Below are 57,671 nucleotides of genomic sequence, written 5' to 3' on the forward strand. Positions count from 1 at the left end.
CCTGGATTGGGTCGCGACGGTTCCGCCGACCGTGAAGCTCTCAGCCGAACGCTTCGGCCCGGAACGGGCCAGCCTCGTCTTCGGCTGGGTTTTTACCGGCCATCAGCTCGGGGCAGCCAGTGCGACCTTCCTTGCCGGGGCGAGCCGGACGTCGCTCGAAACCTACACGCCGGCGCTGATCGCCGCCGGCATGCTCTGCATCGTCGCGGCAATGCTGGTCCTGACAATCGGTCGGCGCCAGCCGGAAGCGCTGGTGCCGCAGCCAGCCTGAGTTCTTCCCCATAGTTGTGCGCAAAAAGGGCGGGCTGCCGGTGGCAGCCCGCCCTTGATGTTTAGGCCTGAGGTCGATGACCGTCAGTGCCTGAACTCAGTCACGAACTCCGGATTGCCGCGAATGGTGTTGCTGACAGTGCAGATCTCATTTTCGGCGGCTTCCGCGATCGCATGACGGACCGCATCGTCGAAATCGCCCTTGATGTCGAAGACGATGTTGAACTTGGCGACGCGGGAGGGTTCGTCATGGGCCTTCTCGCCGGTCACCTTGGCACTTACCTCCGTCAACCGGTCGAGCACGCCGTAGCGGCTGGCTGCGATGCGGGCGCTCAAGACCAGGCAGCTTGCGAGCGAGGCGTAAAGCAGATCGAGCGGGCCGTAACCCGCCTGCGACGGGCCGGTAACGATATCGAGTTCGCCGCCGGTCACCGAAGTCACATGCGGAAAGCCGGTTCTGCCGACCACGGCCGTCGCACCGGTTTCACGCGTTCTCACTTTCACATCCGCCATCTCGCAAACCTTCCCAGAATTCTCGGAACCGACACCATCGTTGTCGGCAGAAACACGTCGCCCCGGGCCGCAAGGCCCAGGGCGTTGATATGTGCGCCTTTGAAGAACGGCGCAAGAGCGACGCTCGATCAGTTCTTCTTCACCAGGCGGTAGAACACGAAGTCCGACGTCGCGCCGTTGACGTAGCCCTCGACCTTGTCCTTCATCGCGACCTGGGTCGCTGCCTGGAACATGATCACGATCGGCGACTTTTCCTGCACCTTGCGCTGCAGGTCGACATAGAGCGCATCGCGCTTGGCCGGATCGGCTTCCTTGAGCGCTGCCTTGGTCGCTTCGTTGAGTTCCGCCGGCACGGCCCAGCCGTTACGCCAGGTGGTCGTCGACTGATACTTGTCGTCGGCATTGTCTTCGTTATAGGCGAAGGCCTTGGCGTTCGAATGGGGGTCCATGAAGTCGGGCCCCCAATAGAGCAGCATGGCTTCGTGGGTGCGCGCACGGTACTTGGTGATCACCTGGCTGCCGGTGCCCGGGATGATCTCGAAGTTGATGCCGGCTTCGGCGAACGAAGCCTGCAGCGACTGTGCCATGTCGGTAAACGGCGTCGAGTTGATGACGTCGAGGGTTACCTTGATCGGCGTCTTGATTCCGGCGTCGGCGAGGATCTTCTTCGCCTTTTCGACATCGTAGCTGTAGGGCGTTTCATCGAGCGAGCCAGGGAAGCCCTTCGGCCAGAAGGCCTGGTGAACTTCCATCTGGCCCTTGAGGAAGCTGTCGGTCATGCCCTTGTAGTCGACGAGGTAGCGGGCAGCTTCCCAGACGGCTTCCGGCTGCAGGGCTGTGTTCTTCTGGTTGAAGGACAGGAAGTGCACGGCGGCCTGGGGGTAGGATTCGACCTTCATGCCGTCCTTGCCTTCGAGACCCGAAACCTGGTCCGGCGTCAGGTTCTTGGCCATGTCGACGTCGCCGGTCTGCAGCATCAGCTGCTGCGTTGCAGCTTCGGCCACGTGACGGATGATCACGCCCTTGATTGCCGGAGCGCCACCGAAATAGTTCGGGTTGCTCTGCAGGTTCAGGAGCTCGCCGGCGCGGAAGGCCTTGAGCACGAAGGGACCGGTGCCGGCCGAATTGGCCTTGAGCCACGCATTGCCGAAGTCGCCATCGGCTTCGTTGGCCTTGACGGTTTCCGCGTCGACCACCGAAGCCGGGCGGGCGGCAAGAACGTTCAGAACGAAGGCCGACGAGAAGTCGCCTTCATACTTGATCGTGACCTTGTTGCCGTCGGCGGTCACCATCTTGTCGATGTTCTCAGGCGTCCAGCCGAGCTGCGTCAGGATGAAGGCCGGGGCCTTGTTGAGAACGACGACGCGCTTGAAGGAATAGACGACGTCTTCGCCGCGCAGCGGGTTGCCGGACGTGAAGGTGACACCATCACGCAGCGTGAAGTTGATCGTCTTGGCGGCATCGTCGGCCGTCCATTCGGAGGCGAGACCCGGCGCCAGCTTCTTCACGTCGGGCGCATCGTACTGCACCAGGCGGTCATAGGTCTGGGTGACGTATTCGCCCGAAGAAAACTCGTAGGCTTCGGCCGGGTCGATGCTGACGATGTCGTCGATGTTCTGCGCCACGACCAGCACTTCCGCCGGCGTTTCGGCGAGCGCCGCCGGCGATACGCTCATCATCAGGGACGCCGCGAACACCGCGGCCTTGAACATTCTCATCATCATTCTCCTATTTTCGATGAGGCTTGGTTTTTGTCATCGCCGGCTTCAGCGCCTTTTGCGGCGCGCCGGTCTCGTTGGATTGCGATGCCCGCAAGCGGAAGAGCGGCAGCGTGCCGGTCCAGATCAGCCGCACGGGCTTGTCGGTCTTGTTCCACCAAAAGTGAGGCTGGATGCCGCGGAAATGCAGGCCGTCGCCCGGGGAAAGCGTGGTCTCGTCGCCGTCGAGCCCGAACAGGATCTCCCCTTCGAGCATGTAGACAAGCTCCTCGCCCTCATGACTGAAGACCTCGGAACGGTGTCCCGGCGGAATGGTGATGACGAAGCTCGAAAGCTGGTTGCCGGCAAAATCGGCGCCGATCCGCTCATAGGAAACCGGCGAGCCGCCGACCGAAAACACCATGCGCCCCTCGGCGCGCGAGAGGCCGGTATCGATCGCCGGGGCGAGGATGAAGTGGTTGAGCTCGGCGCCGAGCCCCTGGGCAATCTGGGCCAGCGTGCCAAGCGAGGGCATGGCGAGATCGCGCTCGATCTGGCTGAGATAACCGACGGAAACGCCCGCCGCATCGCTCAGCGCCTGCAGCGTCATATGCATCTGCCGCCGGCGCGCGCGCACCAGCGCGCCCACCTTCGGCTGCCCTGCCCCGGTGCTTTTCCCGGACGTGGCTTCGTCATCCGACGGAACGCTCACGCTCTCCTCCCCCAGTAAAATTTTTTTGATTTAAGCAAACTTATTTATATACTCCAAGCGAATTTTTGCGGTATCGACAGGACAGACCGCAAGCGAAGAGGGATGGAATCGCCACGTGGCAAATGACAGCACCACAGCAGCAACGCCGGTACGCCGCGCCTCCAGACCTAGCCGGAGCCGGCAGCGCCTTACCTCATTGGCGGGCTTCCTGGTTACGCTCGCGATAACCTTCCTTGGCCTGCTCGCGATCACCTTCTTCATCGGCCGCATCGTGCCGATCGACCCGGTTCTCGCTGTCGTCGGCGACCGCGCGCCCGTTGCGGTCTATGAGCGCGTCCGCCAGGAAATGGGGCTCGACCAGCCGCTGATCACTCAGTTCGTCAGCTATGTCGGCGATGTCGCCACCGGCAATTTTGGCACCTCGGTTTCCACCGGCAAGCCGGTTATCGAAGACCTTGCCCGCGTCTTTCCGGCGACGCTCGAAATGGCGACACTCGGCATCATTCTCGGCGTGCTGATCGGCGTCCCACTCGGCGTTTTTGCAGCCGCCCGCCGCGGCTCGTGGCTCGATCAGGGCATCCGCGTCGTCGGCCTGCTCGGCTATTCGGTGCCCGCCTTCTGGCTCGGCCTTGTCGGTCTCGCCGTCTTCTATGCACGGTTGAATTGGGTCGGCGGTCCGGGACGCGTCGATATCTTCTATGACGGCATGGTTTCTCCCATCACAGGGCTGATCCTCATCGACAGCATCATCGTCGGCGAATGGGAGATCTTCCGCAACGCCGTGTGGCACCTGATCCTTCCGGCCTCCTGCCTCGGCTTTTTCTCGCTTGCCTATATCGCCCGCATGACCCGCTCCTTCATGCTCGACCAGTTGAGCCAGGAATATGTCACCACCGCGCGGGTCAAGGGCGTGCCGGAGCGCCTCGTCATCTGGCGCCACGCCTTCCGGCCGATCCGCGTGCCGCTGATCACCGTCATCGGCCTTTCCTATGCCGGCCTGCTCGAAGGCTCCGTCATGATCGAGACGATCTTCTCCTGGCCGGGCATCGGCAACTACCTGACCGTCGCCCTGCTCAACGCCGACATGTCGGCGGTGCTCGGCTCGACCCTCGTCATCGGTGCGGTCTTCATCGGCATCAACAAGATTTCGGACGTGCTCTATCGCGTGCTCGATCCGCGTGCACGCTAAGAGGAGGCGGACATGACCACACTTCGCGACTGGCTGATCGACGACAGCCCCGCCTCGCCGATGCAGGCCCGCCTCGGACGTTTCTACCGCATCTTCGGCGCGCTGATGCGCAATCCGCTTGCCGTCGTCGGCGCTATCATCATCCTGGCCCTGGTGTTGACCGCTCTGTTCGCGCCTTGGCTCGCCACCCATGATCCGCTGCGCCAATCGCTCGGCGAACGCCTGCTGCCGCCGAGTGCCGCCCACTGGATGGGAACCGACGAGCTCGGTCGCGACATCTGGTCCCGCGTCGTCTACGGTGCACGCATCACGCTCGCCATCGTCACGCTCGTTGCCGTGCTCGCAGCCCCCGCCGGCCTGGTGATCGGCGTTGCCGCCGGCTATTTCGGCGGCTGGGTCGATCGCATCCTCATGGGCATCACCGACATCTTCCTGTCGCTGCCGAAGCTCATTCTGGCGCTCGCCTTCGTCGCGGCCCTCGGCCCCGGCATCGAAAATGCGATCATCGCCATCGCCATCACCTCCTGGCCGGGCTACGCCCGTGTCGCCCGGGCAGAAACTCTGACCTTCAAGAACTCCGAGTTCATTTCGGCGGTGCGGCTACTCGGCGCTTCGAGCCTGCGCGTCAATCTCGGCCACGTGCTGCCGCTCTGCACCTCGTCGATGATTGTCCGCGTCACGCTCGACATGGCCGGCATCATCCTGACGGCCGCCGGCCTCGGCTTCATCGGTCTTGGCGCCCAGCCGCCGCTTCCCGAATGGGGCGCGATGATCTCGCGTGGCCGTTCGTTCATTCTCGACCAGTGGTGGGTCGCAACCATGCCGGGCTTTGCCATCATTCTCGTCAGCCTCGGCTTCTGCTTCCTGGGCGATGGTCTGCGCGACGTGCTGGACCCGAAGAGTGGGGAGCAGCGTTGATGAGCAATCTTCTCGAAATCGAAAACCTGCGCGTCACCTTCCCGACCCCCCGTGGCGACCTCGAAGTGGTACGCGGCATCTCCTTCACGCTCGGCCGCGAGCGCCTCGGCATCGTTGGCGAGAGCGGCTCGGGCAAGTCGATGACCGGCCGCTCGATCCTGCAGCTCATCCGGGCGCCGGGTCGCGTCACCGCCGACAAGCTCGTCTTCGACGGCATCGACCTTCTGAAGCAATCCGAACGGCAGATGCGCGCCATTCGCGGCGCCCGCATCTCCATGGTGATGCAGGACCCGAAGTTCTCGCTGAATCCGGTCATGACCATCGGCGAGCAGATCGCCGAGGCACTGCTGACGCACCAGAAGCTGCCACGCCGCGAGGTCAACAGCCGCATGCTCGCCATGCTGGAATCGGTGCGCATCGCCGATCCGGAACGCGTCGCCAAGCTCTATCCGCACGAAGTCTCCGGCGGCATGGGCCAGCGGGTGATGATCGCGATGATGCTGATCCCGGAGCCGGACCTCTTGATTGCCGACGAGCCGACTTCAGCGCTCGACGTCTCTGTCCAGGCCCAGGTGCTCGACATCATCGACGAACTGGTGAAGCGCAAGGGCATGGGGCTGATCTTCATCAGCCACGACCTGAACCTCGTCTCCAGCTATTGCGACCGCATCCTCGTCATGAACACCGGCGAGGTGGTTGAGGAATGCAAGGCCGGCGAACTGATGGCGGCCAAGCACCCCTATACGCGCGGGCTCATCGCCTCGATCCCGCGCCTCGACGAAACACGGGACGAGCTGCCGGTGCTCGACCGCAGCGCATGGGCCAAGGCATGACCGCGCTCTCTCTCAAGAACCTCGACATCTCCTATGGTGATGTGCAGATCACCCACGACGTCAATCTCGACATCGCCGACGGCGAGAGCTTTGCCCTCGTCGGCGAAAGCGGCTCGGGTAAATCAACCGTGCTGAAGGCCATCGCCGGTCTGGCGCCGGAATGGTCAGGAGAAATCACGGTGCTCGGCTCGCCCCGCGGCCACGGCATCGACCGCGCCTTCTCGCGCCAGTGCCAGATGGTGTTCCAGGATCCATACGGTTCGCTGCACCCACGCAAGACGGTCGACGCCACACTCGGCGAAGCGCTGACGATCCATGGCATCGGCGACCGCAATGCGCGGATCGAGGAGGTGATGGCCTCGGTCGGTCTCGACCGCAAGTTCCGCTTCCGCTTCCCGCATCAGCTTTCGGGCGGCCAGCGCCAGCGTGTGGCGATCGCTCGTGCGCTGATGCTGAAGCCGAAGGTGCTGCTGCTCGACGAGCCGACCTCGGCGCTCGACGTGTCGGTCCAGGCTGAAATCCTCAATCTGTTGAAGCGCCTGCGGCGCGAGCAGAACCTCACCTTCCTGATGGTCACCCACAACCTGGCCGTTGTCTCCTTCCTCTGCGATCGCCTCGCCGTCATGCGGCAGGGTCGCATCGTCGAAGTGGCCGATGTCGCCGATCTCAAGCGCGGAGATCTCAAGGAACCCTATTCGCGCGAGCTGATGCAGATCAGCGCCGCGCATGCCAACTAGAGCGGGACACGGAAAATTTGGGTGGTTTCTCGCCCATGTTCCGCTCTACAAAATCGCGTAACTCCAAGGACATAGCATGAACAGTGAACAGATCGCTGCCGCACTGGCGGAATTCGACGCGGCCATTGCCAAGACCACCGATGCCGACGCGGTATGGACCGCGCTGCAGACGCTTTGCCGCCAGGTGATCGGCGCCAAGCTTTTCACCATCATGACCGTCGACATGGTCAATGAAGTCGCCCGTCGCGCCTACACCTCGCACCCCGAGGAATACCCGACCTCGGGCACCAAACCGATCCGCTACGACAGCTGGTTCGACATCGTGCACAAGGCGCACCAGACCTTTGTCGCCAACACCATCGTCGACATCTCGAAGGTTTTCGGCGACCACGAGACCATCTGGTCGCTTGGCTGCGGCTCGGTCGCCAACATCCCGGTCGTGGTCGGCGGCGAGCTGCTCGGCACCGTCAACTGCCTCGACGTCGAGCATCACTACACGGCCGAACGCGTGGCGCTCTCCAAGCATCTGGAAATGCCGGCGAAACTCGCCTTCCTCGCCGCCGCGCGCGCCGAGCAGAAGTAACAAGACTGGCCGAAGGCGTCAGCGCCTTCGGCCCCCCTTGCCGGTCAGCGGCCGATCGCTTTGCCAGTTTCCTTCAGAAAGAAGTGTATCTTCGCCGCCTCGATCGGCACCTCGATCTGGTCATCTGGGCCGATGCGTGACGCAGCGTGAACCTGCGCCGTGAAGGCGGCTTGGCCCACCTTGCCGAGCGCCAGCGTGTGAGGCCCAAGCGGCTCGACGTCGCGCACCGTCAGCTTCACGGTTGGCGCTCCAGCGTCCGCGGCCATCGTATGTTCCGGGCGGATGCCGAGGACGACTTCCTTGCCCGCAAAAGCGCCGAGCTTTCCGGCGCGGTTTTCCGGAACCTTGATGGCCACATCACCATCACCCTTGAACTGCAAACCGCCATCACCGCCTTCAAGCCGCCCTTCGATGAAATTCATGCTGGGCGCGCCGATGAAGGCGGCGACGAAGAGATTGGCGGGCGCCTCGTAAAGCGTGATCGGGTCGGCGGCCTGCTCGATACGCCCCTGGTTCATGACGACGACGCGATCGGCCATGGTCATGGCTTCCACCTGGTCGTGGGTGACGTAGACGGCCGTCGTCTGAAGACGCCGATGCAACAGTTTGATTTCGGTGCGCATTTCGATGCGCAGCTTGGCGTCGAGGTTTGACAACGGCTCGTCGAAAAGAAAGACATCGGGCTGGCGCACGATCGCCCGACCGATCGCCACGCGCTGGCGCTGGCCGCCCGATAACGCGCTCGGCTTGCGGCCAAGATAGGCACCGAGATTGAGGATGCGGGCGGCATCCGTCACCGCCTTATCGACCTCCGCCTTCGGCGTGCCGCGCACCTTCATGCCGTAGCCGATGTTTTCGGCGACCGTCATGTGCGGATAGAGCGCGTAGTTCTGGAACACCATGGAGCAATTGCGCAAGCCAGGGCGCAGATCCGTGACGTCGCGTTCGCCAATCCTGATCGAACCAGAGGTCGCGGTTTCAAGACCGGCGATCATCCTGAGGGTCGTTGTCTTGCCGCAGCCGGACGGCCCGACGAGCACGACGAACTCGCGATCGGCGATATGAAGTTCGAGCGGCGGAATGACGGTGACGTTCCCGAAGGACTTGGTGATCTGCTCCAGTCGGACCTGTGACATGCGGAAGCCTTTGCTGCTGACGAGGCCCGGCGCGACGCGTCCGGGAAATTGCGTGGACGATCCGAACAAGACCGACCACCGGTATCAAAAGGTCCGCCTCGATGCCTCGGGGCGGGCCCTCGGTTGCCTTTATTCCTGGGGCAGCCCCATCGATGCGCGATAGGCGGCAAGCTGCTTGTCACGGCCGAATTCGTCGGTCAGCTTGTTCCACTGCTCGGCGACGCTATCGAGCGCCTGTTGCGGCGTCACTTCGCCGGCAAGCGCCTTGGAGAGTTCGATCTCCAGCACCTCGGTGTAGGAGAAGTAGCCGGGCAGGCGCATGTCGAGCGCGATGTTCTTGGCGGTCACCGCATCTTTCTGCGCGCCGAGATATTCCTTCGCTTCACGCTCGGAGAAGATCTTCGACCAGAGATCGAGGTTCGTCGTGTGCGAGATGCGATAGGGGTTGACCCCGGTGCCGCCGGTGATTGCCGCCTGGCCGGAGACGGCCGGGCTCGTCAGATACTGGATATAGTTCCAAGCCGCTTCCTGCTTCGTCGATGTCGCTGGAACCGCCGCCTGCCAGCCGCCGAAGGCCATGAACGAGGTCTGGACGACATGGTCGAACTTGTCCCACTTCTTGGTCTTGTAGTTCCAGATCTCGTCCGACCCCGGCAACGGCGCCGAGCCGACATTACCCGCCACCTTCGACTGTTTCGGGTCCGCGCCAATGACGCCGGTATCGCCCCAGCCAATAGATTCCGCCACTTGGCCACCGGCAAAGGCGGCATTCACTTCGCCAAAGGAGAAGTTCAGCGCGTTCGGAGGCGCGAGTTTCGACGCGCGAATGTACTCTTCGAGGCCACGAACCCAGCCGGGATTGTTGACCTGGGCGTCCATCGTCTCCGGGTTGAAGAACATGGCGCCGGGATTATCCGGGTGGCTGGTATAGCCGGCGACGTGGCTGAACAGGAACCAGAACTGCTGGCCGCCGCGACGGAAGGCTTCGGCCGTACCCCAGAGGTTGTTGGTCGGCTGGTTGAAGTATTCGGCGATGTCGAGATATTGCTTCCAGGTCTTCGGCGGCGCCAGGTCGTAGCCGAACTTGGCCTTGAAGGCCTTCTGGTTGTCGGCGTTCTCGAAGAGATCGATGCGGTAGCTGTAGGTGTGGGCGTCGCCGTCCATCGTCTGGGACAGCACCTTGCCGTTCCAGACCATCAGCTGTTCGCGATAGACAGGCGCGATATCCTCCCAATCGGCGCCCTTGCGCATGTCGGCCGGCATTTCCGACAGGAAGTCGGTGAAATCAGGCGCCCAGGCAGGCGCAAAGGCAATCACGTCGAACGCGTCTTCACCAGAGGTCAGCGACGTCACGATCTTCGGGTAGAGTTCCGACCACGGAAACTCGACGACCTTGACCTTACCGCAGGTCTTTTCCTCCCAGCCTTTGGCCGCGAGTTGCAGCGCCGAGGCGATATAGGGGCCGGTCTGTGTCGTTGCCGTCAGCTCGACGCCGGTGTAGTCCGGTTCGCAGGCAAGCGCCGTTCCCGCGCTCCCCATCGCGAGTGCGCCGAGAGATGCAGATGCCAGTAGCAATTTCCTCATTCTATCCTCCCTGTGAATGAATACATGCCAAAGTGGTTGGTTTACTTGATCGCTCCGAGTAGCAGGCCGGAGCGCATGAGCCGGCTCAAAAGCCCGGCCATGACCATCATCGGGATGATGGCAACGAGAGCGGCAGCGGAGATCGCCCACCATTCATCGCCGCGCTGGCTATTCTGGCCGGCGACGAGGATCGGCAGCGTCTGCCATTTGGAATTGGTCAGGAACAGCGCGAAGAGAAACTCGTTCCAGACGAAGGCGAGCGTGATCATGAAGGTGGCGATCAGCCCCGGCTTCGACATCGGCAGCACGATGCCGAAGAAGATCCGCCAGGACGGCACGTTGTCGACCATCGCCGCTTCCTCGACTTCGACCGGCAGCGCCTCGAAGAAGTCGCGCATCAGCCAGATGACGATCGGCAGCGAGAAGGCGATGTAGGCGAAGGTCAGGCCGATGTAGCTGTCGACCAGCTTGAAGCCGAGTTTGCCCATCTCCGTGTACATCAGGTAGAGCGCGAAAGCGGCGACGATCGGCGGGAACATGCGCTGACTGACGAACCAGAAAACGATGTCGTTGTTGCCGAGTTCCGGCCCAGGCAGACGAAAGCGGCTCGAGATCACCGCAAGCGCAAGCGCTGCGACAAAGGCGTAGATTAGCGAAATCCCCTGGCCGTAGCCAAGCACATGGCGCCCGACAAGGAAGCCGCCGAAGGCGATCGCCACGAAGATTAGCGCCGAGAGCAGACGGAAGCGGAAGGTGAAGCGCACCAGCGCATAGGCCGCCATGGCGCCAATGAATGTCGCGGCGATCGATGCCGAAAGACCGATGATCGTCGACGCCAGGAAGGTGTTGAAAAACTGACCGCGCTGGCCCGACAGTAGCTCGCTCCAGGCTGTCAGGCTCGGCTCGAAGTCGACGAAAGGCAGATAGGTCGGGCCGCCGACGACGGCGATCGGCGTCTTGAACGAGGTGATCAGCACCCAGTAGAGCGGAAAGAAGGTGATGGCGAGCCAGACGAGGCAGCCGCCGAGCGCCAGCCAGCGCCGTTTTCCCTTGAGAGTGCGCACGCTCATTTGTGCTTCTCCAGATAGGGCTTGAGGATCGCGAGATAGACGAGGCCGATCACGGTGATGACGATCAGGAACAGGAAGGAGAGCGCCGACGTGTAGCCGAGATTGAACTTCTTGAAGCCTTCCTGATAGGCAAAGAGCGTCAGCGTCTCGGTCGAAATCCCCGGCCCGCCGCCGGTCATGACGAAGACCGTGTCGATGATCTTGTAGCTCTCGATCAGGCGGATGAAGACGACGGCGACCGAGATCGGCAACAGCATCGGAAAGGTGATGTCGCGAAACTGCTGCCAGGGCGTGGCGTTTTCGAGCGCGGCTGCCTCGTAGACATCATCCGGCAGGGTCTGCAACCCGGCAAGCAGCATGAGGATGACGAACGGCGTCCACTGCCAGACCTCGACGGCGATGATCGAGCCGAGCGCCCAGCTCGTCTGCGTGAGGAAAGGCAGATTGGGAAATCCGAGCGCAGTCATTAGCTCGTTGAGCGGGCCCATGGTCGGATTGAGCACCTGGCGGGCGATCAGCGCTACGGCAACCGGTGCCACCAGCATTGGTAATAGGAAACTCACGCGAAAAATGCCCTCGCCTGGCACCCGCGAATTCAGCGCCAGCGCCACCGAGAGACCGATCACATATTGCAGCCCCACGGAGATGAAGGCGATCAGCGTCGTCGTGCCTGCCACATGCCAGAAGCGCGGGTTTTGCAGGAGGTCGATGTAGTTGCCGAAGCCGACGAAACGCGCCGGCGTCGGCGGCACGAGCCGCATGCTCATGAAGCTGGTCGTCAGCGAATAGACGAGCGGAAAGATCGAGATCAAAAGGACGATGAGGAGCGCCGGCCAGATGAAGAAGTGCTTGATCGGGTCGTTGCGCGTCATGCGGCCGCCCCTCTCGCCAGAAGCGCCTCGATCTCGCCAAGCGTCGGCATGGCGGGCGCCGTGCCGCGGCGGGTAACCGCGATGCCGGCCGTCGCGCAACCGAAGCGCACGGCCTCAACCGGCGCGAGATCCCGCGCCAGCGCTGCGGAGAAGCCGCCGACAAAAGCATCCCCTGCCCCGGTCGTGTCGATCACCGGCCCGCTAGCGATTGCCGGCACCAGCACCGACTGCTCGTGGTTGTGATAGAGCACGCCGCGTTCGCCGAGCGTGATCAGCGCCGTTCCGGCACCCTTCTTCAGCAGCACGTCACCGGCGCGACGAATGTCGTCCTCGGAGGACAACGAAAAGCCGACGATGGCTGCCGCCTCGGTTTCGTTCGGCACGAGATAGTCGCAGAGCGGATAGATTGCGTCCGGGAAGGGTTCGGCCGGAGCCGGATTGAAGACGGTGGTGACGCCGGCGGCGTGCGCGATCTCGAGCGCGCGCTGAGCTGCCGCGACCGGCTGCTCCAATTGGGTCACGAAGATGCGCGACACCTCTATCGTTTCCCGAGCGGCTTCGACGTCATCGACTCCGATCGAGCCTGCAGCACCCGGATAGACGATAATGGCGTTCTCGCCGTTCTGGTCGTTGACGTAGATGAAGGTAGCCCCCGTCGGAAGATCGTCCATCTGGATGATCTTCGGCGTGACGCCGGCCTCGGCATAGGTACGCAGCGCCATCTCGCCGAAGGTGTCGCGGCCGAGCTTGGAGATGAAGGACACAGGACTGCCGGCCCGCGCCGCAGCCACCGCCTGGTTCGAGCCCTTGCCGCCCGGCCCGACGGAAAAGCCGCTGCCGGTAATCGTTTCACCGACAACCGGCATGCGCCGCGCCAGATAGGCCGTATCGGCCACGAAGATACCCAGGATCGAAACACCAACCTTCATTCAAGCCTCCCCCTGCGACCGCACCGCAGGAACGGCGTGCCCAGGCAATCTCTCGCGATTTCATGTGTCGTCTAACGCTGCGCGGCGATCGCGCAGGCGGTTCGCTTAGGTCTTGGGCGGGATCACGCCCTTGGTGAAGAGGAAGCAGCCGTAGAACCGCGTTTCACCCGTGGTGATCACGCAATAGGCCTTTTTTGCTTCCTCGTAGAACTTGAAGCGCTCGATGCCGTACATCGGCGCCGGTCTTCCCTCGGCGCTATCGATCACGGCCTGGACCTCCTGCTGCACCGGCAAGACTTCGTCGGGCGCACCCATGACCTCCATGCGGCCTGCGGAAGGCTGCAGCGGCGTATCGAGCGGCAGCACGGAAAGCACCGCTTCGACCGCACGCGCCGCCGAGACATTGTCGATCCGCAGCAGCGTGCCGAGCGTCGTCTTGCGGGCGATAGAGTCGGACGGGAAATTGGTGTCGGATATGACCAGCGTGTCCCCGTGCCCCATGGATCTGAGTGCATGCAGCACATCAGCGTTCAGAGCCGGGTCGATATTCTTCAGCATACAGTCCTCCTCCAGGCGCCATGCCGTCGCAGCCGCGCCATATGCGTTTCCGCTCTCGGGAGAAACGCGTCTCCCCAACTGTTCAAATGTCCATCGCGCAAGCCGGCTCCCCCCGCCTCGCGCATGGCGGGTCCCTTACTCGCCGTAGGGGATCCAGATGTTCTTGACGTCGGTCGCGCGACGCAGATAGGCCAGGCCCTCCGCCGCATCGCGATCGAGCCAGTTCGTCGCCTTGCCGTAGTCGACGAAGGTACGCTTCAGGTTACCGAACGAGAGTTTCTCGACCTGCGTCGATAGCTCCGGCGTACCGAAGGCCCAGAGGGCATCGACGTCGTTGTGGCTTGCGAGCGTCTTTGCCAGCTCAAGCGCCGAACCGGTGACGATGTTGACCACGCCGGCCGGAACGTCAGACGTTTCCAGAACCGTGTAGAAATCGGTCGCAGCCAAGGGATGCGGCTCGCTCGGGACGACGACGACGCGGTTGCCGACGGCAATCAGCGGCGCTACGAGGCTGACCATGCCGAGAAGCGGCGCTTCCGGCGGGCAGATCACGCCGACAACACCGATGGCCTCGGGCATGGCGAGCGCGACGCCGCGCAGCGGCGGCTGGTGAATGGCACCTTCGTACTTGTCCGCCCAGGCGCCGTAGGTGAAGAGGCGCGCGATCGAGGCCTCGACCTCCGCCTTGGCGTTGGCGGCCGAGGCACCGGTCATGTCAGCGATGCGGTCGGCGAACTCATCGGCGCGACCGCTGAGGTTTTCGGCGATGTAATAGAGGATCTGGGCGCGGTTGTGCGTCGTTGCCGAGGACCAGGCGGATGCCGCCTGCGCCGCGACGACGGCGTTGCGGATATCCTTGCGATTGCCCTCGCCGACCTCGCCGAGCACCTTGCCCTTGGGCGAAAGAACGTTGCGATTGTAATTGCCGTCCGGCCGCGCCTGCTTGCCGCCGATGTAGAGTTTGGCAGTGCGGTCGACGGTCGGCATGGCAAACTCGCCAGCGACCGGCTTCAGCGTCGGTTCGGCAACCGCCGCCCTGAGCTTGCGGCCGAGCCATGCCTTGGGCTTCAGATATTCATAGCAGCCTTCGCGACCACCCTCGCGGCCGAAGCCGGACTCGCGCTTGCCGCCGAAACCGGCGGACGCGTCGAAGAGATTGGTGGCGTTGACCCAGACGACGCCGGCAGCGAGCTTCGCCGCAACATGCAACGCGAGACCGATGGTCTCGCTCCAGACGCTGGCGGCAAGGCCGTAGCGGGTGTGGTTGGCAAGCTGGATCGCTTCTTCCGGGATGCGGAAGGTCATGGAGACAGCGACCGGCCCAAAGATTTCCTCGGTGGCGACGATCGACGTCGGCTGCACGCCGGTCAAAAGCGTCGGCGGATAGAAGCTGCCGCCCTTCGGCAGTTCGATCGACGGCTGATGCAGAGCGGCCCCTTCGGCGACGCCCTTGGCAACCAGGCTTTCGATCCGCTGCAACTGCACCGGCGCGACGATCGCCGCCATGTCGATTGCCTTGTCGAGCGGGTGGCCGACACGCAGCGTCTGCATGCGGCGCTTCAAACGCTCGTAGAAGAGCGGCGCCACGCCTTCCTGCACGAGGATGCGCGAACCGGCGCAGCAAACCTGGCCCTGATTGAACCAAATGGCGTCCACCACACCCTCAACGGCGCCGTCGATGTCGGCATCGTCAAAGACGATGAAAGGCGATTTGCCGCCGAGTTCCAGCGTCAGCGACTTGCCGGTGCCGGCGGTGCGTTCGCGAATGAGCCGGCCGACCTCCGTCGAGCCTGTAAAGGCGATCTTGTCGATATCCGAATGCTCGACGATCAGCGCGCCGGTTTCGCCCTCGCCGGTCACGACGTTCAGCACACCGGCCGGCAGACCGGCAGCGGCAGCAAGTTCAGCGAAGAGCAACGCCGTTAGCGGCGTGAATTCCGCCGGCTTCAGGATGACGGTATTGCCGAGCGCCAGAGCCGGCGCGACCTTCCAGGCGAGCATCAGGAACGGGAAGTTCCAGGGGATGACCTGGCCGACGACGCCGACCGGCACCTGATCGGCGAATTCGGTTTCCTGCAGCTGCGCCCAGCCGGCGTGATGATAAAAGTGGCGGGCGGCAAGCGGGATATCGATGTCGCGGGTTTCGCGGATCGGCTTGCCATTGTCGATCGCCTCGACGACGGCGATCAGACGCGCATGGCGCTGGATCATGCGGGCGAGTGCATAGAGATGCCGCGCCCGGGCATGACCCGGAAGCTTCGCCCAGGGTCCTTGCGCCTTGCGGGCGGCGGCAACCGCATCGTCGACGTCCTTGGAGCCGCCGAGCGCAATTTTCGCCAAAAGCTTGCCGGTTGCCGGCTCGTTCGTCTCGAAGGTCTTGCCGGAAGCAGACGCGACAAAGGCGCCGTTGATGAAGTGGCCGAATTCGCCCTTGTGGCGTGCCAGCCACTGGCGGGCTTCCGTGTCGGCTTCGGGCGCTGGACCATAGGACATTTCGTCAAAAAACCTTGCGACAGTCATCGGGATCATCCAATCGGGTGTCGGTTGAGGGCCGAGTAGGCGCCGGTCACGTGGTGTTCGAGCTGCCGCTCGATATCGGCAAGCAGGCTCGACGCACCGATGCGGAAGAGATCCGGCTCGAGCCATTCGCGGCCGAGTTCGTCCTTCATCAGGAACTGGTAGTTCAGGATGTCCTTGGCCGCGGAAATGCCGCCGGCCGGCTTGTAGCCGACCTTGAGGCCGGTCTGTTCCTGATAGGCGCGGATCATGCGCAGCATGACGAGCGTTACCAGAAGCGTGGCGTTGACGCCTTCCTTGCCGGTCGAGGTCTTGATGAAATCGGCACCCGCCATCATGCAGACGAGCGAAGCGCGCGCAACATTGCGCAGCGTCTTCAGATCGCCGGTTGCGAGGATGGCCTTCACATGGGCATCGCCGCAGGCGGCACGGAAGTCACGCATCTCGTCATAGAGCGCCTGCCAGTTGCCGGTGAGCACATGCTCGCGGGTGATGACGATGTCGATTTCCTTGGCGCCATCGGCGACGGACGCTTCGATTTCGCGCAGCTTGACGTCATGCGGAATGAGACCGGCCGGAAAGCCGGTGGAAACCGCGGCGACGGGAATGCCCGAACCGTCAAGCGCCTCGACGGCGGTCGAAACGAAACGATGATAGACGCAGACCGCACCGGTCGTGATGCCGCGGCCGCCCATGCCAATCGCATCGAGGATATCCTGGCGCACGGGCTGCCGCGCCTTGGCGCAGAGGCGCTTGACGCGCTCCGTCGTATCGTCGCCATTAAGCGTGGTGAGATCGATACAGGTGACGGCCTTCAGCAGCCAGGCGGCCTGCGCGTCCTTCTTCACCGTCCGGCGGCCCGGCAGCGTCGCGACGCGGCGCTCGGCGGCAGACAGGTTGACGCGCTGGTCCAGCACCCACCCAAGATCGAGATCGATGCCGTTGTTACGCGGCCAATGGCCCGCCGCCGGCGATGGCACGACTTTCGACGCGCCTGACTTCACAGCTAGGTCTTCCAAGCGATGGCTCCTTGAACTCCCTGTCACGGCACAACTCTACACCCAGGGCGCAGCCGTGGAGATCGTCAATTTTGTTATTTTTCTACCGATTTTTTGTGACTATTCCATCAAATATTGAGGGTGTCAAGCGAAGCGTCCGGATTTTGACGAATTCGTAATATTTTTGATCCGGTCGCGATTACTGCGCCGGCACCAGGGTTTCGCCCTCTTCGGTAATGACAGAGCGAAAGACATGAAGGGGTGCGAAAAACGCCGGCTTCAGCTTGCCGATCTTGCTGAGGTCGATGACGAGGTGGCTCTCGCGGGCAAGTGAAATGACCTTCTGCTTCACCGATACTTCGTGAAAATGGACGCAGGTGGCACCACGGCCCGGATCGACACCGGCCGCCGACAGGAAGGCGACATTGATACCGAGCGAATCCAGCGTCTCCAGCCCGGAATTGCCAGAGAAGGATGCCGATGACGGGTGATAGACGCCGCCCAGCATGACGATCCGCACATTTGGCTTGTGCGTCAGCTTCTCCGCCACGTTCAGCGAATAACACACTGCAGTTATTGAATAATTTTCCGGAATGAGATCGACGAGGTATTCCAGCGTGGTGCCGCAATCGATGAAAATGGTCTCGTCAGGACAAATGTGGCGGGCAGCATGGACGCAGGCCTCGCGCTTGGCCGCGGCATGGCTGTCGGCCTCGCGCGCCAGTTCATAGGGCGTATCGGGCTCAATCTCTCCCGCCGGCACAATATGCCCCCCGAGAAAGGCGAACTGACCGGGATTGTCGGCAACGTCGCGGCGGATCGTCATTTCCGAGACGCCAAGCAAGGCCGCAGCGTCACGCAGATGCAGAACTCTCCGCCCCGAAAGCGCGTCGGCGAGCTGGATGATGCGGGCTGTCTTGCGGCTGACCATGGTTACTTCCGTGTCCGGATCGTTTTCGCTGCCCTGTGGCCTCGAACAGTATTTGTGAAAATTATCACAAAATGGCATGTGCAAGCAAGGGGGACTTACATTGCTTGCGAAGCAGCCAAGGGGTTTTAGCGGTACGTGGCTTGTCGAAAAAGCGAAACGGCGGACACCTGGCCCGCCGTATGAATGAATGGTTTCGGTCACACCAAATGGTCTCGGTCACAACGGATCGGGAGGCGGTTAAAGATCAGCCTCCAACAGGTGCAGTTCGCGCCGCCAGCCAGGTCAAGGTTTCGGTGTCGAGCAGTTCGTCCACCTCCTGCACAACACGCCGGTGATAGGCGTCGATCCACTGCCGCTCAGCTTGCGTCAACAGACCGACATCGGCCAACCGCATATCGATCGGAACCAGAGTCAGGCTGCGGAAGCTTAAGAAACCGTCGCCGTCGTCTACCACCTCGACCTGGTTCTCGATGCGGATGCCATAAGCACCCGCCTTGTAGTAACCAGGCTCGATCGTCGTCACCATGCCCGGCTTGAGCTCGATCTCGTTCACCCGCCGATCGAAGCGCTGGGGCTGTTCATGGACCGAAAGGAAGTGGCCAACGCCGTGACCAGTCCCGTGGTCATAGTCGAGCCCGAGATCCCACAGGGGACGACGGGCGAAGGCGTCAAGCTGATGACCGTAGGTTCCTTTGGGAAACTTCAGCGTTACCATGGAGATCAGCCCCTTGAGCACGGCGGTGTAGGCACGCCTGATCTCGTCGCTGACCGGACCTATCGCGGTCGTGCGGGTCGCGTCGGTGGTGCCCGTCAGATACTGACCGCCGCTGTCGAGCAGATAGATCCCGCCTCTCGCGATCGGCGCACTGGTCTCGCTCGTCGCGGCGTAATGGCACATCGCCGCATGGCTGTCGGCCGCCGAGATCGATCGGAAGCTCGGTTCAACGAAGCTTTCCTCCATTTGCCGGTAACCGAGGATGCGCTCCTCCGCCTCCAGTTCGCTCACCGGCCGGCCGCTCGCATCCCGATCGGCGGCATTTTGTTCAAGCCAGACGAAAAAGCGGATCCAGGCCGCGCCATCGAGACGGTGGCAATCGCGAAAGCCGGCAAGCTCGGTCGCGTTCTTGTGCATCTTGGCAAGCGTGATTGGGCTTCGGGCAAGCTGTACAGTCCCGCCGGCGGCGCGCGTGGCATGAGCCGTCGCAGACGGGGCAAAGCCCGGATCGATCAGTGCGGTGCGACCGGCTGCGATCGTTCGCACGCGCTCAAGCAACTGGGAGGGTTCGGCAATCGCGACATCGTCAAGTTCGAAATCCGAGAGGTCGTTCGGCAGCTTGCGGTGATCGACAAGCCATTCGGTTTGCCCGGCGCGGTCGAAGATCAGGAAAGATTGCGGCATCGGGTTGAAGGCAACGTCGCGACCACGCACGTTGAGGAACCACGCGATATTGTCGGGCTGCGCCTCGACCAGGAGATCCGCCCCCTGCTCCGCGAGCATGGCGGCGATGCGGCGCTTTTTCTCGGCGACGCTTTCGCCCGAATAGGCAACCGGAAAGGCCATGATCTTGCCGAGCGGCTTTTCCGGCTGATCGGCCCAGATCGCGTCGACAAGGTCGTCGTCGACAGGCGTCCAAAGGCCACCTGCCGCCTCGACCGAACGGCCGCAGTCCGCATCCCAGGTCGATGGCAGCAGCATGGCGTTGAAGCCGACACGCTCGCCCTTGCGCAGGTTGTTCCTCAGCCAATCCTTGAGCGGAGCATCGTAAAAGTGCTCGATCGCAAAGGTGTCGAGATCCACTTCGTCGCGCACCTGCACCTGGTAGCGGCCATCGACGAAGATGGCGGCGCGGTCGCGCATGACGATCGCCACGCCGGCGGAACCGGTGAACCCGGTGACGAAAGCCAGGCGATTGTCGTGCGGCGCGCAATATTCGCCCTGATGCTCATCGAAGCGCGGCACGACGTAGCCGTCGAGCCCGGTTTCCGCAAGCTTGCGCCGCAGGGCGCCGATCCGGCCGGAGATATCCGGCCTTGCTCTCGTATCCATGATGTCTTCCTTATCGAATTGAGTTTCAGGCGTCGCCGATCGTCTCGGCGAAATGGCAGGCGGTCATGCCGGCACCGACCGGACGCAGCGCCGGCTTTTCGCGACGGCAGAGCTCGGTCGCGTGCGGGCAGCGCACGTGGAACGGGCAGCCCGGCGGGATGGCAAGCGGGCTCGGCAACTCGCCTGATAGCGCGGGGGCGCGACGTCTTGCGTCGGGATCGAGCGAAGGCGCGGCAGCAAGCAAGCCCTTGGAATAGGGATGCATCGGCCTCGAAAACAGCGCCTCCGACGGGCCGATCTCGACGATCGCGCCAAGATAGATGACGGCGACGCGGTGCGAGACGTGGCGCACGAGCCGGAGATCATGCGCCACGAACAGCACCGTCAGGCCCAGCTCGTCCTGAAGCTCGATCAACAGGTTGACCACCTGCGCCTGCACCGAAACGTCGAGCGCCGAAACCAGTTCGTCGGCCACAAGGCAGATAGGCTCCAGCGAGAGCGCGCGGGCGATTCCGATGCGCTGGCGCTGGCCGCCCGAGAATTCATGCGGATATTTTTCGGCGGCCCCTTCGGGCAGCCGGACAAGGTCCAGCAGCTCGTCGACGCGCTGGTCGATCGCAGCCCCTTCACGCATGCGATGCACGGATATCGCTTCCCGCAGTGTATCACGCACGGTCATGCGCGGATTGAGCGAGGTGTAGGGGTCCTGAAACATCATCTGGACGCGCCTGTTATAGGCCCGCCGCCGCGCGCCCTTGAGGCCGACGACGCTTTCGCCCTCAAACACTATGTCGCCTGATGTCGGCCGGTGCAGCCCGGCGATCAACCGCGCGAGCGTCGACTTGCCACAGCCGGATTCGCCGACAATTCCAAGCGTCTCGCCCGGCATCACGTCGAGATCGATGCCATTGACCGCCGAGACGACCTGTTGCGGACGTCGGGCAAGCGTGTCGGAAAGCGAGCGTCGCTTCTCGAACTGGATCGACAGCGCGCGAAGCGAAAGCAAGGGCGTCGTGCCTGCCGAAGTCGGAATGGTCGTCATTGCGCCGCCTCCCGCGGTCCGAAATGCGCTTGCGCATCCTCAAGATGATGGCAGGCGACCAGCCGCGACGTGCCGATCGCTTCGAGTTTGGGTCGAAGGTCCGGACATTCGCGTCCTGCGACCGGACAGCGGGCGCTGAAGGCGCAGCCGGGCGGAAGCGCGTTCAGCGCCGGCGGTGCGCCGGGGATGGAATAGAGCGGCGTTCGCGGCGCGACATCGCGCGGGATCGAGCGCAACAGCCCCAGCGAATAGGGATGGCGCGCATCGCCGATGACATCCGCCGTCGACCCGATCTCGCAAAGCCTGCCGCCATACATCACGGCGACGCGGTCACAGGTCTCCGCAACGACCCCCATGTCATGGGTGACGAGGATCACCGCCATGCCGAGGTCGCGGCTGAGCGACTGGATCAGCCTCAGGATCTGGTCCTGGATCGTGACATCAAGCGCTGTCGTCGGCTCGTCGGCCAGCAGCAGTTTCGGGTTGGAGGCAAGCGCGATGGCGATCATCACACGCTGGCGCATGCCGCCGGAGAACTCGTGCGGGAAATCATCGAGACGATTGCGCGCCGCGGGGATGCCGACGAGATCGAGGAGTTCGATCGCCCGCGCTCTTCTCTGCCTGGCGTCGAGGTCCGTATGGGCGACGAGGTTCTCCGAAATCTGCAGGCCGACCGTCAGCAGCGGGTTGAGTGACGACATCGGCTCCTGAAAGATCATTGCGATCTCGCGGCCACGGATGCGCCGCAGCTGTGCCTCGGAGAGCGGAACGAGATCTTGGCCGTTCCACAGGATTTCGCCGGCGACCCGCCCGCGCGGTCTGATGATGCCGAGGATCGAGCGGAGCGTAATGCTCTTGCCCGAGCCGGACTCGCCAACGAGCCCAAGGATCTCACCCGCCGCCACCTGGAAAGAGACATCGTCGACCGCGACCAGCGGACGCTCTCGCGTTCCGAACTCGGTGCGAAGGTGCCGGACGTCGAGTACGACGGGTTTTTCTTGCGTTGCCATGTCAGCGCCCCTTCGGTCGAAGCAGATCGGCAAGCGCGTCGCCGACGAGGCTGAAACCGAGCCCGGTCAAGACGATGGCGATGCCCGGCATCAGGCTCATCCACCAGGCCGTCATCAGGAAGTTACGGCCCTCGGCGATCAGCACACCCCATTCGGCCGCCGGCGGCTGCGCGCCGAGGCCGAGATAGCCAAGCGACGACCCGAGCAGGATCGCGAGCGCCATGTCGGTCATCCAGTAGACGAGGATCGGCGAAATCGCATTCGGCAGCAGATGCCGGAAGATGATGCGCCGGTCGGAATAGCCGAGCACCAGGCCGGCGGCAGCATAGTCGTTGGCCTTCTGTGCCATGATTTCGGCGCGCGTCAGCCGGGCGTAATAGACCCAGTTCACCGCGGTGATCGCCACATACATGTTGACGAGGCCGGGGCCGAGCACCGCGACGATAGCGATCACCAACACCAGGAATGGAAAGGTGATGATCGCGTCGACGCAGCGGCCGAAGATCACGTCGGCAATGCCGCCGTAGTAGCCGACGAAGGCGCCGACGGTGATCCCGATCAAAAGCGCGAAGATCGTCGCGAAGAAGGCCATCTGCATGTCGACGCGATAGGCCCAGATGACGCGCGAGAGCACGTCACGGCCGAAATTGTCGGTGCCGAAGGGATGCGCAAGGCTCGGCCGCTGCTGGATTGCCTGGAGGTCGAAGGCGAGCGGATCGTAGGGCGCAAAGACCTGCGGAAACAACGCGAGTGAAAGCGACAGGCCAAGGATGACGACGCCAACGACAAAGGACGGACGGGAAAAGGCGCGGGCCAGAAAGGCAGCGATCCGACCCCGCGTCGGCGAATGAGATTGCGTGAGAGCCGTCATGATTGGCGAAGCCTCGGATCGAGCCAGGATTGCACGACATCCGTCAAAAGGAAGACGACGGAGACGAGCACGGCGAAGGTCAGTGTCAGGCCCTGGATCAACGGGTAGTCGCGGGCAAAGATCGCCTCCAGCATCAGCCGGCCGACGCCCGGAATGGCAAAGACCGTCTCGGTCACCAGCGTGCCGCTCATCAGGTTGCCGATAGACAGGCCCAGCAGCGTCACGGTGGAGACGAGCGCGTTTCTGAGCACGTGCCGGGTCATGATGATGCGCGGCGAAAGCCCCTTGGCGCGGGCGAACTGCACGTAGTCGGCGTCGAGCACCTCGATCAGCGAGGCCCTGAGATTGCGCAGGATGATCGCCGACGTATAGAGCGCGACGCTCAGCGCCGGCAGGATCAGATGGTAGAGATTGGCGAGGAAGGTCTTGCCGTAACCGCCGACCGGGAACCAGCGCAGTTGCGCGGCCAGCACCGTCAGCAGCAGCAGCCCGATATAGAAGACGGGCATGGAAAGGCCGAGCTGAAAGACGCCGCGGATCGCGACATCGACAGGAGTGTTGACGCGCGACGCCGCGAGAAACGCGAGCGGACCGGCGAGGAAGATGGCAAGCACGACCGAATAGAGCGCCAGGAAGATCGTCGTCGGCAGGCGAGCGAGAATGATCTCGGTCACGGGCGCCTTCAGCATGATCGAGCGCCCGAGCTCACCCGTCAGCGTGTTCTTGACGAAAACGAGGAACTGCACCGGCAGCGGCTGGTCGAGACCGAGATTGTGCCGGATCTGTTCAAGCTGGGCATCGGTCGCCTTGGCCTCGGCCATGGCGATTGCCGGATCGCCCGGCAACAGGCGCACGAGCAAGAAAATGAAGATCATCACCAAGAGGAACGTCGGGATGATCTGCAGCAGCCGCGCCACGAGATAGGAAAGTGAGGGCATGGATCCAACCTTCAACGGAAGACCGGGCGGATTTCCACCCGGCCTTCGCAGATCATTCCGCAATCAGTCGGCGCGCCAGGCTTCGGAGAAGTCGTTGGCGCCGAGCGGCGTCTGCACGTAGCCTTCGATCGACTTGGAGACCGCGACGGCAAACGGCGTTTCGAACAGGAAAAGCAACGGCGCTTCTGCCGCGTAGATCTCCTGCATGCGCTTGTATTCATCCTTGCGCTTGGCGGGATCGGTCTCAACGTTGGAGGCTTCGAACAGCGTGTTGAATTCCTGGTTGTTCCAGCCCGTGCCGACCGCCTGGCGCTGCTTGTAATAGCCGAGCCAGCCGGTCACCTGCGCCGGGTCGTTGACGTCGTTTGCCCAGCCATAGGTGTGGATGTCGAAGTCGCCGGCGCGGTTCTTCTCGCCGCGTGTCGGGTTGTCGACCTGCTCCACCTTGAGGTTGACGCCGAGCGGCGCCCACATCTGCTGGAGGGCGGTAAACAGCGTCGCGTCGTCGGCGCTGCCGGCAAGCGTCGTGAGCTTCACTTCGAAACCGCCACTGAGGCCGGCATCGGCAAGCAACTGCTTGGCTTTTTCCGGGTCGTAGGGGTAGAGCGGTTCCGGACCGTAGTGCAGCTGGGTTGCGGCCGACATCAGCGAGGTCATCGGCTTGCCGGTATCGAAAGTCACGAGCTTGATCAGCACGTTCTTGTCGGTCGCATAGTTCAGCGCCTGACGCACCTTGATATCGGCAAGCGGGTTCTTCGAGCCGTCCTTCTTCGCCTCGCGCGTGTTGATCGGCGCGTAGACGATACGGGTCGACGGGAAGAGCTCCATCTTCAGGTTCGGATCGGCGCCGAGTTCGCCGACGCGGGCGAAGGGAATGAACTCGGCCGCATCGACTTCGCCGGCCTGAAGCTTGAGAATGCGGGTGGCGTCATCGGGTATGACGAGGAATTCCACCCGGTCGAGATAGGGCAACGGCTTGCCGTCTTCACCCTGGCGCCAGTAGTTCGGGTTGCGCTCGAAGCTCATGCTTGAGCCCTGCACGTGGCTCTTCATGACGAAAGGACCAGAGGTTACCGGTCCGGCTGCGAAGAAGGCGCGTGCCTTTTCCTGGTCCGTTGCACCAGCCGCCTTCTCGAAGGCAGCCTTCGGCATGATGCCGGTGTTGAAGGTCGCGAGGATCGAGATGATCGTCGGATCGGGGTTCTTCAGCGACACGGTGATCTTGTTGCCATCGGCTGTCACCTTGTCGACGGCGCCAAGGAGCCCTGCCCAGGGACCGAGCTCCGGGTTGCGCGCCCGGTCGAGCGAAAAGACGACGTCGGCGCCGGTCAGATCAGAGCCGTCGGAGAATTTCAGGCCAGTTCGGAGCGCCATTGTGATGGTCTTGCCGTCGGCGGAGACCTCATGGGTTTCGGCAAGCCCCGGCACGATCGAGCCGTCAGGGCCATTGCGCAACAGCGTTTCGTAAAGGCCGTTCACCATCCAGAGATCAGGATTGCGGTCCGCATAAACCGGATCGATGACGGTCGAGTCGTCATAGCGCGCAAATGTCATCGCGCCGCCGCGCTCGATCGCAAATGCCGAGGTGGCTGCAAGCAGCCCAAGCGTCGCCCCGAGCATGATTGGCAATATACGTTTCATCTCACTCCTCCTTTTGACCGCAGCCAGCATCGATCGCGCGCTCAACACGTTCAATTGGATATTGGATCCAATTTTTCTTACTGTTTTTAGACGCCGACGGATTGCCGCGAAGACGTTCTTGTAGTTCCCCTTTTCAAGAAGGCCAGCATGCGATCTGATCGCTTGCCGAACCAACTTTAGCTGGACTAAAGTACATCGATAGACGTGAGTCAAGCGGAAAGAAAATCATGCCCTTGAAGATCGAAGAGGCGTCAGAAGCAGCCAGTGGCGCCTCCCTCCCCGAAACCTCGACTCCCGCCTCGCTCGGGCAAATGCTCAGGGCGCGCCGCAAGGAAATTGGCAAGACCATGAAGGACGTGGCACGCGAGGCCGGTCTGACGGAAGGCTTCATCAGCCAGATCGAGCGTGGCATCTCCACCCCGTCGCTAATCTCGCTTTACAACGTCGCCAACGCGCTTGGCACCAGCGTCGACACCTTCCTGTCGCAGCCGCCGCAGCACGGGCATTCCATGGTGTCGCATGCCGGCGAACGCCCCGGCTACAATGTCGAGACCAAGGAGCGCGTCTACGAGCTGATCGAACGCGGCTTTCCGGGCGCCGCGCTCAATGGCTGCATCACCCATATGCCCAAGGGCTACGCCTCCGAACTGACCAGCCACGAAGGCGAGGACTTCCTCTACCTGATCGAGGGCGAGATGCTCTACGAGATCGACGGCAAGGAATATCTGTTGAAGGCCGGCGACACGCTGCACTTCCCTGCCTCGCTGCCGCACAGCGCCCGCAATGTCGGCGCCGGGCCGGCCCGCGAACTCTGGGTCGGCACGACCCGGATCATCAAGGAAGACTGACGGGTCGCTCGCGCAGCGATTTGCGCGAGCGACGTATTGGAGCGCCTGCGCGAGATGCAGGGCGCCGGTCTGCGCGCTTACTGCTTGCGCGGCCAGGTATCGGCAAGCCGATAGCCGGCCGGCCAGGGATCGGCCGGGTCGAGCATCACCTGGTGCGTGCCGGTGATCCAGGCGCGGCCGGAGATTTCCGGCACGATCGCCGGGCGTCCCCCGACCGTCGTCTCGCCGACGATGCGGCAATCGAACGTCGAATCGATGATAGAATGGCCGCTGAACCGCTGGCCGACCTTCATCACGCCGCGGGCATGCAATACCGCCATGCGTGCCGAACAACCGGTGCCGGTCGGCGAACGGTCGAGCTTGGCCGGCTGGATGACAACCGTGTTGCGACCGTGCAGAACGCCGTCCTTTTCCTCGATCGGCAGCGTGAGCTGGCAGAAGGAGATGTGATCCCATTCCGGATTCTCCGGATGGGTGAAACCGAGCTGTTCATTGGCCGCGCGGGTGATCTTGATGCCGGTTTCGGCGAGTTCACGCGCCTCGTCCGGCGTCACGGAAAAGCCAAGCGCGCGGGCGTCGGTGATGACGAAGCTGTCGCCGCCATAGGCGATGTCGACCGCGAGTGTACCCAGGCCCTCGACCTCGAGCTTGGCGTCGAGCTTGTCGGCAAACGACGGAACGTTGGTGACGGTGATGCGCTCGGCCTTGCCGTTGCGGCACTCAGCGACGACGTTCACCAGTCCGCCCGGCGCCTCCAGCACCATGCGAGTTTCCGGCTCCTGCATCGGCACGATGCCGCTGTCGAGCAGCACGGTGGAAACGCAGATGGAGTTGGAGCCGGACATCGGCGGCGTATCCTCGGGCTCCATGATGATGAAGCCCATCGTCGCGCGCGGATCCTTCGGAGGCACGAGAAGGTTGATGTGGCGGAAGACACCGCCGCGTGGCTCGTTGAGCACGAAATTGCGCAGTGTCTGGTCTTCAGCGATGAAGCGGCGCTGTTCCCATAGCGTATTTCCGGGCGGGGGTGCGACGCCGCCGACGATGACGTCGCCGACTTCGCCCTCCGCGTGGCAGGAAACGATGTGGACGACCTTGTTGCTGCGCATGCCTCTTCTCCTTCCAAGCGGTGGACGGGTGCCACCTGGGCGACCGATACCCTGCGCATCGGCCGTGCTCCCGCATATTACCGGGATGATACGCGACAGCGCTGAGCCCGACGAAAAGACTCATAGAAATATTGGATCCAATATACAATCTGAAATATTCGAAATCGCCTCTTGGGCCACAAGGCTCTGTTGCCCGGCGTCTGAATTGGACCTATGACCATTGACCAACAACGCAAAAACGCTTCCGAATCCGCCGAGCCGGAAGGCTTGGCCAGCAGGGTTTGAACACGATGAAACTCGATGCCGTCGATGTCAGGCAAGCCGCCTCAGCCGCCGATATCGTCTATGAAGCCTTGCGCAAGGCGATCATCGAAGGTGACCTCGCCGAGGGCGAGAACCTGCGCCAGGACCACATCGCCCAGATGTTCAACACCAGCCGCATTCCGGTGCGCGAGGCGCTTTCACGCCTTGAGCAGCATGGCCTGATCACCACGGAGCGCTACAAGGGCGCGGTTGTCGCCGGGCTTTCGATCGAAGAAATCGAAGAGATTTTCGAATTCCGCGCGCTCATCGAGGCTGAAGTCATTCGTCTGGCCGTGCCCAATCTCGACCGCCGCACGCTCGAGCTTGCACGCCAGCATTGCGAGGAGTTCGAGCGCGAAGAGAATGCGGAGCGCTGGGGCGAGATCAACCGCAACTTCCACTACAGTCTCTACGAGGCGGCGCGGCGGCCCTATTACCTCCAGATCGTCCGCGCCTCGCTCGACCGTATCGATCGCTACCTTCGGGCACAGTTGACGCTGACGTCAGGCGTTGCCCGGGCGCGTCGCGAACACAAGGCGATCCTGGATGCCTGTATGGCACGCGATGCCGAGCGGGCTTGTGCGTTGACGCGCGACCATATCCTTGATGCCGGTCGCTCGTTGACCATCTTCCTCAGAGAACAAAGAGGCTAGCGGCGCGACTTTCCCGCCGCTTTGACCACCCGTCATAATAGTTTGATTTACATATCGTTTTATCTTGTTTCATTCCGGGTCGATGTTTAATCCTTCACACTTGGACTCCCGCTGAAATTGCACCGGAGCTTGATCTCTCCTCGGTTGACAAGCGACGCGGAAGCCTGAAAAGTGAAGCCTCTATCGAGACCGGCAGCGTTGGGAGGACTTGATGTCTGTGCGCGCGTTATTCGGCCTTTCCACCCTACTTTTGTCTCTTTTGACCATCGGAAGTCCCGCCGCTGCGCAGGAGACCGGTCGCCAAGTCGAGATAACGCAGGATGGCGACTATTTCGGTTTCGATCTCAGGACCGAGCAAAACGTCTCGCTCGATGAGTGCCAGCAGACCTGTATCGCCGATCAGTCCTGCCGCGCCTTCACCTACAATCCCAAGGTGAAGTGGTGCTTCCTCAAGTCCGATTACAATCAGCTGAATTCCTTCCCGGGCGCGATCGCCGGCAAGATCGTGCAGCCGCAGGCCGCCGAAGCCGATATCGGCGCGCCGCCGCGGCTGAAATTCCTGTCGGACCAGATCCTGCAGGACGCCCGCAACACCAAGGCCAACCTCGCCCTTGCCGACGACCAGCAGGGGATGGGCGTCAATACGCTCCTCGACATGGCGCGCGGCCAGGCCGGCATGGGCAATATCGAGAACGCCCTGAAGGCGTTCCAGGGTGCGCTGGCGATCACGCCCGACGACGCCGAGCTTTGGCTTGAGACAGCCCGCACGGCCAACCGCATCACCAACAATTCGGCCGTGTCGATGCAAGCGGCGATCGCTGCAATCAACGGTTATGAACTCACGCGCACGACCGAGAGCCGCGCCCATGCGCTCGCCGTCATGGCGAAATCGCTGGAAGGCGCTGAAAACTTCCGCGCCGCACTGGACGCCTACAAGGCGAGCCTGGAGCTGGTGAAGGCGAAATCGGTCGAGGCGGCCTATCTCGATCTCAAGCAGCGCAAGGGCTTCCGCGTGGTCGAGCATACGATCGACTCGGACGCAGCAACGCCCCGCGCCTGCGTGCAGTTCTCAGAACAGCTTCTGAAGAGCGGCGCCGACTATGCCTCCTTCGTCACCGTCAACGGTGCGGCGCCAAAAGCGCTTGAAGCCAAGGGCGACCAGATCTGCGTCGAGGGACTTTCGCATGGCGAGCGTTACAAGCTGACGCTTCGCACCGGCCTGCCCTCCACCGTGGACGAAGTGCTCGAAGCGCCTGTCACCCTCGACATCTATGTCGCGGACCGCGCCCAGATGGTGCGCTTCACCGGCGACAGCTTCGTGCTGCCCTCGACCGCGCGCCGCGGCATCCCCCTCGTATCAGTCAATACCGACAGCGCCAAACTCAAGCTCTACCGCGTCGGCGACCGCAGCATCGCCCAGGTGCTGCAGAGCTCGCAGTTCCTGACCCAGCTCGACGGCTACAGCGCCCAGCGCATTGAGGACGAAAGCGGCGAACTCGTATGGCAGGGCACGATCGACATTGAGCGTGACGTCAACAAGGAGGTTGTCACCAGCTTCCCGGTCGACGAGGCGCTGCCTGAGCGCAAGCCCGGCGTCTACGTTCTAACCGCAGCCCCGACCACCGGCGTCAGCCAGGAATGGGATGCGCGGGCGACGCAATGGTTCGTCGTTTCCGATATCGGCGTTTCCACCTATGCCGGCACCGACGGGCTGAACGTCTTCGTTCGCTCGCTCGCGTCGGCCGAACCGATCGAAGGCGTCGAACTGCAGCTCGTCGCCAAGAACAACGAGATCCTCGGCACCGCGACCAGCGATAGCGATGGCCGCGTTACCTTCACCGCCGGCCTGATCCGTGGCACGGCCGGACTGACCCCTGCTGTCATCACCGCCAAGAACGGCGAAGACGATTACGTCTTCCTCGACATGAGCCGCGCCGGCTTCGACCTCTCGGACCGCGGCGTCACAGGCCGCGCGGCCCCCGGCGCCATCGACATTCTCGCCTGGACCGAGCGCGGCATCTACCGCGCCGGCGAGACGGTGCATGCCGCAGCGCTTGCCCGCGACGTCGACGGCATGGCGATCGAAAACCTGCCGCTGACCTTCGTCTTCCTGCGCCCTGATGGCGTCGAATATCGCCGCATGACCAGCCCCGGCGGCAAGCTCGGCGGCCATACGCTCGATCTAGACACCCAGGCAAACGCCATGCGCGGCACCTGGACGATGCAGATCTTCACCGATCCGAAATCCCCGGCGATCGGCGAAAAGCAATTCCTGGTCGACGACTTCGTGCCCGATCGTACCGAATTCGACCTGACGAGCGACGCAAAGGAAATCGCTGTCGGCGAGACGGCAAGCGTCGCTGTCGACGGGCGCTATCTCTACGGCGCGCCCGCGGCCGGCCTCGAGCTCGAAGGCGAAGTGACGATCAAGCCGACGCGCGAAAGTGCCGCCTTCAAGGGCTATTCCTTCGGCCTCGCCGACGAAGAGGCGAGCGAAGACACGCGCCTGCCGCTTGAGGAACTTTCACCGCTCGACGAGGAAGGTAAATCCAGCTTCGACGTCCTCATCGATGAAGTGCCCTCGACCACGCAACTGCTCGACGCGACCGTCACCGTCCGCATGCGCGAGGCCGGCGGCCGCGCCGTCGAACGTTCGCTGAAACTGCCCGTGCGCGCCGAGGGCCCGATGCTCGGGATCAAGCCGGAATTCGAAGGCGAACTCGCCGAAAATTCCGTCGGCAAGTTCCGTGTCATCGCCGTCGATCCGAGCGGCAGCAAGATCGCCATGCCCGGGGCCTTGTGGAAACTCATCAGCGTCGAGCGCAATTATCACTGGTACCGTGACGGCAGCGCCTGGAAATACGAGCCTGTCGTCACCACCAAGCAGGTGGCAAACGGCAGCGTCGACCTGACGGAAGACGGCGGCGAAATCGCCGTGCCGGTTGGTTGGGGGCGCTATCGCCTGGAGGTCGAGACAGCCTCGATCGACGGTCCGACGTCGAGCGTCGAGTTCGACGCCGGCTGGTATGTCGCTGCCACCTCGACCGAAACGCCCGACGGCCTGGAGATCGCGCTCGACAAGGAGAAATACGCGGTCGGAGACACGGCCAAGCTCAAGGTCTCGCCGCGCTTTGCCGGTGAACTGCTGGTCACTGTCGGCACGGAGAACCTGATCACCACCCAGACCGCATCGATTGCCGCGGAAGGCGGCGAAGTCGAGCTGCCGGTTACCGAAGCCTGGGGCGCCGGCGCCTATGTGACGGCGACGCTCTACCGGCCGGGCGATGCGCAGGAAAGCCGCATGCCGATGCGCTCGATCGGCATCAAATGGCTCTCGGTCGATCCGGCCGAGCGCAAGCTCGCGGTCACACTCGATGCACCGGAAAAAATGGAACCGCGTAAGGCACTCGACACCAGCCTTCAGGTTGCCGGTGCCGGTGCCAACGAGGAAGCCTATGTGACGATCGCCGCGGTCGACGTCGGCATCCTCAATCTCACGCGTTACGAGGCGCCAGATCCGGAAGCCTGGTACTTCGGCCAGCGGCAGCTAGGCCTCGAGATCCGCGACCTCTACGGCCGCCTGATCGACGGCTCGCTTGGCGCCACCGGGCGGTTGCGCACCGGCGGTGACGGCGGACAGGTCGCTCTTCAGGGCAGCCCGCCCACGGAAAAGCTGGTCGCTTTCTTCGAAGGTCCGGTGCAGCTCGACGGCGACGGCAAGGCGACCGTCAGCTTCGACATCCCGCAGTTCAACGGAACGGCGCGGCTGATGGCCGTTGCCTGGACGAAATCCGGCGTCGGCCACGCCACGCGCGACGTGGTGATCCGCGATCCGGTCGTCGTCACCGCCAGCCTGCCGCGGTTCCTGGCGCCGGGAGACCGGTCGGAACTGAGGCTCGACATCGCCAACACCGATGCACCGGCCGGCGACTACCAGATCCATGTCACGACCAGCGGTCCCGCCACGGTCGAACAACCGGGCACCGGCAACACGGTGACCCTGGAACAGGGCGGCCGTTCCTCCATCACCTTGCCGGTGGTCGGGCAATACCCCGGCAACGGCGTCGTCACGGTGGCACTGACCGGTGCGAACGGCCTTTCGCTGGAACAGTCGCTCGATCTGCTCGTGCGTCCGGCCACCCTGCCGGTGACCCAGCGACAGGTCGTCGCGATCGCGCCGGGAAGCAGCCTGACCGTCGACGGGCAGTTGCTCGCCGACAGCATTCTGCAGGGCGCCTCGGTCAACCTCAGCGTCACGCGTTCGGCCGCCTTCGATATGCCGGCGCTGCTGATGACGCTCGATCGCTACCCCTATGGCTGCGCCGAGCAGACGACGAGCCGCGCACTGCCGCTGCTCTATCTCAGCGAGCTCGCCAAGCAGTCCGGTCTCACCGACGACGAAGGCGTGACGAAACGGGTGCAGGAGGCGATCTATCGCGTCCTTTCCTATCAATCGTCGTCGGGCAGCTTCGGCCTCTGGGGGCCGGGTTATGGCGACCTCTGGCTCGATGCTTATGTCACCGACTTCCTGACCCGCGCCCGCGAACAGAAATACGACGTGCCGGAGGCCGCGATGGTCCAGGCGCTCGAAAACCTGCAGAACGGCGTCAGCTACGACACCAATGCCAAGGATCGCGGCAACGAGATCGCCTATGCGCTCTACGTGCTCGCCCGCAATCGCAAGGCGGCGATCAACGACCTGCGCTACTACGCCAACACGCTGATCGACGACTTCCCGACGCCGCTCGCCAAGGCGCATATCGCCGCGGCGCTGGCACTCTATGGCGACGCCCAGGGGTCGCAGGATACCTTTGCCAAGGCGGCGAACATGTCGACCGGCCTCATCAATGTCAGCCTGTCGCGCTCCGATTACGGCTCGTCGCTGCGTGACAACGCGGCGGTGCTGGCGCTCGCCGCCGAAAGCCGTCCGGTGCCGCCGATCGTTCCCGAGCTGTCGAAGATCGTCGCGCGCGAATGGGAGCAGAAGACTTACACCAGCACCCAGGAACAGGCCTGGATGCTGCTTGCCGCCCGCGCCATCCAGAACGGCGACGAGGATATGGCACTGGAGGTCAATGGCGCATCGAAGACTGGCAGCTATGCCGCCCAGATGACCGGCGACGCGCTTACGACCCATCCGATCGTGATCCGCAACCAGGGCGCCGATCCGGTCTCGGCCGTCGTCACCACGGTCGCCGCACCTGCCCAGCCGCTTTCGGCCGGCGGCGACGGTTTCACCATCGAGCGTACCTACTACACGCTCGATGGCGCCGAGGCGAACGTCATGGAAGCGCGACAGAACCAGCGCTATGTCGTCGTACTGAAAGTGACGGAAGCCAACGACTGGCCGTCGCGCGTGCTCGTCACCGACCTGTTGCCGGCCGGCTTCCAGATCGACAATCCGAGCCTCGTCGACAGCGCCCAGCTCAGCAACTTCGAGTGGCTCGGCGAAATCACCGCGACGCATACGGAGTTCCGCAACGACCGCTTCGTCGCGGCGCTGGACCGAAGCACGGGTGCGGGGCGCGAAGTCACGCTCGCCTATGTGGTGCGTGCCGTGACCCCAGGCGTTTACGACCATCCGGCTGCCTCCGTCGAGGATATGTACCGGCCGCAGCTTTCGGCCCGCACTGCCACCGGGCGCATGGAGGTTCAGGCGGCACAATAGGCACGACCATGTCGATTGGGCGCAAACTGCTGATCGCCTTGCCCGTCTGCCTGCTGCTGACGGGGCTGACGGGCTTTGCGATCGAGAAGGCCGACGAGGCCTTTCCGCCCCCACTTGCGGAGGCTGGCGTCGTCTCACGTGAGGTGGACGATGCCAACGGGCAGTTGCTGCGCGCCTTCGCAACACCGGAAGGTCTCTGGCGGTTGAAGACGACGGTCGACGATGTCGATCCGCAGTTTCTTGAGATGCTGATCGCCTATGAGGACCAGCGCTTCCAGGAGCATTCGGGCGTCGATTTCCTCGCGCTCGGCCGCGCTGCTCTTCAATTCGTCAGCAACGGCCGGATCGTCTCAGGCGCCTCGACACTCTCGATGCAAGTTGCACGCCTGATCGAGCCGCGCGCGCAGCGCTCCGTCACCGCGAAGCTCCTGCAGATCGCCCGCGCTATCCAGATCGAAAGGCGCCTATCGAAGGACCAGATCCTCAACCTCTACCTCACCCACGCGCCCTATGGCGGAAACATCGAGGGTGTGCGCGCCGCAAGTCTCGCCTGGCTCGGCAAGGAGCCGAAGCGGCTGACGGCCGGTGAGGCAGCGCTGCTCGTCGCCCTGCCGCAATTGCCGGAAAAGCGCCGGCCGGATCGCAATCATGCCGCGGCAGTCGCTGCCCGCGAGCGGGTGCTGACCCGTCTCGCCGTCGCTGACGTCATCGGGGACGGCGAAGCCGAGCGCGCAATCGCGACATCTGTCCCCTCGCGCCGCCTACAGCTGCCGTCCTATGCCGCCCATCTCGCCGAGCGCGCGTTGCGCAAGGACGCGCACGCGGCCCGGCATCAGACGACCTTGCGCCTCGCCGTCCAGCGTAACCTCGAGGCCGTGGCAAAGGAGGGCGCTGCCAAGCTGGGGCCGAAGGTTTCGGTCGCCATGATGATGGCCGATGCCAAAACCGGCGAGATCGTCGCTTCGGTCGGATCTGCCGACTATTTTGATGCGAGCCGCTCCGGTTGGATCGACATGACCCGTATCACGCGCTCGCCGGGTTCCACCCTCAAGCCGTTCATCTACGGCCTCGCCTTCGAAGAGGGGCTCGTCAGCCAGGAAACGATCATCGAGGATCGGCCGGCGGACTTCTTCGGCTATCGTCCGCGCAACTTCGACATGAGCTATCAGGGCGATGTCAGCGTGCGCGAGGCGCTGCAACTCTCCTTGAACGTGCCGGCGATCCGCCTTCTCGATGCGGTCGGCCCGGCTGAGCTGATGATGCGCTTCCGCCGCGCCGAGGTTAAACCGGGGCTGCCGGCAGGCGAAGCGCCCGGACTTGCCATTGGCCTTGGCGGCGTCGGACTTTCGCTGCGCGATATCGTCCAGCTTTATGCAGCACTTGCCAATCGCGGCTTCCCCCTTCGTCTTGGCGACGGCATCGATGGCAAGGCCGGCCTGATCGAGGCCGAACCCTTACTTTCCCCCGTCGCCGTCTGGAATGTTTCCGATGCGCTCTCGGGCGTGTTGCCGCCGACGGGCAGCCGCCAGCGCGGCATCGCCTACAAGACCGGCACCAGCTACGGCTACCGCGACGCCTGGTCGGTCGGCTATGACGGCCGCCACGTGCTCGGTGTCTGGGTCGGCCGTCCCGACAACGGTGCCGTACCGGGCCTCACCGGCTATGGCAGTGCCGCCCCCATTCTCTTCGAAGGCTTCGCCAAGTCAGGCTTCGGCATAACGCCGCTACCGGATGCTCCTGCCGGCGCGATCCGCATTTCGCAAGCGGAACTGCCGATCAGCCAGCGCCGCTTCTCGCTGACCGCTAGCGGCCTCGTCAACGCTTCAGCGCGCGAACCGGCGCCGCAGATCGTCTTCCCGCCCGAAGGCGCGCGCGTCGAACTTGGGATGGATCATCAGGCAATTTCGCCGCTGACGCTCAAGCTGCAAGGCGGACGAGCGCCATTCCGCTGGCTCGCCAATGGCCGGCCTCTCCCTGAGCTGACCCGGCGCCGCGTGACACAATGGCAGCCGGATGGGGTCGGCTATTCGACACTCACCGTCATCGACGCGGTCGGCCGCGCCGCCAGCGTGCGCGTCTTTATCGAGTAGCGGCGCTCCGTTCACGCACGCCATCCTCGGGATTTGCAGCCAGTACTGCCGCGGTGGCCGATGTCGCCGCCGTGTTCCTCGCTTCCTTCACGCTCGGGCGGCTGGCTGGTGGCGCCGGCCACCTGGTGCCCCGCGCTTGCGGCTCGATCCTCATCGGCCTTGGCCTGATGCTGGCGAGCCAGCCGATCTGACTATCACAAGACGACCGGTGCCCGCGTGGCTACCTTGGTGTATCGTGAGACACGCTGGAGTGGAGGGGCCGGACCATGCTGAATGCAACCGAGATCGCCAAGGCTGCCGAAAGCCTGCATCAGGCAGAGCAGGATCGAAAACAGATCGGGCTTCTGTCGCTCAAACATCCCGACATGACTGTCGACGACGCCTATGCGATCCAGGCGGCCTTGGTCAGGCGCAAGCGCGACGACGGCCACCGCATCATCGGCTGGAAAATCGGCCTGACGTCCAACGCCATGCAGCAGGCACTCGGCATCGACACGCCGGATTCCGGCGTACTCTTCGACAACATGCTGTTCGATGATGGCGCAAGCATTCCGGCCGACCGCTTCATTCAACCACGGGTCGAAGCCGAGATCGCCTTCGTGATGAAGGCCGGGCTGAAGGGTCCGCGCGTCAATATCGTCCAGGTGCTGAACGCCACGGACTATGTGATGCCGGCGCTGGAAATCCTCGACAGCCGCATCGTCCGCACGGATCCGAAAAGCAAGAAGGCGCGAACCCTCGTCGATGCGATCTCTGACAATGCCGCCAATGGCGGCCTCATCCTCGGCGGTCGCGCCGTACGTCCGGATAGGGTCGACATGCGCTGGATGGGCGCTATCGTCTCGCGCAATGCGGTGATCGAGGAGACGGGGCTTGCGGCCGGCGTCCTCAACCATCCGGCCCGCGGCATCGCCTGGCTTGCCAACCGGCTTGCGCAATGCGGCGATGCAATCGAGCCCGGTCAGATCGTCCTCTCAGGCTCTTTCATCCGCACGCTCGAGGCCAAGAGCGGCGACACGATCGTCGCCGATTTCGGTGCCTATGGCTCGGTGAGCTGCCACTTCGCGTAGCGCGAACGTGGCTGGCTACGCACACGCCCGTTTCACTGCACCAGGATGGCGCGGAAATCATTCACATTGGTGCCGGTCGGCCCCGGCTTGAAGAGATCGCCGAGCGCATTAAACGCCGTCCAGCTGTCGTTCTTCTGCAGCAGCGCTGCCGCATCAAGCCGTTGGGCGACGAGCCGGGCGATGGTCGTATCATCGGCAAAGGCGCCGGCATTGTCCTCAGAGCCGTCAATGCCGTCGGTATCGGCGGCAAGCGCCGAGACACCGTTGGCGCCATCGATGCCGAGCGCCAGCGCCAGCAGAAACTCGCTGTTGCGGCCACCCTTGCCCTTCCCGCGGATCGTCACCGTCGTCTCTCCACCCGAGAGAACGACGACAGGCTTGGTAAACGGCCGGCCGCGACCGGCAACCTCACGGGCGATCGCCGCATGCACGCCGCCAACATCGCGCGCCTCGCCCTCGATCGCATCGGAAAGAATGATCGCTTCAATGCCCGCGGCACGCGCCTCGGTAGCCGCAGCCTCGAGCGAGACCGACGCGGACGCGATGAGCCGGACTTCGTTTCGGGCAAAGCGCAGATCGTCAGGCGACGGCGCGGCGCTATTCGGGCTTTTTATCCAAGCCATGACATTGGCGGGCAAATCCAGGCTGTAGCGCTCGATCAGCGTCAGCGCATCCTCGCGAGTGCTCGCATCGGCAAGCGTGGGGCCGGAAGCGACCAGCGCCGGATCGTCGCCTGGAATATCGGAGACGATCAGCGAGACGACCTTTGCCGGATAGGCGGCGGCGGCAAGCCTGCCGCCCTTGATCATCGAGACGTGCTTGCGCACGGCGTTCATGGCGCTGATCGGCGCACCGGAGGCAAGCAGTGCCCGGTTGACGGCAATCTCGTCTTCCAGCGCCAGGCCGGGCGGAGGCGAAGGCAGAAGCGCCGAGCCACCGCCGCAGACGAGCGCCACGACGAGGTCGTCCTCCGTCAGCCCGGTGACTTCGGTGAGCAAACGCTTCGAGGCAAGTAAACCGTTTTCATCGGGGAGTGGATGCGATGCTTCAAGCACCTCGATCTTCTCGCAAGGGGCAGCGTAGCCATAGCGGGTGACGACCACGCCAGAAAGCGGGCCATCCCAATGGCGCTCGAAGGCGGCCGCCATCTGCGCCGCGCCCTTGCCGGCGCCGACGACCACCGTGCGCCCCTTCGGCCGCTCCGGCAGATTGGCCGCAATCACCTTTTCCGGGTCAGCCGCGGCAACGGCCGAGGTGAACAGCGTTTCCAGGAAGCGGCGTGGGTCGGTGATGGCTGGCATTTGTCTCCCCTTAGAGCACTTACGCAATTTCCGGGCGGAAAACCGCTTCACACTTTTCCTGGAATTGCTTGATGATGTCTCGGGCGGCGGTTCCTCCAACCGCCGCCCGGACACATGACCGGCCCGGCACAATAGGACGCCAGACGGATCATGTGCATTTCATGCCTTGCGCTTTTGAAGCGGCGCAATTCCGAACGGAAAACCGCTTCACACTTTTCCGGGAATTGCGCTAGGCGACCTGGTGGTTCGCCATGCGCTCCAGCGCGCGCACGAGACCCGAGTGATCGAGACCGCTGTCGCCGTTGGCGGCGCAGTTGTTGAAGAGCTCCTGCGTTGCTGCCGTGTTTGGCAGCGAGATGCCGAGCGACTTTGCGCCCTGGAGAGCCAGGTTCAGGTCCTTCTGGTGCAGCGAGATGCGGAAGCCCGGGTCGAAGGTGCGCTTGATCATGCGCTCGCCGTGTACCTCGAGAATACGCGAGGAAGCAAAGCCGCCCATCAGCGCCTCGCGAACACGTGCCGGGTCGGCGCCGGCCTTGGACGCGAAGACAAGCGCTTCCGAAACCGCTTCGATCGTCAGCGCGACGATGATCTGGTTGGCAACCTTGGTGACCTGGCCGTCGCCGCAGTCACCAACGAGGGTGATGTTCTTGCCCATCAGCTGCAGGAGCGGCAGGGCGCGGTCGAAGCTTTCCTGGGCGCCGCCGGCCATGATCGAGAGCGAGGCGTTCTTGGCGCCGACTTCGCCGCCGGAGACCGGAGCGTCGATATATTCGGCGCCGGTTTCGCGAACCTTCTTGGCGAATTCCTTCGTCTCGATCGGCGAGATCGAGCTCATGTCGATGACGAGCTTGCCCTTGGAAAGGCCGTAAGCAACGCCGTTTTCGCCGAAGAGGACGTCCTTGACCTCAGGCGTGTCCGGCAGCATCAGGATGATCGTGTCGACGGTCTCGGCGAGCGCCTTCGGCGTTTCGACGAATTTCAAACCGTTGTCGAGCAGTTCCTGGCGCGGCGGAATGACGAACTTCGAGGTGACGATGGTGTGGCCGGCATCCTGCAAGTGGCGCGCCATCGGCGTGCCCATGATACCCAGTCCAATGAAACCGATTGTTGCCATGGTGCTTAGCTCCTGATCTTGATGATGTCTGCAGATTGGGTGCGCTGGCGCTCGGTGCCGAGCCAGCCAAGGCCATCGGCCGTGGTGGTGCGCGGCTTGTATTCGCAGCCGATCCAGCCGTCGTAGCCGGCCTCTTCCAGTGCGTCGAAGACGAAGGGATAGTTGATCTCGCCGGTGCCGGGTTCGTTCCGGCCGGGACTATCGGCAAGCTGAACATGGGCGATGCGGTTGGCAAAGCGCTTGTAGGTGCCGACCAGTTCACCCTCGGTGCGCTGCTGGTGGTAGAGGTCGTACTGGATGAAGAGGTTGTCGCTGCCGACTTCCTCGATGATCGAAGCGGCCTGGCCCACCGTGTTCAGGTAGAAGCCCGGAATGTCGAAGCGGTTGATCGGCTCGATCAGCAGGCGAATGCCATGCTTGCCGAGTTCAGCCGCGGCGAGCTTCAGGTTCGCAACCAGCGTCGTGCGCAGGATGCTGTCGGACACGCCATCCGGCGCGATGCCGACTAGGCAATTCACCTGCTTGCAATCGAGCGCCGTCGCGTAATCGATGGCGCTTGCGACACCCTTGCGGAATTCGTCAACCCGGTCGGGCAGGATGGCGATGCCGCGTTCGCCGCGGGCCCAATCGCCGGCCGGCAGGTTGTGCAGAACCTGGGTCAGGCCGTGGCGCTGAAGCTCGGCGCGCAGGCTCACCTTCTCAAATTCGTAGGGAAACAGATATTCCACGCCTTCGAAGCCGGCCTTGGCAGCAAGGGCGAAACGATCGAGGAACGGCACCTCGTTGAACAGCATTGTCAGGTTCGCAGCGAACTTCGCCATGCGATGTCTCCTCCTTGTGTTTGTCTTTGGAGCGGGATGCGGGCGGAAAACCGCCCGCATTTTGCTCAGTCGAGCAGGGCGGCCGTGATTGCGGTCGGCACGTCTTCGCCGCGGATCGCCAATTCCTCGAACTCGACGACGGCATTGATGTCTGCGCCCATGGAGATGTTGGTGACGCGCTCGAGGATGAACTCGATGACGACGGGAACCTGGTGCTCGTCCATCAGCGCCCGTGCCCGATCAAAGGCCTCCTGGAACTCGTTCGGGCTGCGCACCCGGATCGCCTTGCAGCCGAGGCCCTCGGCAACCGCGACGTGGTCGACGCCGTACCCCTTCTCTGCATCGCCCGAGGCATTGATGTTGTCGAAGGCAAGGCTGACCTCGAAGTCCATGTTGAAGCCGCGCTGCGCCTGGCGGATGAGGCCGAGATAGGAATTGTTCACGACCACATGCAGGTAAGGCAGCTTGTGCTGGGCGCCGACCGCCAGTTCCTCGATCAGGAACTGGAAGTCGTAGTCGCCGGAAAGCGCAACGATCGGCCGGTCCGGATCAGCGGCGCGAACGCCGAGAGCCGCTGGCAAAGTCCAACCGAGCGGGCCAGCCTGGCCGCAGTTGATCCAGTTGCGCGGCTTGTAGACGTGCAGGAACTGCGCACCGGCGATCTGGCTGAGACCGATGGTCGAGACGTAGCAGGTGTCGCGGCCGAAGGCCTTGTTCATCTCCTCGTAAACGCGCTGGGGCTTGAGCGGCGTCTGGTCGAAATGGGTCTTGCGCAGCATGGTGCGCTTGCGCTCGCGGCACTCTTCCGCCCAGGCGGACCAATCGCGCAGCTTGCCGGCCGTCTTCCACTCCGTCGCGACGTCGAGGAAGAGTTTCAGCGCAGCGCCGGCATCCGAGACGATACCGAAATCAGGGGCGAAGACACGACCGATCTGGGTCGGCTCGATATCGACGTGAACGAACTTGCGGCCTTCCGTATAGGTCGGAACGTTGCCGGTGTGGCGATTGGCCCAACGGTTGCCGACACCGAGAACGAAGTCGGAAGCGAGCATGTTGGCGTTGCCATAGCGGTGCGAGGTCTGCAGGCCGCACATGCCGGCCATCAGCGGATGGTCGTCGGGGATCGTGCCCCAGCCCATCAGCGTCGGGATGACAGGAATGCCGGTGATCTCGGCGAATTCGGTCAAGAGGTCCGAGGCGTCGGCGTTGACGATGCCGCCGCCGGCGACGATCAGCGGACGCTCCGCCTCGTTCAGCATGGCCAGGGCCTTCTCGGCCTGGGCACGCGTCGCTTTCGGCTTATAGGGCTCAAGCGGCTGATAGGTGTCCGGATCGAACTCGATCTCGGCGAGCTGGACGTCGACCGGCAGGTCGATCAGCACCGGGCCGGGACGGCCGGAGCGCATGATGTGGAAAGCCTTCTGGAAGACGAAGGGAACCAGCGCCGGCTCCATGACGGTAACCGCCCACTTGGTGACGGGTGCGGCGATCTTCGCAATATCGACAGCCTGGAAGTCTTCCTTGTCGAGCCGGGCGCGCGGCGCCTGCCCAGTGATGCAGAGGATCGGGATCGAATCCGCTGAAGCCGAATAGAGGCCGGTGATCATGTCTGTGCCGGCCGGGCCCGACGTGCCGATGCAGACGCCGATATTGCCATGCTTGGCGCGGGTATAACCTTCGGCCATATGCGAGGCACCCTCGACGTGGCGGGCGAGAATGTGGCGGACGGAACCGCGGGCCTTCAGAGCCGAATAGAACGGGTTGATGGCGGCGCCAGGTACGCCGAAGGCACAGTCGATGCCTTCCTTCTCCAGAACATAAACAGCCGCGTCAACGGCACGCATCTTAGCCATGGGATTTCCTCCTATTTCCTGAAAACATAATCCATAATTTTCGATACGCAACACATAAATGGAAATCATTTCCATAATGTGGAAATAAAGATTTTCAACAATTCGGAGAAAATCCCTCCGTGGCCTGATAGAGGATGATGGCGAGAGACGTGATTTGCAGAGAGGCTTCGATGGATGGCAACGGCAGGGGAAAACGCGGACGCAAGGCGGGCGAGAATGCAGCACCGTCATCCGTACAGGTGCTCGATCGCAGCCTTGCTCTTCTGACGGTGGTCGCCGAGGAGGACGGCTCGACCCTGACCCAGCTTGCCGACCAGACCGGCATGCCGCCATCCACAGTGCATCGTCTGCTGACGACACTGGCCGGCCACGGCATGGTAATGAACGACCCGGACACCGGCGCCTGGACCGTCGGCCTCAAGGCCTTCGAGATCGGCAACGCCTATCTGCGCTTCCGCAAGCTCGGAACGATCAGCCGCCCCTTCCTCAAGGGCCTCATGGAGGAAAGCGGCGAAACGGCGAATATCGGCATCGAGGAAGGCGGCGATGTCGTTTTCATCTCGCAGGTCGAAAGCCACGCGCCGATGCGCGCCTTCTTCCGCCCCGGCCGCCGTGGTCCGGTTCATGCCTCCGGCATCGGCAAGGCGATCCTTTCGACCTGGTCGGACAAGGAGATCGCTCAGCTGCTCGGTGGCCGTGAACTCGCGCATTTCACCGACAAGACCCGCGACACGCTGTCGGCGCTCTTGAAGGACATCCAGGAAATCCGTCACCGCGGCTGGTCCGTCGACGATGAGGAGCACACGCTCGGCATGCGCTGTGTCGCAGCACCAATCTTCAACGAATATGGCGAAACCATCGCCGGCATCTCGATCTCCGGCCCGTCCGTCCGCGTCAGCGACCAGAAGCTTTCGACGTTCGGCCCCATCGTGCGCGAACGCGCCGACGCCCTGACGAGGGCAATGGGTGGCAAACGACCGGAAGACCTGTAAGCACGAGAAAACGCCGCGTATCCAAACGAAACGCGGCGTTTTGAATGGTGGGCTCAACCCTTTTTCGGCTTCGCGAACCCCAAAAGGCGTTCAAAGCCCGGTCAGGCCGTTTCGAGGCTTCTGACCGCTGCCGTTGCCCCATCCTTCGCGCCGTTTGCAGCGCGTTTCATCGGCTTGCCAGCGACGTAGGTCTCCGCCACGCAGCGGTCGTCACCCATCGTCTGCAGAATGAACAGCTCCTCTGCAAGCGAACCGGTAACCCGCATGCGCAGCTCCATCGACGGCTTGGCACGGCTGTCGAGCACGACGATGTCGGCATCGGCGCCCACATGCAGCGAGCCGATACGATCTTCGAGATCAAGCGCGCGAGCATTGCCGAGCGTTAGGCGATAGAACGAGTTGAACGGTGTCAGCCGCTGGCCCTGCAGGTGCAACACCTTATAGGCCTCGTCCATCGTCTCCAGCATCGAGAAGCTCGTTCCGGCGCCGACGTCGGTCGCGACCGACCAGCGCGCGCCGAGCTTGTCGAAGCGATCCCTGTCAAAGAGACCGGAGCCGAGGAACAGGTTCGAGGTCGGGCAGAAGGTGCCGACCGCGCCTGTCTCGGCGAGAACCGAGATCTCGCGATCGCTCAAATAAATGCAGTGGCCGAGCAAGGTCTTGCGTGTCAGAAGGTCGTAGCGCGCGTAGATATCGGTGTAGTCCTTGGCCTCCGGATAGAGCGAGGTCGCGAAGGCGATCTCGTCCTTGTTCTCGGAAAGATGCGTCTGGACGTAGCACTCCGGGTGCTCGGCCACGAGCGTGCGGCTCATCTCCATCTGTTCCGGGGTCGAAGTGATGGCAAAGCGCGGGCTGATGGCGTAATGCGCACGGCCGCGGCCGTGCCACTTGGCGATCAGCGCCTTGGTCTCGTCATAGCCCAGTTGCGGCGTATCGCGCAGCGCGTCGGGCGCATTGCGGTCCATCATCACCTTGCCGCCGATCATCAGCATGCCGCGGGCTTCCGCGGCGCTGAAATAGGCGTCGACGCTTTCCGGGTGCACCGAGCAATAGGCGACGGCCGTCGTCGTGCCGTTGGACAGAAGCTCGTCCATGAAACGGCCGGCGATGTAGTCGGCATGTTCCGGCTTCCGGAACTTCTGCTCCTCGACGAAGATGTAGGTATTCAGCCATTCGAGAAGCTGCGCGCCGTAGGAGGCGATCGCCTGCGTCTGCGGGAAATGCAGGTGCGTGTCGATCAGGCCAGGCAACACCAGATTGGGGCGGTGGTCCGCGACCTTGACGCCGGCGCCGGCGCGGCGGGCGACTTCGGCATGCTCGCCGATATCGGCAACCTTGCCGCCCCGCACCAGCACGGCGCCGTCCTCGAAGTAGCGATAGGAGGCGGTATCGTCGATGCCCTTGGGCTCGTCGACAAAGGTCAGAACGCGGCCGCGGATCAGCAAATCGGTCATTGGGTCTTTCCTCCATTCATGACGGATTCGTACCAGGCGACGAGCAACTGCCGCTCCTCGTCCGATACGCCGGTGACGTTGGCGGGCGGCATCGCATGCGAACGGCCGGCCTGCAGATAGATTTCACGCGCGTGGTTTGCGATCTCGGTGTCGGTTTCGAGCGTCACGCCCTTCGGCGGCACGACCAATCCTTCCCAGCCCGGTTCCTTGGCATGGCACATGGAACAGCGGCCAAGCACGGTGTCGCGGACCTTCGGAAAGGCTTCCGCCGTCACGAAGGGCTGCTGCGCGGCGGAGATCTTTTCCTCGCCACCGCCGGCAAGCACCTTCGGCACGGTCGACAGCCACATGATCGCGACGAAGAGCAGCGCGGTGACGAGCCAGGTCCAGGTCGGATTGCCCTTGTCGGCGTGGCGGGTGTTGAACCAGTGGCGGATGGTGACGCCCATCAGAAACACCAGCGAGGCGATGATCCAGTTGAACTGGGTGCCAAAGGCCAGCGGGTAGTGGTTCGACAGCATCAGGAACAAAACTGGCAGCGTCAGGTAGTTGTTGTGCGTTGAGCGCTGCTTGGCGATCACGCCGTACTTGGGATCCGGCGTGCGGCCCGCGATCAGGTCGCCGACGACAACCTTCTGGTTCGGAATGATGATGAAGAACACGTTGGCCGACATGATCGTCGCGGTAAATGCGCCGAGATGCAGGAAGGCGGCGCGGCCGGTGAAGAGCTGCGTGTAACCCCAGGCCATGCCGACGAGGATGAAGTACAGAAGCACCATCAGCCTGGTGTTGTCGCGGCCGAAGGGCGACTTGCAGATCGTGTCATAGGCGAGCCAGCCGAAGGCGATCGAGCCCAGCGAGATGGCGATCGCCACCGGCTTCGAAACGTCGAGCACATTCGGATCGATCAGGTAGAGGTCGGCACCGGCATAGTAGACCATGCACAACATGCCGAAACCGGAAAGCCAGGTGACGTAGGATTCCCATTTGAACCAGATCAGGTGCTCCGGCATGTTGGCCGGCGCCACCAGATACTTCTGGATGTGGTAAAAGCCGCCACCGTGCACCTGCCACTCTTCGCCATAGGCACCGACCGGAAGGTCCGGTCGCTTCTTCAGGCCAAGGTCAAGTGCAACGAAATAAAATGACGAACCGATCCACGCGATACCCGTGATGACGTGCAGCCATCTCATGGCAAAGGTGAGCCAATCCCAGGCTATGGCATACTCGTACATGGAATTCTCCCATTTCTCCTCGGACCATTATGTGTCATTGCTGGAGGTCGCGGGAACGTCGCTGCTTCACCAACACTTTCAAAAAAATCTATAAAATAGCGACGCAATGGATAGGCTAGAGAGAAGCCGGAGGAGTGGGACGGAGGCATGTCTTATCTGGACAATGTGCGCGTCTTCGTGCGCGTCGTAGAGCTTGGAACCCTATCGGCGGCCGGTCGCGACCAGCGCGTGACGCCGGCGGTTGCAAGCAATAGAATCAAAGAGTTGGAACGCCATATGGGCGTTCGCCTGTTCAACCGAACGACGCGCAAGCTGACCCCGACGGAGCATGGCCGCGTCTTTTACGATGGCGCGGTGAAGATCCTCGAAGCGGTCAACGAGGCCGAAAACGCGATCGCCGATCTATCGCGCAATCCGAAGGGGGCGCTGAAGATTACCGCTCCCTTGGGGATAGGTCGGCGCCTGATTGCGTCGGGCATTCCCGAATTCCATGACAAGTATCCCGACATCGAAGTGCGGCTTCGTCTGTCGGACCACAATGTCGATATCCTCTCGGAAGGCGTCGACGTCGCGTTCAAGCTCGGCATCCTCGAAGATTCGAACCTGCGCATGCGTGGCATCATGAACTGCGAGCGCGTGGTCTGCGGGTCGCCCGACTATTTCGAAAAGCGCGGCGTGCCCCAAACCCCTGACGCGTTGATCGCCGACAAACACGACTGTCTGCTGCTGCGCTACCCGGGTTCGAAGGAGTATTTCTGGACGCTCCAGACCATGGAAGGCATGCGCAAACTCGAGGTGACCGGCCCCTACGATTCGGACGACGGCGACGTGCTTACCCAATGGGCGCTCGACGGCCGCGGCATCATCAACAAGCCTCTCTTCGAGGTGAAAAGCCACATCAATTCCGGCGCGCTGGTGCCGATTCTGGTCGACACGCCGCCGCTCAGCGTACAGCTTGCGGCGATCTATCCACACAAGCGCTTCCAAGATCCGAAAGTCAGGCTGATGATCGACTACATGGCCGAGCGCTGTCAGCGCTTGATCGGCAAGGCGCTGGAGTAGCGTCTAGAGCGCCGTGCGTTCAGACGAACGCACTAAGGACGCTCTAGCACTTTGATTCTAGAGCATCTTGTCCGCTTTCAGTGATTCCACTGAAAGCGGGATGCTCTAGCCTCTCGTCTTCTCAATACCGGCAATACCGCTGACCTGCTCGACGAGAAAGTCGACCAGCAGGCGAACCCGGGCGATGCCTGCGCGCTCGGGCACGATCAGCAGGCTGAGCGGCACCGAAGGCAGCCTGTAGTCCGGCAGGATCGGCAACAGCCGACCACTCGCCAGGAGATCGTCGACGAGCCATTGGTGTGTTGGTGCGATGCCGCGCCCGGCGACCAGCGCCTCGCGGGCGGCAAGCCCATGGTCGACGAGGAACCGCCCGCCAAAGGGTACCGCGTGGCTGCGGCCGTCTGCTCCTTCCAGCGAGATCAGGTCACTGCCTGCGACGTTCGACATGCGGATTCCCTCATGGGCAGCGAGGTCGCGCGGGGCAGCCGGGCACCCACGTGCCGCCAGATAGGCGGGCGCGGCGACGAACAGACGGCGGCTTTCGCCAAGCACCCGGAGCTTCATGGAGCTGTCGGTGAGCGGCCCGAGACGCAGCGCGATATCGACCCCTTCCCGCACCAGATCGATCCGCTCGTCGGTCAGGCTGAGATCGACCTCGATATCAGGATAACGATCCTGAAAGGCGAAGATCAAGCGGGTTGCGTGCAGGACCCCGAAGGCGGCGGTGCAGGATACCCGGATGGTCCCGGCCGAGGCGCCGCGGGTGCTGCGCGCCTCGTCGCCTGCCTGGTCGACTAAGCGTAGGATCTGGATGCTGTTGGCATAGTAACGACTGCCTTCGTCGGTCAACGTGACGCGCCGGGTGGTGCGGCTAAGCAGGGGCACGCCGACGGCTTCCTCCAGCTCCCTCAGATGCCGCGTAACGCTCGACTGGCCGATGCCGAGTTCGCGGGCAACGGCCGACAGGCTGCCGCGCTCGGCGACCCGTACGAAGCTTCGCATCCGTTCCAGCGTCACGTCCGATTTATCCATTTTTCGGTATAATCCTATCCATATTGGATATCTACCGCATGGACAAACGGCGGTCTACCTAAAGTCTCAGTTCACGACTGAAGGATTGCCGACCATGAAAGTTCTGCTTGTCTATGCCCATCCCGAACCGCGTTCGCTGAACGGGACACTGCACGATGTCGCTGTCAAGGCGCTGGAAGCCGAGGGACACGAGGTGCGCGTCACCGACCTCTATGCCGAAGGATGGAAATCCGAGATCGACCGCGCCGACTTCCCCGCGCTCCTTCCGGATGCCCGGTTCAAGCCAAGCCGTGCCTCGAAGGAAGCCTTCGCGACCAATACCCTGACCGCTGATGTCAGGGCCGAGCAGGAAAATCTGCTATGGGCCGATACCCTGATCCTGCAGTTTCCGCTGTGGTGGTACTCGATGCCGGCGATCCTGAAAGGCTGGGTCGATCGCGTCTATGCCTATGGCTTCGCCTATGGCGTTGGCGAACACAGCGACAAATACTGGGGCAAGCGGTTCGGCGAGGGAACGCTCGCAGGAAAACGTGCCATGTTGGTGGTGACAACAGGTGGCTGGGAAGAACACTACTCGCCGCGCGGGGTCAACGGACCGATCGACGATCTGCTTTTCCCGATCAATCACGGCGTTCTCTATTATCCCGGCTACGACGTACTTCCGCCTTTTGTCGCCTACCGGGTCGACGGTCTTGACGAAGCCGGTTTCGAAGCGACGGCCGAGCGGCTGAGGCAAAGGATGCGCACGCTAACAACCACGCCGCCTATTCCCTATCGCCGGCAGAATGGCGGCGACTACCTGATCCCGACCCTTGAGCTGCGTCCGGATATCGAAGCCGCAGACGCGCGCGGCTTTGCGCTTCACCTGAACGGTGCGATACACCAGGGCAATAGCGCCTGAGCCGTTAGCGTGCAAACTTCGCGACAGCCGGACGACGCGGGCTATCGGGTTGGGCCGGCTGCCGGAAATTCAGCGCCGCCGCCATGACTTCCGCGGCGGCAAGCGCTGCGATGACGGCCGGCCGCTTGTCCTTAACCGACGTGCCGCCGATCGGGCAGACGAGCCGGTCGAAAAGATCCGGGCGGCCGATCTCACGCGACAACCAATTCTTGAAGGTCCCGCGTTTCGTCTTCGAGCCGATCATGCCGACATAGGATGCGTCGTCGCGGCGAAGCGCCTCGGCGGCGATCAGGAAGTCGAGCGCGTGGTCGTGCGTCAGGATCACGAAGGCGCTGCCGGGCGGGGCATCGCGCACGACCGCCTCAGGCATCGCCGTCAGGCAGGTTTCAATGCCCGGTATATCGGCGACAGCCGAAAGCTCGTTCTCGCGGGTATCGACGAGAACGGTGCGGACCGGAACCAGGGACAGCGCCATGGCCAGCGCATCGCCGACATGGCCGGCGCCGAAGACATAGACATGCGGCCGGCTGGCGATTTCCAGGTCGCTGCGTTCAATCAGCATGGCGGCTTTCTCCCGATCGATGCGTGTGAAGGCGAGCGCCACGCGCCCGCCGCAACACTGGCCGATCTCCGGACCGAGCGGGATGGTCATTGCCTCCAGCGCGTCGCCGCGCTTCAGCGCCCGCCGGCCATGGTCGATCGCCATATATTCGAGCTGGCCGCCGCCGATCGTGCCGAAGAGGCTATCGGTGGCGACGAGCATCCAGGCATCGGTGTCGCGCGGCGTCGAGCCGGCTGCACCCGTCACTTCCACAAGCACGCAATCCGGCTCGCGTCGGAGAAAGTCCCTGATATCCTCGCGGCTCGCCACCATGACAATCAGCCCCTGTTACCCTTTCTGCCTCGCGGCCGCCCGCAGCCGCTCGATCGCCATCAGCACTCGTTCCGGCGTCGCCGGCGCATCAAGGCGCGGTGCTATACGATACTCCGCAACACTGGCCGCCGCCATCGACAAGGCCTCCAGAACGGAAATGCCGAGCATGAACGGCGGTTCCCCGACCGCCTTCGAACGGCGGATGGTTTCCTCACGGTTGACCGACCATTCGGCAAGCCGTGTGTTGAAGACGCGTGGCCGATCCGACGCAAGCGGGATCTTGTAGGTCGAAGGCGCGTGCGTGCGCAGCCGACCCTTGGCATCCCACCAGAGTTCTTCCGTCGTCAGCCAGCCCATGCCCTGAACAAAGGCGCCCTCCACCTGGCCGAGGTCGAGCGCCGGGTTCAGCGAGCGGCCAACGTCGTGCAGGATGTCGGTGCGATCGACCTGGTATTCGCCAGTCAGCGTATCGACGCTGACCTCGGAGCAAGAAGCGCCATAGGCATAGTAGAAGAACGGCCGGCCCCGGCCTTCCGCGCGGTTCCAGTGGATCTTCGGCGTCTTGTAGAAACCGGCAGCCGAAAGCTGGATGCGGGCGCCATAGGCGATCTTGATGAACTCGTTGAAACCAAGGCGTTCGGCGCCGATGCGAACCGTGTTCGGCTCGAAAGCGACGTCGGCCTCAGCAACGTTCCAGCGCTCGGCGGCAAAGCGCACGAGCCTCTCCTTGATCTGCTGGGCGGCGTTGGCGGCCGCCATGCCGTTCAGGTCGGAACCGGAGGAGGCAGCCGTCGCCGACGTGTTCGGCACTTTGCCGGTCGTCGTCGCCGTCACCTTGATCCGGTCGAGGTTGACCTGGAACTCATCGGCAACCACCTGGGCGACCTTGGTGTAGAGCCCCTGCCCCATCTCGGTGCCGCCGTGGTTCAGATGGATCGAGCCATCCGTATAGACGTGCACCAGCGCGCCGGCCTGGTTGTATTCGGTCTTGGTGAAGGAGATGCCGAACTTCACCGGTGTCAGCGCGATGCCGCGCTTGACCACATGGTTTTCGCGGTTGAAGGCGATCACCGCCTCACGACGCTTGGCATAGTCGGCCGAGGTTTCCAGCTCCTCGATGATGCGGCCGATGATGTTGTCTTCAACCGTCTGGTGATAGGGCGTGAGGTTGCGGCCCTCGCCGCCGTAGAAGTTCAGCTTGCGGATTTCGAGCGGATCCTTGCCGACGGCATAGGCGATCTCCTCGATCATGCGTTCGCCGCCGACCATGCCCTGCGGACCGCCGAAACCGCGGAATGCGGTGTTGGAGACCGTGTTGGTCTTCAGCGGACGCGAGCGCAGGCGCACGTTCGGATAGAAGTAGCAATTGTCGGCGTGGAAGAGCGCCCGGTCGGTGACCGGACCGGAGAGATCCGCCGAATAGCCGCAGCGCGCCGAAAAGACAGCGTCCACCGCCTCGATACGACCTTCATCGTCGTAGCCGAGCTTGTAGTCGACATGGAAGTCGTGGCGCTTGCCGGTCGCGCTCATGTCGTCGTCGCGATCCGGCCTGACCTTGACCGGGCAGCGGTATTTCTTGGCAGCAACCGCTGCAACCGCTGCGAAAATGTTGGCCTGGGTTTCCTTGCCGCCGAAGCCACCGCCCATGCGGCGCACGTTGACGGTCACCGCATTCGACGGCACGCCGAGAACGGTCGCAACCATGTGCTGCGTCTCAGCCGGATGCTGCGTCGAGGAGTAGACGAGCACTTCGTCGTCCTCGCCGGGGATGGCGAAAGAGATCTGCCCTTCCAGATAGAAGTGATCCTGGCCGCCGATACGCATCTCGCCTTCAAGGATGTTCTTCGCCTTGGCGAAGCCGGCTTCGATGTCGCCCCGCTCGAGCTTCAAGGGATCGATCACCAGCGGGTAGTTGGCGGCCGCCGCTTCCAGGACATCGGTCACATGCGGCAGGTCGCGGTACTCGATTTTGACCTTGGCCGCCGCGCGGCGGGCCGCCTCACGGGAGGTGGCGATGACCGCAAAGATCGGCTGGCCGTGGAACTCCACCTTGTCGGTGACGAAGATCGGCTCGTCGTGCTTGTGGGCCGGGCTAATGTCGTTTTCGCCGGGAATGTCGGCCGCCGTCAGCACGCCGATCACGCCTTCGCTGCTATTTACCGCTTCGAAGTCGATCGAGAGGATATCGGCATGCGCGCGCTGCGACAGGCCGAGATAGCCGTGCAGCGTGCCCTGGGGTTCCGGGATGTCGTCGATATATTCGGCCGTACCCGACACATGCTTGTGGCCGGATTCGTGGCGTTCGTTTTCGTGCACGCCGCCGCGGATGCGGTCGATGGGCTGCATCACGTTCATGGCTTCCTCCCTTAAACCGCGACAGCAATGGTGCGATCGAGGCGGATCTGGCCGCTCGACTGCGTTTCGAGATAGAAGCGGCGAAGCAGGTTCTTCGCCACCAGTTGGCGGTACTCGGCCGAGGCGCGCCAGTCGGTGAGCGGCGTGAAGTCCTCATCGAAAGCGGCGACCGCGCGCTCGATCGTGTCCTCGTTCCATTCCGCGCCCTTCAGCGCCGCCTCGACATTGGCGGCCCGCTTCGGCGTGCCGGCCATACCGCCGAAGGCGATGATCGCATCGGTGATCCGACCGGCGTCGAAGGCGATGTTGAAGCCGCCACAGACGGCGGTGATATCCTCGTCGAGACGCTTCGTCACCTTGTAGACAGCGAGACGGGCATTATCCGAGACGAACGGGATGCGCACGGATTCCACGAACTCGCCTGGCTCGCGATCCTGCTTGCCATAGGCGATGAAGAAATCCTCAAGCACGACCGTGCGACGGCGAGCGCCCTTGCGCAGCGTGATCGAAGCGCCAAGCGCGATCAGGGCCGGCGGCGTGTCGCCAATCGGCGAGCCGTTGGCGATGTTGCCGCCGACGGTGCCCATGTTGCGGACCTGCTGGCCGCCGATGCGGTCCCAGAGCTCCGTCAGTTCGGGGAAATGCGCGACGATAACAGGATAGGCCTCGGCATAGCTCACACCGGCGCCAAGCGTGACGCCATCCGCATCGACCGTGATCCGCCGCAACTCTTCGAGATGGATCAGGTGAATGACCGGAGAGATGTCGCGCATGAACTTCGTGACCCACAGCCCGACGTCGGTCGAGCCGGCAACGATCGTCGCCTTGGGGTTGGCTTCGAACACGGCAGCAAAATCGTCGACCGAACCCGGCAGGATGAAGCGTTCCGTCTCGGAGCCGATTTCCACACGGCGGCCGTCCTGCAGCGACGCCAGTTCCTTGGCGATCCGATCGCGCTCGACCACGAGCGGGTCCTTGCCAACATCGCCGATCGTCGAGATCGCTTCGGCTGCGCGAATGATCGCGGCATAGCCGGTGCACCGACAAAGATTGCCCTGAAGCGCCTTTTCGATTTCGGCGATGGACGGCTTCGGGTTTTCCATCCAAAGGCCATAGAGCGACATCACGAAACCGGGCGTGCAGAAGCCGCACTGCGAAGCGTGCGTGTCGAGCATCGCCTGCTGCACCGGGTGCAGCGGGCCGGCCGGCTGCGCCAGCGAATCCACCGTGACGATATGACAGCCGTCGAGCGAACCGACGAAACGGATGCAGGCATTGACGGATTCATACTTGAGCTTGCCGTCGAGCAAGCGTCCGACGAGCACCGTGCAGGCACCGCAGTCGCCCTCTGCGCAGCCTTCCTTGGTGCCCTTGAGGTTGCGGTCGATGCGCAGGAAATCGAGTAGCGTCTGGACCGGAGAGACGTCGGCAAGTTCGACGAGCCGATGGTTCAGGATGAAGCGGATGGTGTTGCGGATCTGGATCGTCATCGCTTAGCTCCCGCGGTAGGTGGAGTAGCCATAGGGCGAAAGCAGCAGCGGCACGTGGTAGTGGGCGCCCTGGTTCTCGATGCCGAAGCGGATCGGGATCACGTCGAGGAACGGGTTCTCGCCGCGCTTGCTCGCGCCCCCGAGATAGTCGCCGGCATGAAAATGCAGTTCGTAGGTGCCCGTCTGCATGCGCTCGCCACTCAACAGCGGCTCGTCGCAGCGACCATCGTCGTTGGTCTTGACCGATTTGATGTGCGTCTGGCGATCGCTATCGACCCGGTAGAGCTCGATGCGCAGCCCCTCGGCCGGCTTGCCGCTTGCCGTATCCAGCACGTGCGTCGTCAGGCGACCGGCGTTTCCACCATGAGATTGCATTCTTTTCGCTCCTCCCGAAGTCAGCTTTCCACCTCGCAGTATTCCGGCATTCCGGCCCGCTTGGTAGCGAGCGGATCATTCGAGACTTTCAAATTTTTTGGGGGGAATGGCTCGAAACAAATGCGGCTAGAAATTTGCCGCAGAGACGAAAATGTCTGGAGGAGCTGCTTTGATGAGATACCCCCGCGATCTTCACGGCCACGGCCCGAACTTCAAGATCACATGGCCCGACGGCGCCCGGATCGCCGTGCAATTCGTCATCAACTACGAGGAAGGTGGAGAGAACTGCGTGCTGCATGGCGACGCGGCCTCCGAAGCATTCCTGTCGGAAATCGTCGGCGCGCAGGCCTGGCAGGGCCAGCGCCACTGGAACATGGAATCGATCTATGAATATGGCGCGCGTGCCGGCTTCTGGCGGCTGCACCGCATGTTCACCGAACGCGGCGTGCCGGCAACGGTCTATGGCGTCGCCACGGCACTGAAGCGTTCGCCCGAGCAGGTTGCCGCCATGCAGGACGCCGGCTGGGAAATCGCCTCGCACGGTCTCAAATGGATCGAGCACAAGGACTTTTCGCCCGAGCGCGAACGCCAGGAGATCGCCGAGGCTATCCGCCTGCATACCATCGTTACCGGAGAGCGCCCACGTGGTTGGTACACCGGCCGCTGTTCGGACAACACGCTCGACCTCGTGACGGAAGCCGGCGGCTTTGACTACGTGTCCGACGCCTATGCCGACGACCTGCCCTACTGGCATGAACATGCCGGGCGCCATCAACTGGTCATCCCCTATACGCTCGACAGCAACGACATGCGTTTTGCGACGCCGCAGGGTTTCAACAGCGGCGACCAGTTCTTCAGCTACCTCAAGGACAGCTTCGACGTTCTTTACGCCGAAGGAGCGGCCGGCGCGCCGAAGATGTTGAGCATCGGACTACACTGCCGCCTCGTCGGCCGCCCCGGCCGCGCCGCAGCACTTGCCCGCTTCCTCGACTATGTGCAGAGCCACGAGAAGGTCTGGCTCGCAAAGCGCGTCGATATCGCCTGCTACTGGGCCGAGGCCTATCCCTTCAAGGCCTGGGACGATCGCCCGTCGCGGCTTTCTGAAGAAGAGTTTGTCACCCGCTTCGGCGGCGTCTTCGAACATTCGAAGTGGATCGCCAAGCGCGCCTTCCAGGGCGAGCTTTCGCCCGCCAACGACACGGCGATCGGCCTTGCGGCCGCCCTTTCCGCTGTCTTCCGCGAAGCCTCTGCCGAGGAACGGCTCGCCGTTCTCATCGCCCACCCGGACCTCGCTGGCAAGCTGGCGCAAGCCAAGCGTCTCACCGAGAGCTCGACCAACGAGCAGGCCGGTGCCGGCCTCGATGCGCTGACCGATGCCGAGCGCGAGCGCTTCACCACGCTCAACACGGCTTATGTCGAGAAGTTCGGCTTCCCCTTCATCCTGGCGGTCAAGGGACGGACCAAGGGCGAAATCCTTGCGGCCTTCGAAGGCCGGGTCGAAAACGACCGCGAGACGGAATTCGAGACGGCGTGCCGGCAGGTGGAGCGGATCGCCTATCTGCGCCTCAAGGACATGCTGCCGAGCTGAGGGCCTCGCGATGACGACCGACGGCGTGAGCCCGCCCGAATTCGCGCTGAATGCGATCAACCTCGCCTCCGCCGCTCTCGGCGCGAGGCCGGTCTTCGCAACCGACGAGTTCTTCGCGCCGCTCGAGCGCATGCTTCAAGACGCGCCGCCGGTCTATCATCCCGGTGTCTATGACGAGAACGGCAAGTGGATGGACGGCTGGGAGACGCGGCGTCGCCGCGGCCCCGGCAACGATCATGCCATCATCGCGCTTGCCGCAAACGGTCGTATCCGCGGCTTCGAGGTCGATACGGCGCATTTCACCGGCAACTATCCGAGCGCCTGCGCCATCGACGCCTGTCTGGCGCCCGATGGACCGGATGAGCGGACGACCTGGACGGAACTTGTCTGCGCGCGGCCGCTCGGGCCGAGTGCGCTTCATCATTTCGAGGCCAGGTCGGAAGCGGTCTGGAGCCATGTCCGCCTGCGCATCTATCCCGATGGCGGCATCGCCCGCCTCAAGGTTTACGGCACGCCCGCCCTGGACCGGGCGGCGATCGGCGACACGGCAGTCGATCTCGCCTCGTCGCTGCTCGGCGGCCGCATCATCGCGTATTCGAACGGGCACTACGGCCACCAGCGGCTGCTTGCGCCCGGACGCGGCATCAACATGGGCGACGGCTGGGAGACGCGCCGCCGGCGCGAGCCCGGCAACGACTGGATCGTGGTCAAACTTGCCGCGCGCGGTGCGGTCGAGCGGATCGTGGTCGACACCGCCCACTTCAAGGGAAACTACCCGGACGCCTGCTCGCTGCAGGCAGCCGACCTCAGCGCAGCCACGTGCGAGCTGGCTGCCTCGATCACCGCATCGTCGATGTTCTGGCGCGAGGTTCTGCCGCAGCAGAAGCTCTCGGCCGACAGCCTGCACACCTACGGAGCAAACGAGTTCAAAGCGCCGGGCCCTGTAACCCATGTGCGTTTCAACATCTTCCCCGATGGCGGCGTCAGCCGGTTGCGTGTCTTCGGGCGTATTGCGAAAGCCGGCAGCCCCTAGATCGTTTCGCAGAGGAAACGAAATGACCGGACCTGAACCGCAAGTTCCAGGGAAGCGCTTTCCCTGGAATTGCTGCCATCGATCAACATTGCACGGAGGAGCGTCGCATGAAGGAGATCGTCATACAGCCACTGACCCGGGAGGCCTTTGCGCCCTACGGCGACGTAATCGAAACGGAGAACGCCCACAACTTCCCCATCAACGGTGGCAAATGCACCCGCTATCACGATCTCGCCAAGATCGAAACGACGGGCGAGAAGGCCCGGCCGATGATCAGCCTGGTGCGCGGCGAACCCTATCCGCTGCCACTCAAGCTCACCATGGTCGAGCGCCATCCGCTCGGCAGTCAGGCGTTCATCCCCTTGAGCGACAATCCGTTCCTCGTCGTCGTCTCCCGGGAAACCGACGAAGGCCCGAGTGAACCGATCGCCTTCAAGACCACACCGGGCCAAGGCGTAAACATCGCCCGCAATGTCTGGCACGGCATCCTGACACCACTCGAAGATGTCTCGGATTTCGCGGTTGTCGACCGCGGCGGCGAAGGCGTCAATCTGGAGGAACACTTCTTCAAGGAGCCGTTCCTGATTGTATGAATGAACGAATGGCCCGGTCAACTGACCGGGTCATCGGTGCGTGGGTCACGGGGCGTACCGTAGGGCTCAACTGTTTTCCTGATGCCCATCAATCGACATCAGTAGCCGCCATCCCGACGGAACTTCGTCGGCGTGTATCCCGTCACCCGGCGGAAATCGCGCGAGAAATGATAGGGATCGGGATAGCCGCATACCGCCGCCACCGCGGAAACCTTCGCATCGCGGCCGATCAGCAGGCGTTTCGCCTGGTTGATGCGCTCG

General features: G+C 63.2%; 49 protein-coding genes (2 of these 49 only partly in view). 18 read left to right on the forward strand and 31 right to left on the reverse strand.

The annotated features are described in order from the left end of the window. On the forward strand, positions 1-271 hold the final stretch of the coding sequence (locus ASE60_RS07830; RefSeq protein ID WP_057249274.1) for an MFS transporter. It extends 1,025 nt beyond the left edge of the window; 271 of the gene's 1,296 nt are visible here — the last part of the coding sequence; its start codon lies off the left edge, out of view; the stop codon is at positions 269-271. Between the two features lie 83 nt (positions 272-354). Here the strand turns inward: ASE60_RS07830 and ASE60_RS07835 are convergent, their stop codons facing one another. The 3 genes from ASE60_RS07835 to ASE60_RS07845 form a co-directional block, all read right to left on the reverse strand. Further along, on the reverse strand, positions 355-783 hold the full coding sequence (locus ASE60_RS07835; protein ID WP_057249185.1) for an OsmC family protein: 429 nt from the start codon (positions 781-783) through the stop codon (positions 355-357). A 128-nt stretch (positions 784-911) separates the two neighbouring features. Then, complete coding sequence (locus ASE60_RS07840) at positions 912-2,501, reverse strand: ABC transporter substrate-binding protein (protein ID WP_057249275.1); 1,590 nt, start codon at positions 2,499-2,501, stop codon at positions 912-914. Positions 2,502-2,511: 10 nt separating this feature from the next. After that, a complete protein-coding gene (locus tag ASE60_RS07845; RefSeq protein WP_057249186.1) occupies positions 2,512-3,192 on the reverse strand; it encodes an XRE family transcriptional regulator in 681 nt (226 codons plus the stop codon). A gap of 196 nt (positions 3,193-3,388) precedes the next feature. Between ASE60_RS07845 and ASE60_RS07850 the strand changes: the two genes are divergently transcribed. The 5 genes from ASE60_RS07850 (at position 3,389) to ASE60_RS07870 (ending at position 7,452) form a co-directional block, all read left to right on the forward strand. Continuing rightward, on the forward strand, positions 3,389-4,381 hold the full coding sequence (locus tag ASE60_RS07850) for an ABC transporter permease (protein WP_210334511.1): 993 nt from the start codon (positions 3,389-3,391) through the stop codon (positions 4,379-4,381). Positions 4,382-4,393: 12 nt separating this feature from the next. After that, a complete protein-coding gene (locus tag ASE60_RS07855; RefSeq protein WP_057249188.1) occupies positions 4,394-5,299 on the forward strand; it encodes an ABC transporter permease in 906 nt (301 codons plus the stop codon). Next, entirely contained in the window at positions 5,299-6,132 is an 834-nt protein-coding gene (locus ASE60_RS07860; protein WP_057249189.1) for an ABC transporter ATP-binding protein, read from the forward strand. The genes ASE60_RS07855 and ASE60_RS07860 overlap by 1 nt, the downstream gene beginning before the upstream one ends. After that, on the forward strand, positions 6,129-6,869 hold the full coding sequence (locus tag ASE60_RS07865; protein WP_057249276.1) for an ABC transporter ATP-binding protein: 741 nt from the start codon (positions 6,129-6,131) through the stop codon (positions 6,867-6,869). The genes ASE60_RS07860 and ASE60_RS07865 overlap by 4 nt, the downstream gene beginning before the upstream one ends. A gap of 76 nt (positions 6,870-6,945) precedes the next feature. Then, the gene (locus ASE60_RS07870) at positions 6,946-7,452 is read left to right on the forward strand and encodes a GAF domain-containing protein (protein WP_057249190.1); all 507 of its coding nucleotides are present in this window, start codon (positions 6,946-6,948) and stop codon (positions 7,450-7,452) included. Positions 7,453-7,496: 44 nt separating this feature from the next. Here ASE60_RS07870 and ugpC read toward each other — a convergent pair whose 3' ends face one another. The 15 genes from ugpC to ASE60_RS07945 form a co-directional block, all read right to left on the reverse strand. Continuing rightward, complete coding sequence (gene ugpC / locus ASE60_RS07875) at positions 7,497-8,588, reverse strand: sn-glycerol-3-phosphate ABC transporter ATP-binding protein UgpC (RefSeq protein ID WP_057249277.1); 1,092 nt, start codon at positions 8,586-8,588, stop codon at positions 7,497-7,499. A 129-nt stretch (positions 8,589-8,717) separates the two neighbouring features. Then, on the reverse strand, positions 8,718-10,172 hold the full coding sequence (locus ASE60_RS07880) for an extracellular solute-binding protein (RefSeq protein ID WP_057249191.1): 1,455 nt from the start codon (positions 10,170-10,172) through the stop codon (positions 8,718-8,720). A gap of 41 nt (positions 10,173-10,213) precedes the next feature. After that, on the reverse strand, positions 10,214-11,242 hold the full coding sequence (locus ASE60_RS07885; RefSeq protein WP_057249192.1) for a carbohydrate ABC transporter permease: 1,029 nt from the start codon (positions 11,240-11,242) through the stop codon (positions 10,214-10,216). Further along, positions 11,239-12,114 (reverse strand): sugar ABC transporter permease, encoded by an 876-nt coding sequence (locus tag ASE60_RS07890; protein ID WP_057249193.1) that lies wholly within the window; start codon positions 12,112-12,114, stop codon positions 11,239-11,241. The genes ASE60_RS07885 and ASE60_RS07890 overlap by 4 nt, the downstream gene beginning before the upstream one ends. Continuing rightward, entirely contained in the window at positions 12,111-13,043 is a 933-nt protein-coding gene (locus tag ASE60_RS07895; protein WP_057249194.1) for a ribokinase, read from the reverse strand. The genes ASE60_RS07890 and ASE60_RS07895 overlap by 4 nt, the downstream gene beginning before the upstream one ends. Positions 13,044-13,148: 105 nt before the next feature. Then, on the reverse strand, positions 13,149-13,601 hold the full coding sequence (locus ASE60_RS07900) for an RbsD/FucU family protein (protein WP_057249195.1): 453 nt from the start codon (positions 13,599-13,601) through the stop codon (positions 13,149-13,151). A 135-nt stretch (positions 13,602-13,736) separates the two neighbouring features. Then, the gene (locus tag ASE60_RS07905; RefSeq protein ID WP_057249196.1) at positions 13,737-16,121 is read right to left on the reverse strand and encodes an aldehyde dehydrogenase family protein; all 2,385 of its coding nucleotides are present in this window, start codon (positions 16,119-16,121) and stop codon (positions 13,737-13,739) included. Positions 16,122-16,126: 5 nt separating this feature from the next. Then, on the reverse strand, positions 16,127-17,137 hold the full coding sequence (deoC, locus tag ASE60_RS07910) for a deoxyribose-phosphate aldolase (RefSeq protein WP_057249197.1): 1,011 nt from the start codon (positions 17,135-17,137) through the stop codon (positions 16,127-16,129). 178 nt (positions 17,138-17,315) lie between these two features. Beyond that, positions 17,316-18,047 carry a DeoR family transcriptional regulator gene (locus ASE60_RS07915; protein ID WP_057249198.1) on the reverse strand — a complete coding sequence of 244 codons (732 nt, stop codon included), beginning with the start codon at positions 18,045-18,047 and terminating at the stop codon, positions 17,316-17,318. A 244-nt stretch (positions 18,048-18,291) separates the two neighbouring features. Continuing rightward, positions 18,292-20,094, reverse strand: coding sequence for an aminopeptidase P family protein (locus tag ASE60_RS07920; RefSeq protein ID WP_057249199.1), 1,803 nt, complete (start codon positions 20,092-20,094; stop codon positions 18,292-18,294). A 25-nt stretch (positions 20,095-20,119) separates the two neighbouring features. Beyond that, complete coding sequence (locus ASE60_RS07925) at positions 20,120-21,136, reverse strand: oligopeptide/dipeptide ABC transporter ATP-binding protein (protein WP_057249200.1); 1,017 nt, start codon at positions 21,134-21,136, stop codon at positions 20,120-20,122. Continuing rightward, positions 21,133-22,146: an ABC transporter ATP-binding protein gene (locus tag ASE60_RS07930; RefSeq protein WP_057249201.1), complete on the reverse strand. Its 1,014-nt coding sequence runs from the start codon at positions 22,144-22,146 to the stop codon at positions 21,133-21,135. The genes ASE60_RS07925 and ASE60_RS07930 overlap by 4 nt, the downstream gene beginning before the upstream one ends. A 1-nt stretch (position 22,147) precedes the next feature. Then, positions 22,148-23,017, reverse strand: a complete 870-nt coding sequence (locus ASE60_RS07935) for an ABC transporter permease (protein ID WP_082615764.1) — start codon at positions 23,015-23,017, stop codon at positions 22,148-22,150. After that, positions 23,014-23,955 carry an ABC transporter permease gene (locus ASE60_RS07940; protein WP_057249202.1) on the reverse strand — a complete coding sequence of 314 codons (942 nt, stop codon included), beginning with the start codon at positions 23,953-23,955 and terminating at the stop codon, positions 23,014-23,016. The genes ASE60_RS07935 and ASE60_RS07940 overlap by 4 nt, the downstream gene beginning before the upstream one ends. Positions 23,956-24,018: 63 nt before the next feature. After that, positions 24,019-25,596 carry an ABC transporter substrate-binding protein gene (locus tag ASE60_RS07945; RefSeq protein WP_057249203.1) on the reverse strand — a complete coding sequence of 526 codons (1,578 nt, stop codon included), beginning with the start codon at positions 25,594-25,596 and terminating at the stop codon, positions 24,019-24,021. A gap of 227 nt (positions 25,597-25,823) precedes the next feature. Between ASE60_RS07945 and ASE60_RS07950 the strand changes: the two genes are divergently transcribed. Next, positions 25,824-26,444, forward strand: coding sequence for a cupin domain-containing protein (locus ASE60_RS07950; protein ID WP_057249204.1), 621 nt, complete (start codon positions 25,824-25,826; stop codon positions 26,442-26,444). Between the two features lie 77 nt (positions 26,445-26,521). On the opposite strand, the gene ASE60_RS07955 is transcribed toward ASE60_RS07950, so the two are convergent. Next, a complete protein-coding gene (locus ASE60_RS07955) occupies positions 26,522-27,553 on the reverse strand; it encodes a proline racemase family protein (RefSeq protein ID WP_057249205.1) in 1,032 nt (343 codons plus the stop codon). Between the two features lie 290 nt (positions 27,554-27,843). Here ASE60_RS07955 and ASE60_RS07960 point away from each other — a divergent pair, with 290 nt between their 5' ends. From ASE60_RS07960 to hpaH, 5 genes are all read left to right on the forward strand, one after another. Beyond that, positions 27,844-28,509 carry a GntR family transcriptional regulator gene (locus ASE60_RS07960; RefSeq protein ID WP_057249206.1) on the forward strand — a complete coding sequence of 222 codons (666 nt, stop codon included), beginning with the start codon at positions 27,844-27,846 and terminating at the stop codon, positions 28,507-28,509. Between the two features lie 211 nt (positions 28,510-28,720). Continuing rightward, positions 28,721-34,177, forward strand: a complete 5,457-nt coding sequence (locus ASE60_RS07965; protein ID WP_057249207.1) for an alpha-2-macroglobulin family protein — start codon at positions 28,721-28,723, stop codon at positions 34,175-34,177. Positions 34,178-34,185: 8 nt separating this feature from the next. Further along, positions 34,186-36,267, forward strand: coding sequence for a penicillin-binding protein 1C (gene pbpC, locus ASE60_RS07970; RefSeq protein ID WP_057249208.1), 2,082 nt, complete (start codon positions 34,186-34,188; stop codon positions 36,265-36,267). A gap of 53 nt (positions 36,268-36,320) precedes the next feature. Then, positions 36,321-36,458, forward strand: coding sequence for a hypothetical protein (locus tag ASE60_RS33485; protein ID WP_244495562.1), 138 nt, complete (start codon positions 36,321-36,323; stop codon positions 36,456-36,458). A 75-nt stretch (positions 36,459-36,533) separates the two neighbouring features. Beyond that, entirely contained in the window at positions 36,534-37,337 is an 804-nt protein-coding gene (gene hpaH / locus ASE60_RS07975) for a 2-oxo-hept-4-ene-1,7-dioate hydratase (protein ID WP_057249209.1), read from the forward strand. A 32-nt stretch (positions 37,338-37,369) separates the two neighbouring features. On the opposite strand, the gene ASE60_RS07980 is transcribed toward hpaH, so the two are convergent. The 4 genes from ASE60_RS07980 to gcl all read right to left on the reverse strand — a co-directional run bounded on the left by ASE60_RS07980 (position 37,370) and on the right by gcl (position 42,426). Beyond that, on the reverse strand, positions 37,370-38,638 hold the full coding sequence (locus tag ASE60_RS07980) for a glycerate kinase (protein ID WP_057249210.1): 1,269 nt from the start codon (positions 38,636-38,638) through the stop codon (positions 37,370-37,372). A 229-nt stretch (positions 38,639-38,867) separates the two neighbouring features. Continuing rightward, positions 38,868-39,752, reverse strand: coding sequence for a 2-hydroxy-3-oxopropionate reductase (glxR, locus tag ASE60_RS07985; protein WP_057249211.1), 885 nt, complete (start codon positions 39,750-39,752; stop codon positions 38,868-38,870). Positions 39,753-39,757: 5 nt separating this feature from the next. After that, positions 39,758-40,573 (reverse strand): hydroxypyruvate isomerase, encoded by an 816-nt coding sequence (gene hyi / locus ASE60_RS07990; protein WP_057249212.1) that lies wholly within the window; start codon positions 40,571-40,573, stop codon positions 39,758-39,760. Between the two features lie 65 nt (positions 40,574-40,638). Continuing rightward, positions 40,639-42,426 carry a glyoxylate carboligase gene (gene gcl / locus ASE60_RS07995; protein ID WP_057249213.1) on the reverse strand — a complete coding sequence of 596 codons (1,788 nt, stop codon included), beginning with the start codon at positions 42,424-42,426 and terminating at the stop codon, positions 40,639-40,641. A gap of 170 nt (positions 42,427-42,596) precedes the next feature. Here gcl and ASE60_RS08000 point away from each other — a divergent pair, with 170 nt between their 5' ends. After that, entirely contained in the window at positions 42,597-43,418 is an 822-nt protein-coding gene (locus ASE60_RS08000) for an IclR family transcriptional regulator (protein ID WP_057249214.1), read from the forward strand. Between the two features lie 101 nt (positions 43,419-43,519). Here ASE60_RS08000 and guaD read toward each other — a convergent pair whose 3' ends face one another. Continuing rightward, the gene (guaD, locus tag ASE60_RS08005; protein WP_057249215.1) at positions 43,520-44,872 is read right to left on the reverse strand and encodes a guanine deaminase; all 1,353 of its coding nucleotides are present in this window, start codon (positions 44,870-44,872) and stop codon (positions 43,520-43,522) included. Next, positions 44,869-46,107, reverse strand: a complete 1,239-nt coding sequence (locus tag ASE60_RS08010; protein ID WP_057249216.1) for a urate hydroxylase PuuD — start codon at positions 46,105-46,107, stop codon at positions 44,869-44,871. Before ASE60_RS08010 ends, guaD begins: the two co-directional genes overlap by 4 nt. 147 nt (positions 46,108-46,254) lie before the next feature. Here ASE60_RS08010 and ASE60_RS08015 point away from each other — a divergent pair, with 147 nt between their 5' ends. After that, on the forward strand, positions 46,255-47,169 hold the full coding sequence (locus ASE60_RS08015; RefSeq protein WP_057249217.1) for a LysR family transcriptional regulator: 915 nt from the start codon (positions 46,255-46,257) through the stop codon (positions 47,167-47,169). 105 nt (positions 47,170-47,274) lie between these two features. Here ASE60_RS08015 and ASE60_RS08020 read toward each other — a convergent pair whose 3' ends face one another. Continuing rightward, a complete protein-coding gene (locus tag ASE60_RS08020; protein WP_057249218.1) occupies positions 47,275-48,201 on the reverse strand; it encodes a LysR family transcriptional regulator in 927 nt (308 codons plus the stop codon). A gap of 94 nt (positions 48,202-48,295) precedes the next feature. Here ASE60_RS08020 and ASE60_RS08025 point away from each other — a divergent pair, with 94 nt between their 5' ends. Further along, the gene (locus ASE60_RS08025; protein WP_057249219.1) at positions 48,296-49,102 is read left to right on the forward strand and encodes an NAD(P)H-dependent oxidoreductase; all 807 of its coding nucleotides are present in this window, start codon (positions 48,296-48,298) and stop codon (positions 49,100-49,102) included. Positions 49,103-49,106: 4 nt separating this feature from the next. On the opposite strand, the gene xdhC is transcribed toward ASE60_RS08025, so the two are convergent. Genes xdhC through uraH form a run of 4 tightly spaced genes read right to left on the reverse strand, consistent with a single transcriptional unit; the run spans position 49,107 to position 54,196 of the window. Continuing rightward, positions 49,107-49,973 carry a xanthine dehydrogenase accessory protein XdhC gene (xdhC, locus tag ASE60_RS08030; protein ID WP_057249279.1) on the reverse strand — a complete coding sequence of 289 codons (867 nt, stop codon included), beginning with the start codon at positions 49,971-49,973 and terminating at the stop codon, positions 49,107-49,109. An 18-nt stretch (positions 49,974-49,991) separates the two neighbouring features. After that, a complete protein-coding gene (gene xdhB, locus ASE60_RS08035) occupies positions 49,992-52,331 on the reverse strand; it encodes a xanthine dehydrogenase molybdopterin binding subunit (protein ID WP_057249220.1) in 2,340 nt (779 codons plus the stop codon). A gap of 11 nt (positions 52,332-52,342) precedes the next feature. Beyond that, entirely contained in the window at positions 52,343-53,821 is a 1,479-nt protein-coding gene (gene xdhA, locus ASE60_RS08040; RefSeq protein WP_057249221.1) for a xanthine dehydrogenase small subunit, read from the reverse strand. Positions 53,822-53,824: 3 nt separating this feature from the next. Continuing rightward, positions 53,825-54,196, reverse strand: a complete 372-nt coding sequence (gene uraH, locus ASE60_RS34480) for a hydroxyisourate hydrolase (RefSeq protein WP_057249222.1) — start codon at positions 54,194-54,196, stop codon at positions 53,825-53,827. A gap of 172 nt (positions 54,197-54,368) precedes the next feature. Here uraH and puuE point away from each other — a divergent pair, with 172 nt between their 5' ends. The 3 genes from puuE to ASE60_RS08060 all read left to right on the forward strand — a co-directional run bounded on the left by puuE (position 54,369) and on the right by ASE60_RS08060 (position 57,410). Next, positions 54,369-55,784: an allantoinase PuuE gene (puuE, locus tag ASE60_RS08050; RefSeq protein WP_057249223.1), complete on the forward strand. Its 1,416-nt coding sequence runs from the start codon at positions 54,369-54,371 to the stop codon at positions 55,782-55,784. Positions 55,785-55,794: 10 nt separating this feature from the next. Beyond that, on the forward strand, positions 55,795-56,817 hold the full coding sequence (gene alc, locus ASE60_RS08055; protein ID WP_057249224.1) for an allantoicase: 1,023 nt from the start codon (positions 55,795-55,797) through the stop codon (positions 56,815-56,817). 107 nt (positions 56,818-56,924) lie between these two features. Continuing rightward, complete coding sequence (locus ASE60_RS08060; RefSeq protein ID WP_057249225.1) at positions 56,925-57,410, forward strand: ureidoglycolate lyase; 486 nt, start codon at positions 56,925-56,927, stop codon at positions 57,408-57,410. A 98-nt stretch (positions 57,411-57,508) separates the two neighbouring features. Here the strand turns inward: ASE60_RS08060 and ASE60_RS08065 are convergent, their stop codons facing one another. Continuing rightward, positions 57,509-57,671: the 3' end of an AraC family transcriptional regulator gene (locus ASE60_RS08065; protein ID WP_082615765.1), read on the reverse strand. 686 nt of this gene lie beyond the right edge of the window; the window shows 163 of its 849 coding nt (coding positions 687-849); its start codon lies beyond the right edge, outside the window; it ends in the stop codon at positions 57,509-57,511.

Origin of the sequence: Ensifer sp. Root278 (assembly GCF_001429285.1) — a bacterium.
Lineage (GTDB): Bacteria > Pseudomonadota > Alphaproteobacteria > Rhizobiales > Rhizobiaceae > Ensifer.

What these genes read in the sequence shown, in the direction of transcription:
- ASE60_RS07980 (WP_057249210.1), bottom strand. Translation starts at nt 38,638, where the DNA reads ATGCCAGCCATCACCGACCCACGCCGCTTCCTGGAAACGCTGTTCACC.
- ASE60_RS08060 (WP_057249225.1), top strand. Translation starts at nt 56,925, where the DNA reads ATGAAGGAGATCGTCATACAGCCACTGACCCGGGAGGCCTTTGCGCCC.
- xdhA (WP_057249221.1), bottom strand. Translation starts at nt 53,821, where the DNA reads ATGACGATCCAGATCCGCAACACCATCCGCTTCATCCTGAACCATCGG.
- ASE60_RS07885 (WP_057249192.1), bottom strand. Translation starts at nt 11,242, where the DNA reads ATGAGCGTGCGCACTCTCAAGGGAAAACGGCGCTGGCTGGCGCTCGGC.
- ASE60_RS07905 (WP_057249196.1), bottom strand. Translation starts at nt 16,121, where the DNA reads ATGACTGTCGCAAGGTTTTTTGACGAAATGTCCTATGGTCCAGCGCCC.
- ASE60_RS07855 (WP_057249188.1), top strand. Translation starts at nt 4,394, where the DNA reads ATGACCACACTTCGCGACTGGCTGATCGACGACAGCCCCGCCTCGCCG.
- ASE60_RS07925 (WP_057249200.1), bottom strand. Translation starts at nt 21,136, where the DNA reads ATGACGACCATTCCGACTTCGGCAGGCACGACGCCCTTGCTTTCGCTT.
- puuE (WP_057249223.1), top strand. Translation starts at nt 54,369, where the DNA reads ATGAGATACCCCCGCGATCTTCACGGCCACGGCCCGAACTTCAAGATC.
- pbpC (WP_057249208.1), top strand. Translation starts at nt 34,186, where the DNA reads ATGTCGATTGGGCGCAAACTGCTGATCGCCTTGCCCGTCTGCCTGCTG.
- ASE60_RS08000 (WP_057249214.1), top strand. Translation starts at nt 42,597, where the DNA reads ATGGATGGCAACGGCAGGGGAAAACGCGGACGCAAGGCGGGCGAGAAT.
- ASE60_RS07955 (WP_057249205.1), bottom strand. Translation starts at nt 27,553, where the DNA reads ATGCGCAGCAACAAGGTCGTCCACATCGTTTCCTGCCACGCGGAGGGC.
- hpaH (WP_057249209.1), top strand. Translation starts at nt 36,534, where the DNA reads ATGCTGAATGCAACCGAGATCGCCAAGGCTGCCGAAAGCCTGCATCAG.
- ASE60_RS07880 (WP_057249191.1), bottom strand. Translation starts at nt 10,172, where the DNA reads ATGAGGAAATTGCTACTGGCATCTGCATCTCTCGGCGCACTCGCGATG.
- ASE60_RS07900 (WP_057249195.1), bottom strand. Translation starts at nt 13,601, where the DNA reads ATGCTGAAGAATATCGACCCGGCTCTGAACGCTGATGTGCTGCATGCA.
- alc (WP_057249224.1), top strand. Translation starts at nt 55,795, where the DNA reads ATGACGACCGACGGCGTGAGCCCGCCCGAATTCGCGCTGAATGCGATC.
- hyi (WP_057249212.1), bottom strand. Translation starts at nt 40,573, where the DNA reads ATGGCGAAGTTCGCTGCGAACCTGACAATGCTGTTCAACGAGGTGCCG.
- glxR (WP_057249211.1), bottom strand. Translation starts at nt 39,752, where the DNA reads ATGGCAACAATCGGTTTCATTGGACTGGGTATCATGGGCACGCCGATG.
- xdhB (WP_057249220.1), bottom strand. Translation starts at nt 52,331, where the DNA reads ATGAACGTGATGCAGCCCATCGACCGCATCCGCGGCGGCGTGCACGAA.
- ASE60_RS07895 (WP_057249194.1), bottom strand. Translation starts at nt 13,043, where the DNA reads ATGAAGGTTGGTGTTTCGATCCTGGGTATCTTCGTGGCCGATACGGCC.
- ASE60_RS07840 (WP_057249275.1), bottom strand. Translation starts at nt 2,501, where the DNA reads ATGAGAATGTTCAAGGCCGCGGTGTTCGCGGCGTCCCTGATGATGAGC.
- ASE60_RS07915 (WP_057249198.1), bottom strand. Translation starts at nt 18,047, where the DNA reads ATGGTCAGCCGCAAGACAGCCCGCATCATCCAGCTCGCCGACGCGCTT.
- ASE60_RS07930 (WP_057249201.1), bottom strand. Translation starts at nt 22,146, where the DNA reads ATGGCAACGCAAGAAAAACCCGTCGTACTCGACGTCCGGCACCTTCGC.
- ASE60_RS07950 (WP_057249204.1), top strand. Translation starts at nt 25,824, where the DNA reads ATGCCCTTGAAGATCGAAGAGGCGTCAGAAGCAGCCAGTGGCGCCTCC.
- ASE60_RS08020 (WP_057249218.1), bottom strand. Translation starts at nt 48,201, where the DNA reads ATGGATAAATCGGACGTGACGCTGGAACGGATGCGAAGCTTCGTACGG.
- ASE60_RS07965 (WP_057249207.1), top strand. Translation starts at nt 28,721, where the DNA reads ATGTCTGTGCGCGCGTTATTCGGCCTTTCCACCCTACTTTTGTCTCTT.
- ASE60_RS07935 (WP_082615764.1), bottom strand. Translation starts at nt 23,017, where the DNA reads ATGACGGCTCTCACGCAATCTCATTCGCCGACGCGGGGTCGGATCGCT.
- ASE60_RS07835 (WP_057249185.1), bottom strand. Translation starts at nt 783, where the DNA reads ATGGCGGATGTGAAAGTGAGAACGCGTGAAACCGGTGCGACGGCCGTG.
- ASE60_RS08010 (WP_057249216.1), bottom strand. Translation starts at nt 46,107, where the DNA reads ATGTACGAGTATGCCATAGCCTGGGATTGGCTCACCTTTGCCATGAGA.
- ASE60_RS07940 (WP_057249202.1), bottom strand. Translation starts at nt 23,955, where the DNA reads ATGCCCTCACTTTCCTATCTCGTGGCGCGGCTGCTGCAGATCATCCCG.
- guaD (WP_057249215.1), bottom strand. Translation starts at nt 44,872, where the DNA reads ATGACCGATTTGCTGATCCGCGGCCGCGTTCTGACCTTTGTCGACGAG.
- ASE60_RS08025 (WP_057249219.1), top strand. Translation starts at nt 48,296, where the DNA reads ATGAAAGTTCTGCTTGTCTATGCCCATCCCGAACCGCGTTCGCTGAAC.
- ASE60_RS07870 (WP_057249190.1), top strand. Translation starts at nt 6,946, where the DNA reads ATGAACAGTGAACAGATCGCTGCCGCACTGGCGGAATTCGACGCGGCC.
- ugpC (WP_057249277.1), bottom strand. Translation starts at nt 8,588, where the DNA reads ATGTCACAGGTCCGACTGGAGCAGATCACCAAGTCCTTCGGGAACGTC.
- ASE60_RS07920 (WP_057249199.1), bottom strand. Translation starts at nt 20,094, where the DNA reads ATGGATACGAGAGCAAGGCCGGATATCTCCGGCCGGATCGGCGCCCTG.
- ASE60_RS07945 (WP_057249203.1), bottom strand. Translation starts at nt 25,596, where the DNA reads ATGAAACGTATATTGCCAATCATGCTCGGGGCGACGCTTGGGCTGCTT.
- ASE60_RS07890 (WP_057249193.1), bottom strand. Translation starts at nt 12,114, where the DNA reads ATGACGCGCAACGACCCGATCAAGCACTTCTTCATCTGGCCGGCGCTC.
- ASE60_RS08015 (WP_057249217.1), top strand. Translation starts at nt 46,255, where the DNA reads ATGTCTTATCTGGACAATGTGCGCGTCTTCGTGCGCGTCGTAGAGCTT.
- gcl (WP_057249213.1), bottom strand. Translation starts at nt 42,426, where the DNA reads ATGGCTAAGATGCGTGCCGTTGACGCGGCTGTTTATGTTCTGGAGAAG.
- ASE60_RS07860 (WP_057249189.1), top strand. Translation starts at nt 5,299, where the DNA reads ATGAGCAATCTTCTCGAAATCGAAAACCTGCGCGTCACCTTCCCGACC.
- ASE60_RS07960 (WP_057249206.1), top strand. Translation starts at nt 27,844, where the DNA reads ATGAAACTCGATGCCGTCGATGTCAGGCAAGCCGCCTCAGCCGCCGAT.
- uraH (WP_057249222.1), bottom strand. Translation starts at nt 54,196, where the DNA reads ATGCAATCTCATGGTGGAAACGCCGGTCGCCTGACGACGCACGTGCTG.
- ASE60_RS07865 (WP_057249276.1), top strand. Translation starts at nt 6,129, where the DNA reads ATGACCGCGCTCTCTCTCAAGAACCTCGACATCTCCTATGGTGATGTG.